Here is a 57297-nt window from a genome sequence, read left to right on the forward strand (position 1 = left end):
CTGCTTGCCGCAATCGAGCGCGATTTTGGAAGCTATGACGCCTTCAGGAAGCAGTTCAGCGCGGCCGCAGAGAAGGTAGAGGGCGGAGGTTGGGCCATTCTCGTCTGGAGCCCGCGAAGCCGGAGACTGGAGATTCTCACAGCCGAGAAACATCAGAATCTGTCGCAATGGGACGTCGTTCCCCTGCTGGCGCTGGACGTCTGGGAGCATGCTTACTATTTGAAGCACCAGAACAACCGTGCCGCCTACATCGAAGATTGGTGGAAGGTTGTCAATTGGCCGTATGTATCGGAGCGGTTTGATGCCGCTAGCAAGCTCGCCTGGAAGCCTTATTAGGAAATCGCCTGTCCCGCAGGGCCAAGTTCACAGGCATCCTGCGGGACATTTATTTGCATTATGCGGCCATACTACTTCTCCTTATGATGTTTTTATGTTCATCTGACCGGATGATCCGCCGTGGATGGGGCTGCCTTGATTATCTTTTTACGGTCAGTGAACAAACCGGCAAAGGAAGACAGCAATAGAATGAACGCCGCTACCCCAAATGTTTTAGTGAATGCAGCGATCGGCTGCCCCGGCTTTGAAACCGCCATTATCTGAAAATTGTGCCTGTATGCCTTTCGAAATTGCTCTCCAGTTGAAATATGGGGATCGGTTCCTATTGAGTATATGTTGATCATATAGTTGAGAAGCTCGATCTTCAGCTGAAGCTGGTTCTTTTGCTGATGAGTGGCTGCTTTATAAGTGAAATGAATATCCCTCAATCGCTTCTTATATCCCGCTAATATCTCCGGCGCATAGGGATTGCTTCTAATCATTTGATAAAAGGCTTTCGTCTACCAGACTTACATAATCGTCAATTTCTGAAGCTAAGCGAGGCGTTCCTAGGCTGATTTTCAGAAATCTCATCGTAAATGGTTGCCCCTGTCTCCGGACTCCCTGTCTCCAACTGGCGATCCATTCTTACAATGTTCTCAAAAAGCTTTTGCAGAACTTCATCGACTTGGGTTCATGATCGATCTAGAATGTTGCAATCTGGAAGGCGGGAAGTGAAAGGATGAAGGAAGGCAGGACTCTTCGGCAGCCCAAGCAAAAACGGGGATTGATCACGAAGCAGGAGATATTGAAAACCTCAAAGGACTTATTCTGTAAAAAGGGATTGTTACAACGTAACCACCAATGAAATAAGCGAGGATTTGACTTCAAGTGATATTCAAGCAGTCTCTCTTATTTTTTACGATTATTAGAAAAGGAACGGATACTTCAGGCCGGAGTGGATTGTCTCTATAAGATGCTGGTAGCACAGAAATAGGACGGCATAATTTAATCAGCTTCCGATACAAAAAAAGGGCTTGCCCTGCAAGTTGGCCGTGATCGTAGCGCCCTTAAGGGCTTCTCCGTCACGTACACATCCTTGGCAAGGGCAAGCCCTTCATTGCGAAATACAAATATCGATGAATGCGAAGCTTACTCCTTGATTAACGACAAGAATTCGGCGCGGGCCGCCGGGTCCTCGCGGAAGCATCCGCGTACGCCCATGGTAACCGTCTTGCTTCCCGGCTTCTTGACGCCGCGGGCGCACATGCACAGATGCTCGCCCTCGACCACTACCATAACGCCGTGCGGATGAAGCACTTCCTCCATGATGTCGGCGATCTGCGCAGTGATCCGCTCCTGAACCTGCAGGCGTCGGGTAACGGCTTCAACCAGCCGGGCAAGCTTGCTCAGTCCCGCAATGCGTCCGCTCGGCACATATCCGATATGCACTTTGCCGAAGAAAGGCGCCATATGATGCTCGCACTGGCTGTAATAGACGATATCCTTGACGATGACCAGTTCCTCATGCGATTCGTCAAAGGTTACGCCAAGCACCTCTCTGGGATCGACGGAATAGCCGCCGAATATCTCCTCATACATCCGTGTTACCCGCGCGGGGGTTTCAAGCAACCCTTCCCGTTCCGCATCTTCCCCGATCAGCTCCAATATCTTCTGGACATGGTACTCGATCTTCTCGCGGTTTGCCGTCACATTTCCGTTCACATAATTCTTGACGCCGCCCATTCTATTACTTCCTTTCTGACTTCCGCCGGGGCAACTGAAGCCGAAGGCGGATTGCTAGCTCTTTCTTTTCGAACCTTTGCCGCCTGCGGCAGGACCGCGGCCGCCTACATTCTGATTCTTCATCATTTGCTGTGCACGCTGCATCTGCTTCCCGTTCAAGTTATATCCCATCTGCTTGGCGACCTTCTGCAGCATTTCCGGATCGTTCTGCATGCGTGTCATTTGCTTCCGTAAATAAAATACACCGATGAAAAAGCCGCCGATAAGGCCGACAACCAGTGTAATAATAGGAAGTGCGATATTCATTGTGAACCCACCTCTAAAGTTGTATTCTGGCATGCATGCGCGTCAAGCATGCGAATCTATCATAGCATTTCAAGAACTGGACAGCAATTGGAAATTCCACACTTATCCTTATTCACCATCGGGCTGGTTTTTCCCTGCTCCCGTAAGGTTTTCCGCAGCCCGGCGTATATACGCCAGCGCCTCTTCGTCCTGCTCGGTTTGAAGCGCCGACGCAAGCGCCGCAAGCGCTTCCCGGCCGCCAATCCGGCCAAGCGCCCAGGCCGCCGATCCGCGAAGCTCGGGACGCGGGTCCTCCCGCAGCACTACGGCCAGCTTCGGAACGCTTGACGCGTCCTTGAAGTTGCCCAGCGCGATTACCGCGTTGCGCTGGATTGGCTTGCGGCCGCGCCAGGCCGCCGCGCTGCTGCCGAATTTCTCCTTGAACTCACGGTTGCTGAGGTCAAGGATCGGCAGCAGCAGCGGCTTGGCCTGCTCCGGATCGGGCGCAAGCTCGGGATGCTGCTGCCAGTTCTTCCCCCGGTTATGGGGGCAGACGATCTGGCATGTATCGCACCCGTACAGGCGGTTGCCGATTTTGGCCATGTAGCCCTCATCGAGAAAGCCCTTGGTCTGCGTCAAATACGACACACAGGCTTGAGCGTTCAGCTGTCCCGGTCCCACCAGGGCTCCTGTCGGACAGGCATCGATGCACTTGGTACAGGACCCGCAGCCCTCGGTAACCGGCGTATCCGGCGGAAAGGGCAGGTTCGTGACCATCTCGCCAAGATAAATCCAAGAACCTAATGTCGGCGAAATAATAGAACAGTTCTTCCCGCTAAAGCCGATGCCTGCACGCTCCGCGACCGCCCGGTCAACAAGCACGCCGGTATCGACCATGCTCTCCATGACGGCGTCCGGCACCCGCTCCCGGATGAAGTCCTCAAGCCGCTTCAGCGCATCCCGCAGGACGAGATGATAGTCGCGGCCCCAAGCGGACCTTGCCAGGATGCCCCGGCGCAGCCCGGGCTCCGATTTCGGCGGGTTGTCCATCTTGGAGGGATAGGCAACGGCTACCGCGATAATGGACATCGGCTGTCCCTCCGCAAGGGCCGGGACAGTGCGCTTATCCAGGTCCAACTCCTCAAAGCCGGAATCATAGCCCTTGTCCCGGTGCTCCTGCAGTATATTTTTCAGAAAAAGAAAAGGCTCAGCCGTCGCAAATCCAATTTCGTCAATGCCAAGCTCCGGCGCGGCTTGCTGGATTTCGCGTTTCAGTTCTTCCCACCTGGAATACGGGGGCGCATACGCTGCATGTTTCATGATGTCCATCCTTACGCCTCCTTTCCTTCAGGCAAGTGCCGCGCCTGTTACAGCGCGTGTATTTTGGATAAAGGCCACCAAATGAAGGATACCCGACCGACGATCAGGTCCAGCGGAACTGCGCCGAAATAGCGGCTGTCCTTGCTCGCTCCGGCATGACGATTGTCGCCCATGACAAAGAACTGGTCCTTGCCTACTGTCACCGGGGCGAAATCCTCGTCCTCGATCACCGTATCGACATACGGCTCCTCACCCGATTTTCCGTTAATATACAGCTTGTGATCCCGCACTTCCACCACATCTCCGAGAATGGCCACAACCCGTTTGACGAGGTATTCCTTGCGGCTTGGACCCGAGCTGGGATCGTGGAGCACGATCACGTCGCCCCGCTTCGGCCTCTCGAAGGACAGGGCAATTTTATTGATGAACAGCCGCTCGCCTTCGTACAGCGTCGGCTGCATGGAATGTCCTTTGACCATAGATATATTGAAGACAAACAGATTCAGCAGTGACATGACGGCGAAGACCGACACGGCCATAATCAGCCATTCTTTAAGCCCTGTGCTGAATTTTCTGCCCGGCGAGGACTGATGCCTCTGAAGTCTCGTCGCCCGGTCGCTGCGCTTGCGGAAGGATGCGTATTCCTCACCCGGATCCGGCAATTTTATCCCCTCCCACTTAAGCCGCATCCCATACGGCTAACAATAGAAAAGCATATCCGCCGCCTCATTGCAATCATTGAGGGGAGATATGCCCAAGAATAGAGGGAAAGCCACCGTTCGGCTTCCACTGTAAGTACATATATGGCGAATGTTTCCGCTTTCGTAATGCCTATTGTCCTAGGCTCCGACGATGCTCAGCTTGCGCACCGATTTGAAGATTTGATTCTCTCCATATCCCATTGCCTCGTACAACGGAAGAGCGGCCGCATTGTGCTCGTCGCCGACGATATAAATGCCGTGGACCTTGCGGGCTTGAAATCTGCTCTCCATAGCCGATACCAGACCTTTGCCGATTCCTCTGCGGCGATAATCGGGATGGATCGCAATCCGGAAATAACAGCCATAATTTTTCTCAATAGTTCCAATCAGTGTTCCGATAATTTCCCCTTCCTCTTCGGCAACGACAATGAGATCGGAATCCCAGGACAGCTGTCTGGAGAAAGGCTCCATGGTATTCTCGAAACACTCTTCGGACAAGGCGGTCTGCAGCAGCTCAGTCACTTGACTAACATCGCTTAATTGAAAGGAACGAACGTGCATTCTTTACAGTCTCCCTTTTCTATGGCTTTGAGTTTTACAAAAAGAAGGAGTTCCCTTTATAATCCGAAGGGTGAAAAAAGCATCAAATAACGAGGAATACCTGCTTTTACTACTATTAAAGCATATAATTCTCTCGATATCACCCATTTTCTCTTGAAAGCGCTTAATAGTAAGCGTATACATCGCAGTTTATGCAAATTGTTCATCTTTCAGGAAAATATTAGTCGGAAAACACCCGCTTTCAGAAAATTTGCGCATTGTTAACATAGTGTTTACATAGTGTGTGGCAGATTTTTGGCGTCCCGTCGGGACATTTTACTTTTTAAACATAAATGTATGTTTAGTGTTGCATTCTCTTTCCAATTGCGCTTTAATATGAGGTATACGAAGTCCATTACATTTCAGGAGGGATTTTTCCATGGCTTTTGAATTACCATCACTGACTTACGCAAAAGACGCACTTGAACCGCACATCGACGCTTTGACGATGGAAATTCATCATGACAGACACCACAACACATACGTGACCAATCTTAACGCCGCGCTGGAAAAGGCACCCGAACTGCAAGGCAAAAGCCTCGAAGACCTGATCTCCAATCTGGACGCTGTACCGGAAGCTATCCGTACTGCCGTACGCAACAATGGCGGCGGACATGCCAACCACTCTCTGTTCTGGGAGATCATCGGACCGAACGGCGGCGGCGCACCGACCGGTGCACTGGCTGCAGCCATCGACAGCGAGCTCGGCGGCTTCGAGAAATTCAAGGAAGACTTCGCCGCTGCAGCTACCACCCGCTTCGGAAGCGGCTGGGCCTGGCTTAGCGTGAAGGACGGCAAGCTGGCTGTTTCGAGCACACCTAACCAGGACAGCCCTCTTATGGAAGGTGCAACTCCGCTGCTCGGACTCGACGTATGGGAGCATGCCTACTACCTGAAATACCAGAACAAACGTCCGGACTACATCAAAGCGTTCTGGAACGTTGTGAACTGGGATGCTGTCGGCAAGCTCTACGAAGCAGCCAAGTAAACTCAGGGTTCGAAAGATATGGATATGACATATCCATATACAAACGCCCGGGTCTCCTGAAGGAGCCCGGGCGTTTGGCGTTTACGCCATCTTCATTTAGATCGAATATCCACAGCCTGCCCGAACAGGTCGGTTACTGCGCCTTGGGCCGCCGATGACACGAGCCGGGCGTACTTGCCCAGAGCCCCCGTATTGGCCTTAAGGGGCGGCTGAACCCAGTCCATGGAGCGTTTCTCCATCTCCTCCTCGGTAACCTTAAAGGAAATCTCCTGCGTCTCGCTGTCGATCGTGATGAGATCGCCCTCATGAAGAAACGCGATCGGCCCTCCAACCTGCGCTTCAGGAGCGGCATGTCCGACTACGAAGCCGTGTGAACCGCCGGAGAAACGGCCGTCGGTAATAAGCGCCACCTCTTCACCGAGTCCCTTGCCGACAATCAAGGCTGTCACCGACAGCATCTCCGGCATACCAGGCCCCCCCTTGGGACCGCAATACCGGATCACCAGCACATCGCCTTTGCGGATTTCATCGTTCAGGATCGCCTGGGTCGCCGTTTCTTCGCTGTCATAGACCCGGGCAGGGCCGATAAAACGGGTCTGGCGGATGCCTGACATTTTGGCAATAGCTCCTTCGGGCGCCAAATTCCCCTTAAGCACAACCAGAGGCCCTGTCGGTTTAATTGGACGGTCGAGTGGACGAATGATCTCCTGATGGTCGGCCAGCGGAGGCACGGACGCCAAATTTTCCGCCAGCGTCTTTCCCGTAACCGTCATACAATCCCCGTGAAGCATATCATGCTCCAGCAGAAGCTTCATCACGCCGGGAACACCGCCAATTTCATTCAAATCCTGCATGACATACCTGCCGCTTGGCTTGAGATCGGCAATATGCGGGGTCGCCCGGCGAATCCGTTCGAAATCATCATAGCTTAACTCTACCTGGACCGAATGGGCAATGGCGATCAAATGCAGGAACGCATTGGTCGAGCCGCCGAGAGCCATAACGAGAGTAATCGCATTTTCAAAGGCTTTCCTGGTTAAAATATCCTTCGGATAAATGCCCTTCTCCAGAAGCTTGATAACCATCCTGCCCGCTTCTTCGCATTCGGCCGCTTTGCCCTCTGAGACGGCGGCGTTGGATGAGGAGTATGGCAAGCTGATTCCCAGCGCTTCAGCCGCCGCCGCCATCGTATTGGCCGTATACATGCCTCCGCAGGAGCCGGCCCCCGGACATGCATGACACTCGACCCGATGAAGCTCTTCCTCCGTAATCTTCCCATCATGATACGCTCCAACGCCCTCAAATGCGCTGATGATATCAATCTTCTCACCCTCCAGCTGTCCGGGCTGAATGGTCCCTCCGTAGACGTAAATGGCAGGAAGATTCATGCGCCCGATAGCCATCAGACAGGCCGGGGTGTTCTTGTCGCATCCGCCGATCGCAACCAGACCGTCAAACCGTTCTGCATTCGTCACGATTTCAATGGAATCCGCAATCGCTTCGCGGCTTGGCAGCGAGAAGGTCATGCCTTCATGACCCATGGCAATGCCGTCCGAGACTGTGATGGTATTAAAAATCAAGGGCGCTCCTCCGTTCGCCTGCGCCCCTTTCTTCGCCGCCACAGCCAACTGATCGATATGAATATTGCAAGGTGTGACTTCACTCCATGTGCTGGCGATGCCGATCATCGGCTTCTTGAAATCCTCATCTGTAAATCCTACCGCCCGCAGCAGCGCCCGATTCGGCGCACGGTTTACTCCCTCGCTGATGACTTTGCTTCGAATTCTTAAATCCCGGTTATCCGGCACACTCTTCATCTCCCATGACTCAAATGGATTAGTTTTGTATGCAATATATCGCATACATATATTGATTGCAAGTGTTTTTTCTTTTCCCGATGAAGCTAGTGCTTTTCTTGCGGGCCTCATCAATATCCGGTATATTGCATATAGAATATCCTGTTAGGAGTTGTCTCCATTGCCTGTGCCGAAAAATTTTGCCTCCCCCATCCGCTTATCCGCCAAGGAGCGCGCTTTCTCTCAACTCCAACGCTGGATTATCGAAGGAACGCTGCAGCCGGGAGAGAAGCTGCTTGATGCCGAGCTTGCGGAGTCCCTGGCCGTCAGCCGTACCCCGATCCGGGAAGCGCTGCAGCTTCTGGAAATGCAGGGGCTCGTCACCATGCAGCCCGGCAAAGAAACACGCGTCACCATCATACAGAAAGACGATATCCTCAAGATGTACCCGACGCTGGCAGCCCTGCATGCGCTTGCAGCGGAACAGGCCGCGCCAAACCTGACGAGCAGTCAGATTGAGTCGCTGCGGGCGCTCAACGCTTCCTTCGAGGAAGCCATTCGGACGGGCCAGCCTTTTCAGGCGATGGAATCGGACGAGGCTTTTCATAACTTCATTGTGGAAGCTGCCGACAATCCATATCTCGCATCTTTCAACGCCTCGCTGCAGGTGCATATTCAGCGGTTCAAGTATGTCTTTCTCAAGGAAAAAATGACCGCTTCCCTGACTTCGGCGGAAGAGCATGCGGAAATTATCGCCGCCCTGGAAGCTCAAGATGCCGGTAAAGCGGCGGAGACGATCAGGAAGAACATTCTGCGTCCAATGCATGAACTGCACGGGCTGTTATAAGGGATTTCAGACAAACAGCGGCAGCCCTGGACTTCTGTCCAGGGCTGCCGCTGTATTCATTATTCAGACCACTGCGCCTCCCCGCTGTGTCTGCTACGGCGGAGCCGTCAGCAGGCCGCTTCAGCGGGCGCGTGCTTATGAGAGACACCGACCCGACCGGCTGGCTCAGCGGCGGAAAGCCGCCTCCTGACCGTCAAAGTAAGCGTTCAGCAGCTTCAGAAAGACGTTCGGGAAGGCGTAATTCGCCATGTCCTCCCGGCCGATCCAACGCATGTCCGGCCGTTCTTCCTCGGCTCCGCCTTCGTCAGCGAAGAGGCCGGGCTGCTCTGCGCCCGGCAGGAACAGCGCCGGCTCGCCGCCCGGCGCATCTCCTCCCGCCGCCGCATCGCCGCCGGCGGCGTACAAGCCCCGCGCTTCCGCCGCCATCGGCTGCGGAAGCTCCTCTTCCCTGCAGCGGTATACCTGCAGGGTCCAGTGAATATGGCTGAACGTATGCTCAGCAGCCATCATATGCGCCTCCGGCCGGGCTGCCACCCCGGCCTCGGCCAGGGACCGGCGCAGCCGGTCCATCGCGGCCGCTTCGCCCGGCCGCCCGCTCCCGGCGGCGCCAGCCTCGCCAGGCGCCGGCCAATGCGGCAGCTCCCACATGCGGGCGAGAAGCCCGCGGGCCGGCCGCTGCCGGATCAGCACCCGGCCCGCATGCTTGCCGCGGCCCTCCACAAGAGCCGCCAGCCGCTCTTCGGGGCGCGGCGGCTTGGCCTTGGTCTTGACGGGCAGCTCCGTCTCGACGCCCGCAAGCCGCCCGGCGCAACGCTCCATGACCGGGCAGACGAGGCAGCGCGGCGACTTCGGCGTGCAGGTCAGCGCGCCATGCTCCATCAGCGCCTGATTGAAGCTGGACGCTTCGCCCTCCGGGATCAGCGATTTGGCGAGAGCCTCCATCTTGATCCGGGTCTTCGGCTTCGCGATATCGTCCTCAATCAGGAAGAAGCGGGAGAGCACCCGCATCACATTCCCGTCCACAGCCGGCTCGGGACGATTAAAGGCAATGCTGAGAATGGCTCCGGCCGTATAGGGACCGACTCCCTTCAGACCGAACACCGCCTCACGGTCATCCGGAACCTTGCCGCCGTAGAGTTCCTTTACTTGCTGCGCCGCACTCTGCAAATTCCGCGCCCGGGAATAATACCCCAGGCCCTCCCAAGACTTCAGCACCTCTTCCTCCGGCGCTTCAGCCAGGGCATCGATGGTCGGGAAGCGTTCGATGAACCGGTTGAAGTAAGGAATCACCGTATCCACCCGCGTCTGCTGCAGCATGATTTCCGACACCCAAATCTTGTAGGGATCGCGGGAGCGCCGCCAGGGCAGATCCCGCTTCTGCTCGTTGTACCACTCCAGCAGTTGCATGCTGAAGAAGACTCCGTTCTCCTCTCCGCCCGCTTCCTTCCTCTCATCCAGTGTCATGCCGATTCTCCTTGCTCTGTCTGTATTTTTCGCATCTGCATTTAGTCCCAGGGACCCCGATCGTCCTCCAGCTGCTCCACCACGGCAAAGGCCGACGCCAGCTCCCGGGTATGCGTAATGGTCAGATGGATCGTATAGCGGTAGCCCGCAGGCAGCATAAGCCTTTTCATAGCTTCTTCCGACACTTCCGCCTTCGGCTGTCCCGCCGGGTCCGGAAGAACTTCAATATCCGTGAATCCCATCGTACTGCCTATTCCGCAGCCGAACGCCTTGACGACCGCTTCCTTGGCGGCGAATCGTCCTCCAGCGAATTCGGCCGTAAGCCCGCCCCGGCTCTCTCCCAACGCAAGTTCGCCGGGGGTCAAAGTCCGGGCGGCAAACCGTTCTCCGAGCCTGCCCTCAAGCAGTCCGGAGATTCGTTTCAATTCCAGCACATCGTGACCGATTCCGTAGATCAAGCGTACACGCTCCTCTTTTTTCCCCATATGGAATTAGGGAATTGACATCTGCTGCTATAGTGTTCAACTCAACTTTCTGCTATGGTTAGGATAAAGATAAGTTTACCGAAATTCTTATATTTTAAAAGAATTCCATGCCAAAGTCCATGACCCTGCCAGGGGAAACCGGCTGCGGCATAACGCAATTGTTATTCAGAGAGGAGGCTTCTCGTGAGTCAAGGCATTCAATTTGAACTGCCGGCAGGAGATGAAGCCGTACTAAGATGTACCCGTTTCCCTTCACAGGGTGAAGCGAAGGCGCTGATCGTCATTGCCCATGGCTACAAAGGCTTCAAGGATTGGGGAATGTTCCCCTATGCCGCTGACAGCCTGAGTCTGAACCATGAAGTCGTAACCTTCAATTTCTCCCATGGCGGAATCGGAGATGATTTCCAGACCTTCACCGAGCTTGAGAAGTTCGCCCGCAATACATACGACCGCGAGCTTAAAGATATGGATGTCCTGCTCTCCTATTTAAGCCAGCATCCCAAGCTGGGCGCTCTTCCGCTCTTTCTCCTCGGCCACAGCCGCGGCGGCGGAGACTGCCTCGTCTATGCGCTGGACCATCCCGGAGAAATTGCAGGCGTCATTTCCTGGAACGGCGTAACCGATCTCGATCTGTTCACGGATCAGCAGAAGCGGGATATGCGCGAGAAGGGACGCGCCTATGTCCTGAACGGCCGGACCGGCCAGCAGATGCCGCTGGATGCCGTGATCCTGGAGGACCTGGAGCTTCAGAAGGAGCGTTACCGGATTGTGGAGCGCATGCAGAAGGCGGCCTTCCCGGTCGTCCTGATTCAGGGAAGTGAGGACAGTGCCCGGCTGCGCCAGGGCTCGGAGCAGCTGACGGCTGTCCGCCCGGACATCGAGTGGGTGCAAATTCCGGGAGGCAATCATACCTTCGGAACGGTTCACCCTTTCACTGGCACCACCCCGCAGCTGGAGCAGGCCATAGAAGCCACCCGGGCTTTTATCCGCCGCGTGCTAAAGGCGTGATCTTCGCTTGACTTGGGTTAACGCTTGACAGCATCCTTATGCGCCGCACCTTTACCGGGAAGCCGGAGGACATGAATACGCAGGCGTATTCTACGGTGATTTTGATTGGTCCGCCCCCGTATCCCTCCGTCCTTCTTCCCGCTCTCATCCCCGGTCATCCGTAATCCGTGATCCGGCCTGCCGCAGACAGCTGCGGCGGCGCGGGAGACGGCTCCACAGGTTCATATACCGGGGATGGTGCTTCGCTTGTGAACCGTTCTCCGGTAGTGATCCTCCAGCCGCTGACTGATCTCGGGCTTCACAGTCCGCCCCTCCAGATAATCGCTGTTATCCTCGTAGCTTACGCCCAGCTCAGCTTCGTCGCTCTGCCCTGGCCACAGCCCGGCGGTCGGCGTCTTGGCGATAATGCCGGCCGGAACGCCCAGATAATCGGCCAGCTTCCGTACCTGGCGCTTGTTCAGGGTGCGCAGCGGCGCGATATCCACGGCTCCGTCTCCCCATTTGGTATAGAAACCGGCGATCGCCTCTGAAGCATGATCCGTGCCCACGACAAGCAAGTGGTTCTCGGAGGCCAGCGCATACTGCACTGTCATTCGCATTCTGGCCTTGACATTCCCCTTGCTCTGATGCGTCAAATGGCGGTGCTGCCCGAGCGCCTTCAGCGCGTATTCCGTCTCCAGGGCAATTTCGTCAACCGCATCCCCGATATTCGTCTCCACAGTATGCTCCAGGCCAAGCGCCTTCGCCACAGCGTAGCTGTCCTCAATATCCTCCTGCTCCCCATAGGGCTGAAAAACGCCGAGCGTCATATAGCTCTGCCCTTCCTGTACGGCAAGCTCATCCGTCGCCCTCTTGCACAGGGACGCCGCCACAGCGCTGTCCACACCGCCGCTAATGCCGATGAGCAGCCCACGGGCGTTCGACTCGAGCAGATAGGCTTTCAGAAAATCAACCCGCTTCCGAACCTCCGATTCGGCTTCGATCTCCGGCTTTACTCCAAGCGCTTCGATAATTTCGCGCTGCATGCCCACGAACATTCACTTCCTCTCATCTTAAGTTCAAATCCGGAAACAAAGAATCCCGCGGCACCGAACTGACGGTGCCGCGGGACGCAGGAATCTATAGCTTCGCTGTTTATTGGCAGTATTGCTCGAAAATATCCTTCAGCTCAGCGGCGATTTCAGCGGCCGAACGATTCTCGACCCCATGGCGCTCGATAAAGTGCACGAGTTCTCCATCCTTCATCAAAGCGATCGATGGCGAGGATGGCGGGTAGGGAGCGAAATATTCGCGGGCTTTGGCCGTTGCTTCCTTATCCTGTCCGGCAAACACCGTGAACAGATGGTCAGGCTGAACGTCGCTCTGCAGTGCCTGGGCCACGCCAGGGCGGCATTGACCGGCGGCGCAGCCGCACACGGAGTTGACGACGACAAGCGCAGTGCCTTTGGCTCCCGGGAGCGCAGCTTCCACTGCTTCCGGCGTTGTAAGCTCGGTGAACCCGATGTTGGTCAGATCGTCACGCATCGGCTGAATGGTATCTCTCATATATTGGTCAAAAGACATGGACATGGTTGGCACTCTCCTTTGCTATATTACTAACTTTATTATACAGTCCCACTCTCTGAAAGCAAGATACCCGTGCAAAGTCAAGCGAATGCGTCACAGTCCAAGCGGCTTTTCGCTGAAGGAGAACGGCCTCTTCACTCGGCCTCGCAGGGCAGGGAGACGGTAAAGACTGTACCTGCTCCAGGTGCGGATTCGACGGTAATCGTCCCGCCATGACGTTCAATAATGCTGAGGCACAGCGGAAGCCCCAAGCCCGTCCCTTGTTCTTTGGTTGTAAAAAAGGGGGTGAACAGCTTGCCGAGCTCCGTCTCCGTCATCCCGCTGCCTGTATCCCTGACCAACAGCTCGGCTCTGCCAAGAGCACACCGGGTCTCAAGAGTCAGAACGCCCTTGGGCTGCATCGCTTCCATCCCATTACGTCCCAGATTAAGGATGACCTGCTTGATTTCCTTGCTGTTCAAACGCAAAGCCGGCAGCGATTCGCACAGCTTCAGCTCTACGCTCTGGCCGCGCAGGTTGGCGTCCGCCCAGAGCAGCGGTGCGAGCTCATCAAGCAGCACATGCAGATTGACATCTTCTTTGGTCGGCAGCCCGCTGCGTGCAAGCGACAGAAAATCATTAATAATACCGTTCGCCCTGTCCAGCTCCTCCATCACAATCTGGAAGTAGGATTCCATGTCGGGCGGACATTTCTCATGCATCAGCTGCAGAAATCCCCGCACTACAGCCATTGGATTCCGGATTTCATGTGTAATTCCGGCCGCCATCTGTCCGACGAGCGACAGGCGCTCGACATGGCTCAATTCGCTGCGGATCTTCTCTTCTTCCGTCATATCCTGTATAACGATCACCATGCCGCCGTGCTTATTCTCCTCTTTGGACATAAGCGGAGTAGCCATGAAATGAATCACGCGCCCGTAGCAGAGGACGGTTTCGGCGGCTCTTTGTTTGCGTTGTATAATGCTCAGCATCCGATCGATTTCCGGTGTAATCGTGAGCTTTAGCATATGTATGAGATCGAAGGCTGTCCGGTTGACAATCTCCCCTTTGGTCACACCGGGTAAGCGGGTCGATATTTTATCCATAAGTGTTTCGTTCAGGCTTATGATTCTAAAATTATCGTCGAGGGCGATGATGCTCATCGGCACCATATCGGTGATCTGACGGAGATTGTCGGTCTCCTGTCTGAATTTCTCGGACAGGCTCGCGATCCGCCCATCCACCTCAAGCTTGTCCCAAGTCGTCTCAAGCAAATAAATATAGAGCGCGCCGGCGGCCAAATACAGAGCCATGGCTATGCTGATCAGCAGCATGTGCCGCGTATCGGTTTCATGGTAATTCCAGCCCGATTCCGCCGAGGTGTACACCATCAGAACAAGACTTGGCACCAGAGCCGCCCATAGAACCAGAACTTTTTCCATTACCGAACCCAGCCTGAATTTGCCCGACATCCCGAACAACAGCGGGCACATCAGTAAGCCGGAGTTGAGCAGAAGATGACTGGGAACATCCTTCAGGGATGATACGTACATGCTGCCAAACATCAGTGCGACTAGACCCGTCCGGGTGCGGGAACTGCCGTACAGAATACCGATAAAGGCGGGCAGAAGCCCCCAATTGATATAGAATGCCCCGAACATCTTGCCGGACAGCAGCGAGCACAGCAGCAGGCTGAAGCCGCAGGCGATCAAGAGGAAGACGGGATGGCTCGGAAGGTTCGGATTTCTGGGTTTGATGGGGCCACGGATCATTTTCCATTGGACGAGAAGTACAAATGAGGCAGAAGCGGAAAGCTGCAGGAGGATATTTTTGATCTCGGTTATAAGAATGAGGATCACCGCCCGGACTGCATATTTAGGAATGCAAGTCTAGATTAAGGCATAATGGGGCTTTCTGACAATTACGGAATCTGTATCGGTGCCGTTTAATGGAGAGAACGGTCTTGACTGGCTCCCGGCAGGGCAATAATGGTATGATGGCCGTGATCAATATTCAAGCCTTATTTGCAAAAAGGAGCCTTTCATGAGTTCTTATGATGTCATCGTCATTGGCGGCGGTCCTTCCGGCCTCATGGCCAGCGTTGCGGCGGCGAAGCATGGAGCCTCCGTCCTGCTGGTCGACAAGGGCGCGAAGCTCGGCCGGAAGCTCGGCATCTCCGGAGGAGGCCGCTGCAATGTTACCAATATGAAAGAAAGGGACGAGCTGATCGCCCACATTCCGGGCAACGGCCGCTTCCTGTACAGCGCGCTGGATCATTTCGACAACCGTTCGATCGCAGCCTTCTTCGAGGACCTGGGAATCCGTCTCAAGGAAGAAGATAACGGCCGGATGTTCCCCGTCTCCGATAAGGCATCGAGCGTCGTCTCCGCCCTGATCGGCAAAATCAAGGCGCTCGGTGTCTCCATCCTGACAGACAGTCCGGTCCGCGAAGTCCTGTACGGCGAGGACCGTGTTCGAGGGGTCCGGTTGGCCTCCGGCAAGGAATTGAAGGCGAGGTCGGTTATTATTGCGACAGGCGGCAAATCTGTGCCGCAGACGGGCTCCACAGGCGACGGCTATCCCTGGGCGGAGGCTGCCGGCCACACCATTACGGACCTCTATCCGACAGAGGTGCCAATCGTCTCGCGTGAGGGCTGGATCAAGTCCGGCGAGCTTCAGGGCCTGTCGCTGCGCGATGTCACACTAACGGTCTGGAATGAAAAGGGCAAGAAGCTCATTTCCCACCGGGGCGACATGATCTTCACCCATTTCGGCCTCTCGGGACCAATCGCCCTGCGCTGCAGCCAGTTTCTGCGGCAGGTGCAGCGGCGGACCGGCAAGCCCGAGGTGGACATGTCCATCGACCTGTTCCCCGATCTGCGGCCGGATGAAGCCGAGCGTCTGATCCGGGAGAAGCTGGAGGCTGAGCCGAAGAAGGCGGTGCGCAACATCCTTAAGGGAATGCTGCCGGACCGGCTGGTCCCGCTGGCTTTGGCCAAGTCCGGCATCGACGGCGACGTAACAGGCATACAGCTCTCCAAGACCGGTCAGACCACGCTGGCCGGCTTCCTCAAGCGCATGCCGGTAACCGTCCACGGCACCCGCTCTCTAGAGGAAGCGTTCGTGACCGGCGGCGGCGTTCAGCTGAAGGAAATCCAACCTGGCACGATGGAATCGAAGTTGATGCCCGGCCTGTATTTCTGCGGCGAAATCCTCGATATTCACGGGTATACGGGGGGCTACAACATCACCGCCGCATTCTCCACGGGGTATACGGCGGGCATGCACGCGGCGGAGTCGTAAAGCGGGCTGGAGTTGAGACTCCCGGGCTGCGTGCGGCGGAGGACAACTTGGGAATCGCACGGCAAGCGGGTGCGCAATCCGGGAGTCCGGGACAACATCAAAAGCGCGGCCAGAGGACTCCCTCGGCCGCGCTTTTCGTCTTGTACACGGTTGTGCATCTTGCAGCGGCGACTGTCCTTTCGCCTTCGCCGCCTTACCGGGGCAGGCGGATGGCCGCGAACATCCGGGAAGCGATGAGGCCGAGCACGATGCCAGCCGGAATGAAGCTGATCAGCCCCCACCAGCCGTATAGCGGTATGCAGACACACGCCGCCGATAGGACGGAAAAAGGCGAAATCAGCAGCGGCACCGCCAAAGTTCCCGCGTCTGCCTTCTGCCCTTTATCGAGCGGCAGCATGGCGATAAAATCATCCGCAGCGAACAGCTTCCAGAAAGACAGCAGCCAATACGCCATCAGAACGGTCAGCACAATGCAGATAATCCATTTCAGGAAGCTTGGCACCATCAGAATCGCAATGATGCTGACCCCGGTGAACTGCAAATACAGCTTGAGATGCCCGGGATTGCGGACAAAAGCCTTGATGGATGCGTCAGCCAGCCGGCTCTCTGGCGAATAGGTGCGCAGCAGCGGGCGCGACCGCCGGAAAATCCAGGGCTTGTGGCGGGTTGGCCGCGGCTTGTCGATAACGCCCCGCAGTAGAAGCCCCGCAATCTTCATTCGCTGCTTGAAATCCTCCCGCACATCGCCGAGGAAGGTGCCGGATAGCGACATCCGCGAACGGTAGGCCAGCACGGCACCGGCGGCATAGACGGCAGCGGCGAGCAGCAGCAGTCCGGTCGACGCGCTGAAAAGCCAGGCGAGGCGAATAAACAGGACGCTCGGCAGAGCAGCCGCCGTCAGCCACAGCCACCTGCGCCAGCCCGTCTTCCGCACCCGCGCATGATGCTTGAGCAGCTTGACGCAGGCGCCGCAGCACAGGCTGAACGCGAGCAGAGCTAATGCCTGCGGGCCGCTGATGCCGTACCCGCGCACCATAAAGGGCAGCAGCACGAGAAAGCCCGCCGCAAGCATCAGTCCTGTCACTGTCAGGCTGTACAGGATGCCGCCCCGCATAACCGTGCGCAGCCATTTCGGATGCTGGCGGAGGAACAGCAGATCCCCCTCATGAAGCAGCAGCACGATGCCGCCCTGCATCAGCAGGGCGAGGATGGCCGGGAACATGGCGTAGGGCATGACCCCCACCCAACCCGGCAACGGATCATGCCAGAAGCCGTAGTAATAACGGCCGCCGAGCAGCGCTCCGGGAATCAGGATATAGAGCAGCACCGTCCAGTCCGCAGCCGTGCGGATTATGGCCATTTGCTCCTTCCAGTGATGGGTAAGCCGCAGCCGGAGCAGACTGCCCGGGGACGGCACGCGGAAGCCGTCCGATTCGTATCGTTGGTTCATCTTCGCGCTCCTCCCGTCTAGGCCAGCGCGTCGAAGCAGTCGAACAGCGACGCCTCGGGCATCCCGGCTGTGGCGCGAATATCTTCGAGCGTGCCGGAGGCGGCGACCCGTCCCGCCGATACCAGCACGAACGAGTCGCAGATCTTCTCGGCCGTGTCCAGCACATGCGTTGACATCAGCACGCCGGCGCCGCGGCGGCGCTCCGCATCCAGGAGACGCAGGAAATCCTTCGTCGCCCGCGGATCGAGGCCTATGAACGGCTCGTCCACGATGTAGACATCGGGCTTCGCCAGAAAGCCGAGCAGCAGCATCATTTTCTGCTTCATGCCTTTGGAGAAGCCGGCCGGCAGATCATCGCGCACATTCTCCATGCCGAAGAGATGCAGCAGACGCTCCGCCTGTTCTTTAAAAGCTCCGTATTCCAGCCCGTGGGCTGCGGCGGACAAATCCAGATGCTCCCATAGCGTCAGATCCTCATAGAAAATCGGCTGCTCGGGCACATAGGCATAGGTTCCGGCATCTCCACCGATGGACACCGATGCCTTGGCATATTTCAGCAGACCGAGCAGCGTCTTGATCGTCGTGCTCTTGCCCGCCCCGTTCGGGCCGATCAGGCCCAGCAGCTGGCCGCGCCGGACGGTGAACGAAATGTCAGCGATCCGTACATCGCCCTCTTCATAGCCGGCTTCCTGAATGGCTACGTCCAGCACGATATCCTCGCCCGAAGCGCTTGTATGGCCATCGGCGGACATCCTCGATTCGTTGCCTTTCTGTATCTCTGCTTCCTTCTCTTCCGCCCGCTCTTCCATATCTCTCATTCTGTCTCCATCTCCCGAAACCGCACAGAAGCGGGGTCCCTCGTACAGGCTCCCCGCTGCTTATCGCGATTCATGCTTTTCCTTGCATTTTCCACCCTATCTTATCATGCGTCCGGAAGTTTTTACAGCAGGGAATGAGCGGCGGAGGAGCTATCCTGCGCTGCTACCGCGACGGCGCTGTCACGGCGTTCGATATACCCGCGCAGCCCCAGAGCGAGCAGCCCGAGCAGTATCGCGGACAGGCCGGATACGATGAACGCAACCACCGGCCCGGATGCCGTAACCAGCGCGCCGCCGGCGACCGGTCCCAGAATGACCGCCGCGCTGGTCAGGCTGTTCGCGGTGCCGAAGACGCGGCCGGTATACGCCTCGGGCGTCCGTTTTTGCAGCATTGCTGAGAAAGGAACGAAGACGAAGCCAGCTCCGGCGCCGGCCAGGAGAAAGGCCGAGAACAGGGTGATATAGATCAGCGTGCCGGGTGTGCCGTAAGCCGTAACAACCGCTGCGACAGCAAATACGAGGCCCATCAGCGCAGCGCCGCCGCCCATAAACACCAGCGGTCGGCGCGAGGCGCCGAGTTTGCCCGCTGCAAGCGCCGCGATCAGTGTGCCAAGACCGCTCGCTCCTACACACCAGCCAAGCAGATCGCCGCTGACACCGGGGATAATTCTGAACAGCGTCACAACCTGGGAGTCGGCGATGTTGAGAACGAACAGAGCACTGACAAGCATGATAACGCCGCTCATTACAATGGGCATGCTGGCGATCAGGCGGAGGCCCGCGGACAGCTCGCTGCGGAAGGATGCCGCATTCTTCCGGCTGGCATGCTCTCCGGCAGGGGCGGCCGCTCTCCGTTCGCGCGGCAGAAAGACCAGTATCGCGGCCGAGGCGAGGAAGGTGCCGGCATCGATCAGATAGCAGACGGATACGCCGAATGCCGCTACCAGGAGTCCGCCTGCGGCCGGGCCGATGATCTTGGTGATCTGCTCGATCGCAGAGCTGATGCTAACCGCACTGTCCATCTGCGAGGAGGAGACGAGTTCCTTCAGCTTGCCGCTTTTGGCCGGAGAGAAGACGACATCCATGGCTCCCTTCAGCAGCAGAAGCAAATAGACCTGAAACAGCGAATTCGCAAAAATCAGTGCACCCACAATGACCACACGGATGAGGTCAGAACCGATCATCAGCGCCTTGCGGTTCATTCGGTCAGCAGCCAGCCCGGCGAGCGGACCGCCGAGCAGCATGGGAACGGCCATACAGAGGGAGACAGCGGCGATCTCCCAGGGAGTCGCATGCCATTTCAATCCCACCATGGTCAGCAAGGCCAGCACATACAGCCAATCTCCGATGTTTGATACAAGCTGCGCGGCTAGAAGCCGCATCAGAGGCCGGTTAGCCGTCAGCCTGGGACCAGAGCTCTTCATTGTGTTTACAGTAGACATTCACGTTCACTCCATTCTTCCGTTTGGTTTTCGTACCTTTATCTTAAGACGGAAGAGTGAATGAACCATCGGCCTCCGGGATGGAAGCTCGCGTTCCCCGGGTCTGATTTTTGCCTCAGTCCGGGGATGTAAAGCATTTTGATTTTTAATAATTAAAAGTTGCTCATTGTGACAAATCACATGTTTTTCGAAAGTTTTTTAACGTATTGTATAAATAAATACAGGTACTGTAAAGGTGACCGTGCTCTCAGGTTGAAGTGTTGTTAACCCTGCGGGCGGCCCGCGTTAGAATAAATTAAAAGGGTGAGAGATGCATGATACAATCCTATGAACGCGATACCCAGCTGACGCTGCATTTGTATCGGGTGTTCGCCAAATCTTTCAAGAGCATCAATGAGCATGCCGTCATTGGAAGCAAGATCGAGGGATTCAATCCTACGGCCTTTGCTGTAATGGAAGTTCTCTATTATAAAGGGCCGCAGCCGATTCAACAGATCGGCGCCAAGCTGCTGCTCCAGAGCGGCAATGTCACGTACGTGATCGACAAGCTGGAGGAGCGCGGCTACCTGCAGCGCAAGCCCTGCGCCAGCGACCGTCGCGTGATCTTCGCGGAGCTTACGCCGGAAGGCGAGCAGCTGATGAACGATATGTATCCGAAGTACTCGGAGCGCATTCATCTCGCTTTCAGCGGCTTGAATGACGAGGAGAAGGAGCAGATGATTACACTGCTGAAGAAGATGGGCCTTCAGGCCGAGAAGCTGTCTCCGCTTCCCCGGAAATAGACTTAAGCTTGGCGAACATCTTCTTGCCCGCCCTAGCCGTACAACAACAACGCACGGAAATCCGCTCAAGGATTGCCGTGCGTTTCTTTTTGATGTCCAGCCATTTGAAGAATCCGAACATTCACTCTATGATGGATATCAAGTGCCCAATCCCAGATACACTAGGTGGAAAGGAGAAACTAGATTGGACAAATTGAGTTTATATACAAAATTCACCACTCATGAAGGTCAACGCGACACACTTGCTCAGATGCTGTTGGAAGCCGCAAGCGGCATGGAAGACGTTCACGGCTGCGTTTTGTATGTGGTTAACCTTCCCGAGAACGACGCGAGCAGCGTGTGGGTGACCGAAATCTGGAGTGATGCGTCAGCTCATCAAGCCTCATTATCGCTGGAGGAGTCCAAGAGACTCATCCAGAAGGCAAGACCGCTCATTGCGGGTATCGAACAAACTAAGCTCCGTCCGCTCGGCGGAAAGGGCATTTAACTCTATTAAAAATAAACGGGCTTGATATTTAACCAACCGAGTGAAGCGGGCGCGTCAGTCGCCTCGGCTTCAGGCAGACAGCTTGTCTCCCTCCTGCTCCTGCGACGGGACGCCGGTGTGCAGCCCCCAGGAAACGAGAAGAGACAGCGCCGATATGGCCGCCATCATTAGAAAGAGCGAATGCAAACCGCCCTCAAGTGCCGTCCGCAGAATGCCGTTTACGCTGCCGGTAGAAGCAGCTCCCTCCCCACCGTTCAGCAGCTTGTTGACGTCCTCGGCGCTCACGCCAGCCGAAGCGGAATTTTCCAGCAGCCGGGCGATTCGCAGGTTCAGCCATGAGCCGAACACGGCGACGCCTACCGTCTGGCCCAGCGAACGGGTGAAGGTGTTCAACGCTGTGGACGCCCCTCTCATCTCGCGGCCGACCGAGGACTGGGCGATGATGGTGAACACCGTCGAGCAGTAGCCGAAGCCGACGCCGCACAGCAGCGTTAGCAGGAGCAGCCAGAGCTTCGGCGTCCCCTGGCTCAGCAGGGCAAGTCCGGCGGCGCCCGCCACGATCAGCGCAAGCCCCAGCATCGCCGTCCGGCGCGAGCCCGCTCGCAGAATCATGCGTCCGCCCGCCACGGAGCCGAACATCCAGCCGACCGACATCGGCGCCAGCAGCAGACCGGAAAGCGCTGCGCTTCCCCCATCGACACCCTGCACCCACAGTGGCACGTAGGTGGACAACCCGATAATCAGCGTGCTGACGAGAAGATTGGCCCCGGTCGAGTACGCGATATTGCGCACCCGGAACAGGTTCAAGGGCAGCATCGGCTCCGGAACGCGACGTTCCACCGCCAGGAATAAGGTGAGCAGTACTGCGGCTCCCGCAATCGCAGCGATAATGAGCGGCGAGCTCCAAGGGTAGGTCTGGCCTCCCGTGGAAAGAGCGAACAGCAGCGCGCTCATGCCTACTGCGAACAGCAGCACACCCCAGCCGTCGATCTGCGTCTTGCGGCGTACGTTCTTCTCTTTCAGGAATCGGGCGATGAAGAGAATCGCCAGGAGGCCGAACGGCAGATTGAAGACGAATACCCACCGCCAGCTTAGGTACTCAACCACATAGCCGCCAAGCAGCGGCCCGACCAGCGAGGAGATGCCCCAGACCGAGCTCAGCAAGCCCTGGGTCTTGGCCCGCTCTTCAATGCTGTATGTGTCGCCGATGATGGTGAACGTCATGGGAATGAGCGCGCCCGCCCCGATTCCCTGGAGCGCACGGAACGCCACCAGCTGCTCCATGCTGCCGGACAGGCCGCAGAGCAGAGAGCCCGTCAGGAAGACGGCTGTACCCCCGAGAAATACAGGCTTCCGGCCGAATAAATCGCTGACCTTGCCGAAGATCGGGGTCGTTACCGCCATGGCAAGCAGGTAGGCGGTAAAGATCCAGCTGAGCCACTGCATGCCTTCGAAGTCCCCGACGATTGCGGGTCCCGCCGGCCCCGTAACCGTTCCTTCGATCGCGGCCAGAAAAGTGGCGAGCAGCACACCGGTCAGGATGAGGCTGCGTTCCGTCATTTTTGGTAATTTCATGAAATCGTAATCCTTCTCTCTCTATCAATATCATAGGTGCATGGATGCTAGCGGCAGCAGCCTATCCTTTCAGGCCATCGTCCTCCCGCCATCCCCGTTGCAGGAGCGCATACATATCCACGTCGGCATATCCTTCGGGGGTATGCCGGTATTCCCGCAGCGTGCCCTCGCGCCGGAAGCCGAGCGACGACATCAGCCGTCCAGCCCGGATGTTGCCCGGCTGGCACAGTGCTTCGATCCGGTTCAGCCCCATTTCGCGGAAGCCGTATCCCAGAATCAGCGCGAGGGCTTCGCGCATATATCCCCGGCCTCGAAATGAGGGGGTCAGCTCACAGCCGATCTCGCCACGGAAAGCTCCAGTCAGCTGCCATTGATTATAACCGCAGCTGCCGATGACTTCACCTCCGTGCAGCGTAACGCTCCACCGCAGACTCTCCTGCACGGCCTCCATCTCCAGAAGGACGCCGATCATCGCCTCCGCTTCCCCTACCGATCCGGGAGGTGCAATTCCGAGCCAGTGTGCGGTTTCCGAATCACTCCAGCAGCGGAGAAGAGAATCGGCGTCCTCACGCCGCAGAGCGCGCAGCACAAGCCGGCGACCCGTCAGTATTGGCGCCATCCCAATGGTCATCTCCATGAGAGTCCCTCCTTTTTTCCAACTTATCCATTATACTGCACCTTGACTCACAAAAATAGCGTCCGAGAAGACCGGCAACCGCCGGGTCCCTTCAGACGCCATCGCTATCCATTCTATGCATACGTACCGGACTAGGCGAAATCCCCGCCCGCGTTACTCCACTTTGACCGCAGCCTTGGCCGGCTTGAGAACCTCGCTGCACAACAGCTCGAGCTTGGCCCGGATCTCCTTGAACTCCTCGATTCCCGTGCCCGTAATGCTGTACTCCTCGCCATGGGCGGTCAGAAAGTTGTCCTGTGTCAGCCGTTCCAGCTCCTGCTTGACTTCCCGCTCGCCTATACGATAGCCGAATCCCTCAAGCTCATTCTGCATATCCGTCACCGTCAGGTTCCTTTCGCGGGCGTTATAGAGCATGTGAATTCCAATAAACATGTTCTGAACATCGGCGCGCATTATACACTCCTTCCGGCCATTTAAGCCAGTCATTCGTTAGGGATATTCATGAAGTAATTACCCTGTGTCCGGAGGCGGGAAACACAATGCCTACCCGGAAACAGAACACATTTGAACTATTGTTTGACAAAACAATCCGGGGGCTTGACGGCTGCTCAAAGGCTGTACTATGTTGATTATTACAACCACTTTACGAAAGAGACAGACTTTTCCCACAGAAAGGTGATGCATCATGTTTCAGGCCATGCCCTATGACGGAACGCGCAGCGACCGGTTCGCCTCCGTTCTCTCCCAACTGGAGGCGTTAATCCAAGATGAACCGAACGCGATCGCCAACCTGGCGAATGCTTCGGCGCTGCTTAAATTTTCAATGGCGGATACGAATTGGGCGGGCTTCTACCTGTTCGACGGCACCGAGCTTGTACTGGGGCCGTTTCAGGGGCTGCCAGCCTGTATCCGCATCCCGCTCGGCCGCGGTGTCTGCGGCACAGCCGCGCAGGAACGCCGGACGCTAGTCGTGGACGATGTGCATGCCTTCCCGGGGCATATTGCTTGCGACGCTGCATCCAACAGTGAAATTGTCGTGCCTCTGGTCAAAGAAGGCCGGCTGCTTGGCGTCATGGACATCGACAGCCCGCTGAAGCACCGGTTTGACGACGAAGAACGGCGTTTCCTGGAACGCTTCGCTTCTGTTGTGCTCGACGTGCTGTAATCCGTCCTTTATCCCTTATATTCATATTTCTCAATCAAACGCCAAACGGCTGTGCTCCTCTATGGAGTACAGCCGTTTGATGTGTACCGGACTTTAGGGAACCGGCCAGGTTAATCCAGCGGGACCGGCCGGATGTTCCAGATTTCAGACGCATAGCGGCTGATCGTATTGTCGCTGGAGAACTTGCCGGAATGGGCGATGTTGATAATCGACTTCTTCAGCCATTCGCTGCGGTTGCGGTAAGCCCGGTCAATCTCGACATGCGTCTCGACATAGCTCGGGAAGTCCTTCAGCACGAAGAATTCGTCGTTGTTGTCGAGCAGCGAGCGGTAAATATTCTCGAAATCCTGGTGGAAACAGCAGATTGGCCCCGGTGTAATCAACTGTTCCAGCACCTCTTTGATCCGGCTGTCACTGTTGTACATATCGCGGGCGTAATAGCCGCCGTACTGATAATAATCCATAACCTGCTGAGCGCTCAGGCCGAACAGGAACATGTTGTCGGCTCCGACCATTTCATGCATCTCGACATTTGCTCCATCGAGCGTTCCGACCGTCAGCGCTCCATTCATCATGAATTTCATGTTCCCGGTTCCGGAGGCTTCTTTGCTCGCCGTCGAAATCTGTTCGCTGACATCCGCCGCCGGGATAATCTTCTCGGCCAGCGAGACGGAGTAGTTCTCCAGGAAGAAAATCCGGATCTTGCCGTTCACGTCCTTGTCCTTCTGAACGATGTCGGCTACGGTGTTGATCAGCTTGATGATCCGCTTCGCCAGATGGTAGCTCGGAGCAGCCTTGGCCCCGAAGATAAAGGTGCGCGGCACCATGTCGATCCCCGGACTGGCCTTGATCTGGTTGTAGAGATGGATGATGTGCAGGATATTGAGCAGCTGACGCTTGTAGGCGTGCAGGCGTTTGACCTGAACATCGAAGATGGAGTCCGGATCGACCTCGGTATGATGCTTGTACTTGATGTACTCCGCCAGACGCAGCTTGTTGCTGCGCTTGATCTCCCCGATCTTCTGCTGGAAGGAAGCATCCTCGCAGAGCTTGATCAGCCCGATCATTTCCTGCGGATGACGCATCCAGCGCGGCCCGATCGCTTCGGTGATGAGCGCAGCCAGCTCGGGATTGGCGTGCATCAGCCAGCGCCGGTGGGTAATGCCGTTGGTCTTGTTATTGAAGCGGTGCGGGTAAAACTCATCGAACAGCTTCATTTCCCGTTTCCGCAAAATATCGGTGTGAAGCGCCGCCACACCATTGACGCTGTGGCTCGCCACAATAGCCAGATGCGCCATCCGGACCTGGTCTCCGTAAATGATTGCCATCTGCGAAATCCGGTTCTGATCCCCCGGATACCGGTCCAGAAGCTGGGCGCAGAATCTGGCGTTAATCTCGTCAATGATCATGTACACGCGAGGGAGAAGCTCCCGGACCATGTTCACCGGCCATTTCTCCAGCGCCTCGCTGAGAATGGTATGGTTCGTATAGGAGACCATTCGCGTCGTCATGCTCCAGGCCTCATCCCATTCCAGGCCCTTATCGTCCATCAGAATCCGCATCAGCTCCGGAATGACCAGGGTCGGATGCGTATCGTTGATATGCAGAGCCACCTTGTCCGGCAGCGCGGACAGAGGCAGGTTCAGCTTCGAGAAGGTGCGCAGTATGCTCTGCAGACCCGCGCTGCAGAGGAAATACTGCTGCTTCAGGCGAAGCAGCTTGCCCTCGTACTGGGAGTCGTCCGGATAGAGGAATTCCGAAATGGATTCCACGGAGCGCTTGTATTCCAGGAATTTATGATAATCGGTTCCCGATTCAAGCCCCCGCGTCCGGTCCGGCTGAAGAATGGATTCCGCGCTCCAGTTGCGAAGCGTGTTCACATGCCGCCGGTCCGCTCCGATAATCGGAATATCATAAGCCACAGCGCGGACGGTCTCATAGTCCTTGTGCTCGAAGGTGAGGCGGTCTCCGATTTTACCGGTTTCAATCCGCCCCCAGAACCGGACATCGACGCTCTTGTCTTCCCGGCGGACCTCCCACACATTATCCTTCTGGAGCCAGGTATCGGGAAGCTCGACCTGATACCCGTCCACGATCTTCTGCTCGAACAACCCGTATTTGTACCGGATGCCGCAGCCGTGTCCCGCATACTGCAGCGAGGCGAGCGAATCCAGGAAGCAGGCCGCCAGCCGGCCGAGACCGCCGTTGCCGAGGCCTGCATCCGCTTCCTGCTCCTCGATGTCCTGAAGACGGAAGCCGAGATCGGCGAGTCCGTCCCGCACCATCTCCAGCACGCCCATGTTCAGCAAATTGTTGCCGAGCAGACGGCCGATCAGGAACTCCATCGAGAAGTAGTAGACCTGCTTCTCCCGGCCGTTCTTGTATTTCTGGTTCGTATCTGCCCAGTTCCGCCCGATCTGGGCGCGGACCAGACTGCCAAGCACCTGATAAACGTCGGCATCCGAGGCTTCTTCCAGCGGCTTGCCCAAGCTTGAGACCAAACGATCGACAAACGCTTCTTTGAATGCTTCTTTATTGGTAAACAACTGGCAGTTTCCTCCTGATCTCCATATTCGGGATAACGGCTGAGCCGGAATTCCTTGCACCATGTTCCTTACATTTTGCTGCTCTTGGCAATGACGAACGGACGCTTGCTGTCGCCGACCAGAATCCGGTCCCGGCTCAGCTGGACATCCTTGTCGAGAATCACGTTCTCGATCACAGCGTCCTCCTCGATCACGCATTTCTGCATGACGACGGAATTGACAACCCGCGCGCCCTTATGAATCTGAACACCGCGGAAGATGACGCTGTTCTCCACGGTTCCGGCGATCACGCAGCCGTTCGCCACAAGCGAGTTGCTGACGTTAGCGCTCTCCAGATAACGGGTCGGCGCCTCGTACTTGATTTTGGTCTGGATCGGATTGTCCCGGAACAGGCTCAGGTACTCCTCCCGCTTCAACAGCTCCAGACTGTTCTTATAATAGCTGGCCACCGAATTGATGACGGCGTGATAGCCGGTATACTCATAGGCCGCGATCTTGAGATTGCCGCGTCTCTTCTGGATGGCATCCCGGAAGAAGTAGCTCTCGCCATGAGCGATGCAGTATTCCACCTGCTGCAGAAAGAGCTCTTTTTCCATAATGAACAAATCCAGATAGACATTGGGATGGGTCTTCTCCTGGTGGATGTTCGTCACGAAGCCGTCTTCCCCGACCTCAAGCCGCAGGCAGGGATCATGCTCGGGCTGAAGCTGGTCGATCTTCTTGTAGACGAGCGTGACGTCAGCGCCTTTTTGAATATGATAATCGAACACTTTCTGGAAATCGGCCGTATTGATATGCTGGCTTCCGGAATGCACGATATATTTGGCGGATGCCCGTTTGAAGAAGTCCAGGTTGTTATGATAATGCTGAAGATCCCCGAGCGACGTATCGGTCGGATCATTCCAGTCCGGAGGCAGAATGAACAGCCCGCCATGCTTGCGGTTCATGTCCCAGGACTTCCCGTCTCCCAGATGGTCCATCAGCGAGCGGTATTTGCGGCGAACGAATACGCCAACGCTTTCAAGCTCGGCGTGCATCATATTGGACAGGACGAAATCGATCAGACGGTAACGGCTTGCAAAAGGTACGGCCGCCCCGCACCGGAAATAGGTCAATTCGTTCAAATGGTCCAATTCATGATCCAGATTGATTACTCCCATGAGCTGTTTCATTGAAATCCGTCCCCTTCTACAATGAATTATACGGTCTTGACCGGTATGGAGCGGCGTTTCTTGTTCCGGTTGTCGATCAGCAGAATTTCGTCCTCGTTCTCCCGCTCGGTTCCGATCTCCATGCCGTCCTCGATCACCGTATTCTCGCTGATGATGGCTTTATGAATGCGGACATTCTGGCCGATTTTGACCTTCGGCATGATTACGGAATCCGTAATGACGCTGCCTTCCCCTACCTCGACGCCATAGAAGAGGACGGAATGCCGCACATGTCCGCAGACGATGCAGCCCTCGTTGATGATGGAGCCGGAGACAGATGCGCCCGGAGCCACATACTGGGCGGGCTGATTCGGATTGCGTGTATAGATTCTCCAGGCAGGATCGTTCAGGTTAAGAGGCGGATTGTCGCTTAAAAGGTCCATATTGGCTTCCCAGAGGCTGTTGACTGTGCCGACGTCTCTCCAGTATCCCTTGAACGGATAGGCGTACATGGATCTGCCCTTGGAGAGCAGCGATGGCAGAATATCCTTGCCAAAATCATGGGACGAAGCCTGATTCTCGCCATCCTCCAGCAGGGCGCGGCGCAGAACCTCCCATTTGAAAATATAGACGCCCATGGAAGCCAGCGTGCTCTTCGGCTGGGCAGGCTTCTCTTCGAATTCGTAAATCTTCAGATCCTCTTGTGTATTTAAAATACCGAACCGGCTCGCCTCCTCCAAGGGGACGTCGATGACGGAGATCGTGCAGTCGGCATTTCTTTCCTTATGGTACTCAAGCATGGCATTGTAATTCATCTTGTATATATGATCGCCTGAAAGGATGAGCACATGCTCGGGATCGAACTGGTCGACGAATTTCAGATTCCGGTAAATGGCGTCAGCGGTTCCCCGGTACCAGCTGCTGCCGTCTTCCTTCTCATGCGGAGGCAGGACGTAGACGCCCCCGTTCTTGCGGTTCAAATCCCAATCGCTGCCGATGCCGATATAGGAACTCAGTACGAGAGGTTCATATTGAGTCAACACACCTACGGTGTCGATTCCCGAATTGGTGCAGTTGCTGAGCGGGAAATCGATAATGCGGTAGGTGCCTCCAAAATAAACAGCCGGTTTTGCAATCGATTTGGTCAAGCTCTTCAGTCTTTTCCCTTGACCTCCAGCCAAAAGCATGGCCACCATTTCCTTTTTCTTCATTAGGAAGAGCCTCCTTAACTTAGGGTAGTAAAGCTTCTTCAGTAGATGAGATAAAATGAGTGGTTCGATGAACGGCAGATAAAGAGTTCACAATGCATGATATGGCATGACAAAATGGAATAAACCGGTTGATTCGAAATCGTACAGAGTTGATTGGAAATACTGGAAAAATATTGATAACGGGGAATAATTTGAAAGGAACGAAAACTGCTCCGGACCTGATTCAGGGGAGATTGGCCCGGGGGATATATCCTTATTGTAAAGTGTTCGATATCCGCCGTCAAAACCCTTTCCCGCTTTTTTTCGTTCATTTATGCGCCGATCTAATATGCCAATTTTTTCTGCCGGCTGTCCTATGTTAAAATCGCTTCCTAAGCCTCCCGGATGTCCATTGTCCATCAAGAATTCGGAAGAATGTCATTTTCACCATATATTTAGGATTAACCATTTTGTTAGCTTATGAATGAACCCATGGCTTCATGATTCAGGTATTTTTCAGCAAACATTAAAGTTGTTGTGCCATAATGGAGAGGCAACCAAGCATTTTGTATAAATCCAAAGAGCGATTTCAAATCAACGATATATAGATCAGAGCGATCCCTGCTGTCTATATATGTACCAACAAGCGTTAATAATCGAATTATGCAAAATGCCGAAACGTTTGAACTTTCAGCTTGGAGGAATCGACATGAAAGCTCACCAAGGCATCCGTCTTCTGTTGGTTGACGATGAGCCTCATATTCTCCAGTTTCTGGAACTGGGGCTGATAAATGAAGGATTTGATGTAAGGACGGCTCAAGACGGTCTTTCTGCACTCTCGATTGCCGCCGATTTCAAGCCGCATGTGGCGATACTGGACATCATGATGCCGGGTATGGACGGCTTCGAGGTATGCCGGTATCTTCGGAACGAGGAAGCCGAGCTTGCCGTCATCATGCTGACGGCCAAGGACGAGGTCGATGACCGCGTCAAGGGGCTATCCATCGGTGCCGACGATTATATGGTCAAGCCGTTCAGCTTCGATGAACTGCTGGCCCGCATTCAGGCGCGGCTGCGCAACCAGTTCCCGGGGCTGCTCGGCGAGGTGCGCTGCGGTCCCTTCCGGATTGACAGCCGGCGCAAGGAGATCCGCTTCAGAGACGAAGTGCTGGAGCTCTCGCCGACGGAGTACGAGCTGCTGCAATATATGGTCATCAATCACGGACTTGTCCTGAGCAAGCCGATGATTCTCGACAAGGTGTGGGGCTACGACTTTGGAGGCGAGGAAAATATCGTGGAGGTGTACATCCGTTCCCTCCGCGAGAAGCTCGGAGACAAGGAGCACCGGATTATCCGCACGCTGCGCGGGGCAGGCTACCGGGTGGATCTGGTATGAAGAACCTGTTCTCGGCTGTCCGCAGCCGGATTCATCCCCCCCGCTCCCTCAGCAGGCAGCTGCTCGCCATTTCCCTGCTGATCCTGTCTGCGCTGCTGCTGCTGATCGGCATTTTCCAGTACGCCATTATGCGGAACTTCCTGTATTCGAGCCGGGCGGAGGCCATGCAGTCCCAAATCCGCTCCGTTCCCCGATTCTTTGAATCGCCTTTCTTCTTTCAGGAGAACGGTTCTCTGTCTTCTCCGGAGTCGGGGAACGGCTCGGCAGGCGGCAATGCGGGGGCAGGTTCAGGTGGAAAAACGGAAGATGGCACCGATGCAAATATAACAGATGCCCCAGCCTCTCCCGCTCCCGACGCCATTGCCGGGCAGAGCCCGGATTCGGGTCAGGAATCCGGATTCCCCGGAGGGTCATCGGGCCGCCGGCCCGTGCTGCTCGACGCCGACATGACGATCGCCATGTACACGGCGGACGGCACCTTCACCGATCTGCAGCCGGAATCGCTGGCAGCCTATCCCGCTCCGCGGATGAGCGACGCGGAATATGAGCAGCTGCTGAATAAGCACAAGCCCAGCAACCGTATGTCGGACAACTACAAGCTGCTGAAGGCGAGCGACGGCAGCGAGCAGCTCGCCGTGTTCATGACCTTCGGGCGCCCGGAGAACCCCACGGGCATCCTGCAGATGACTGCGGCGACGGCTTCACTGCGCAGCGTCATTATGCGTCAGCTGCTGACGTTCGTCGGCTTGTCCGCGGCCGCTCTGGCCGGCGGGCTGCTGATCTACCTGCCCTCCATCCGCCGGGCGCTCTCCCCCCTGTCCAACATGGGCAGAACCGCTCAGGTCATCGACGCGGGCAATCTGGATGTCCGGTTCCCCGTCTCTCAGGGACAGACCGAAATCGACCAGCTGTCCCATTCGTTCAACGCGATGCTGGAGCGGCTGGAGTCCTCCTTCCGGAACGAGCGGGAAGCCAAGGAACAGATGCGCCGCTTCGCCGCCGACGCCTCGCATGAACTGCGGACTCCGCTGACTTCGATTCACGGATTTCTGGAGGTGCTGCTCCGGGGAGCGGCCGAGAACAAGGATCAGCTCTACAACGCGCTGAACAGCATGCACGGCGAATCAAGGCGCATCAACAAGCTGGTGGAGGATCTCCTCCTCCTCGCCCGGATGGACGGCGCGCCCCAGCTTCGCGCCCGAGAGCTGGAGCTCGACCAGGTCATCGACCAGATGCGTCCCCAGTTGGAGATGCTGGCAGGAGAACGCACCGTCGACTTTGACCTCTCGATCGGTATCCGAGGCGTCTATGACCCTGACAAAATCAAACAGGTCATGCTCAATCTGTTCCAGAACGCGGTCCAGCATACCGATCCCCAGAGCGGCAGAATCGCCATCTCCCTGCATGGATCGGGCGCAAAAGCTGAACTGATCGTGAAGGACAACGGGAACGGCATCCCCGCCGAGCATCTTCCACATGTATTCGACCGGTTCTACCGCAGCGATCCTTCCCGGGCCCGCCGGTATGGCGGCTCCGGGCTGGGCCTGTCGATCTCGAAGTCGATCATCGAAGCGCACGGCGGCGAGATATCCGTTACCAGCACGCCGGGGCGGGGCTCGGCATTCACCATCACGCTGCCCTGCCTCCAGGCATTGGCAATGAAGTCCCGGAACGAGCTATAATTAAATATTGAAGCAGGGTTTCATACCTAAACGTTCAGGAGGGGTTAACATGTACGAAATCGCTGTAATCGGAGCCGGCCCGGCCGGCGCCAGCGCCGCGCTCTTCGCCGCCAAGGCGGGAAAGGCGACGCTGCTGATCGATAATGACAAGGGAATGACCCGCAGAGGCTGGTACGAGAACTATTACGGAATTTCCGAAATCGGCGGACCGGAACTCGTGGAGACCGGCCATAAGCAGGCGGTCAAATTCGGAGCGGAGCTGGTAGCGGACCAGGCGGCCTCCATTTCGAAGAGCGGCGAGGGCTTCACGATCCAGACGGAAAGCGGCGGAACCTACGAAGCCAAGCATGTGATTCTGGCAACCGGCGCGCTTACCGAGCTGGCGGCTCAGTCGGGTGTCACGACCAAGGAGGGCCCGGAGCCGAGAATCAAGACGGTCGTCGCGGTGGACGCTGCCGGCCGGACGAATATCGAAGGCATTTGGGCAGCGGGTACGGTTGCCGGCGTGAGCGTCCATGCGATCATTACGGCAGGCGATGGCGCCAAGGTTGCGGTCAACGTCATCAGCGAGCTGAACGGCGCCCGCTATGTCGACCATGATGTGCTGAAGGCATAGTTAACAACGGACAGGTTCTCGGTCCCCGAAGGGACAGGCGCCCACAGTTCCGCAATCGCACAATTGAAGCAGGCCCCTTCCGGTTCGGGAAGGGGCCTGCTTTCAATTGTAATGGGCCGATGTAATGGGCCGACAACCGGGCGCAAAACCCGGTTGTGCATATGATCCGGTTATGCATATGCTCCGATGAACCGTACCATAAGTAGGGGCAAGTTTTCTATGCGTATTCTATAAATAAATCATCATGTGATACTATGGTAATAACTAGAAAAGGGTCCGGGAGTGCAGCAGTGCAAACCGTCTTTCGCTCTTCCAACACCATAGCCTCCTGTTCACGAAATGTACAGGAGGTTAACTTTTGCAGTGGAACTTCATGCAACTTTAAATTTTGCTTGCACCTTACGTTACGTCATCTTTTATAGTAAAAATACCGGTAGACAACAAATGAAGGAGTTGTTATGAAACGATACTGGAAGGTAGGAGACATCGCCAAACTGACGGGACTGACCGTACGGACTCTGCGATTTTACAATCAAATTGGATTGTTTTCACCGTCCGGTCAGACGGAATCCGGTCACAGGTTATACGATGAATCCGACCTGTCGCGCCTACAGCAGCTTCTGTCGCTAAAGGAACTGGGCTTATCCCTTGATGAGATCAAGTCAGTTCTAGCCGGAGATCAGATCAGTCCGCTTGAAATCGTCAATCTGCAAATAGCCAAGCTCAAGGAGCAGATCAAACTTCAGCAAAAGCTCCTTGAACAACTCCAGCATGTATCCAAGTTGATGCAAGGAACAGCGTTAATTACGGTTGAAGACTTCACACAGCTTCTACAAGCGATGAAAAAGAACGAAAAGAAGCTGGTCATCGCGCGGCAGGTGAGCTGGGAACAGCATTTAGATGTTTTGGGTCATTTTCTTACCGAGGGAAATGAAGGAACGAAACCAAAGGAGGACAAATCATGACCGAACGATTCGTCAAACACTCTACTTTTGTCGTCGAGCGGACCTATCCGGCTTCGCCTCAGAGGGTATACCAGGCTTGGGCAGACCCAATTGCCAAATCAAAATGGTTTTCCAAGCCCGATATTTTTGAATTCCGTGTCGGAGGACGCGAATACAGCAGAGGAGGTCCGCCGGAGGGACCGGTCTTCACTTTCGACGTCTGCTACCAAGAGATTGTGCCGGAGCAGCGCATTGTTTATAGTTATACCCTAGATTCCGACGACATACGAATCTCTGTTTCCATCACAACGATCGAGCTCATCCCGATCGACGGAGGTACAAAGCTGTTTTTCACCGAGCAAGGGGCCTTCTTCGATGGGTATGATACACCGGAAGTACGGGAGCACGGAACGAATGAAATGCTTGATGCACTTGGCAAAGCACTCTTGGAGGAGGGGCGGATATGAGAAAACTCGTATTGTTCATGCATGTCTCGCTTGACGGGTATGCGACGGATTCGAACGGAGGACTGGATTGGATTCCGTACAACGAGGAACTTGAGAAATATGCCGAGGAGGTCGTAGCCGAAGTCGGCTCTCCCGTTTACGGACGCACAACGTATCGGTTAATGGAGAGCTACTGGCCCACAATGCTGGACAATCCGAATGCATCGAAGCATAGTATGGATCATGCCAATTGGCTGCAGGATGTAAAGAAAATCGTCATTTCCGGTACGATGGACAAGGCGGATTGGAACAATACGATGCTGATCAAGGACAATATCGCAGAGGAAATCAAGGCACTCAAGGAACAGCCAGGCAAGAATCTCGTCATCTTTGGCAGCCCGGGGGCGGCGAAGACGCTGCTTCAGCTCGGCCTGATCGACGAATTCCTTCTGACGATTTGTCCCGTTGTCTTGGGCGGCGGAAAATCGGTTTTTGACGGCGGCGGTGAGAAAACCAGGCTCAAATTGCTCTCCAGCCGAACGCTCAAGGCAGGCGTTATCGCGGCCCGTTACGAGTTGATAAAGTAGTTGCGTCGTACAATCGAACGGCCTCTCGCAATATGGTGAGTCATAATAGGCAAACAGAACTCCCCAAAGAAAGGGCCATCCGCAAAGGATGGCCTTAAAACTTGCCGTTACAGCCAGCGCGGAGATGCTTGCGATACGATAACGTCCTGCGCCCTCTACTTGCGGGCCGGGGCCGGGCGCTTCAGGATGCGTACGCCGTACAGCGGCAGCTCCAGAGTGCCGCCGGATACGGCCTCGCCGCTCTCGGCATCGGTGAAGGCTTCGCCGCCCAGCTCCACCTTCCCTGTGCGGCCCGAGAAATTGAGCAGGAACACGTACTCATGCTCCCCGTCCGTCCGAAGCTGGGCTGTTACTCCCTTCGGCAGCTCCGCATCCAGCGAGCGGAGAACGCCGGCTTCCTTCACGAGTCCGCCGTAGAAGGCTTCGTAGAAGGCCGGATCGCTGACCCGGGCGGCGAGATAATATGCCTTGCCCTCGCCTCTATGGTTCACGGTGAGCGCCGGGCGTCCGGCATAGAAGTCGTCGCCGTATACCGCAAGCGCCTCCGCGCCTTCGGTGTGAATCAGCTCGCACAGCTCGCGGATTTCGAATTCGCCGCCGAAGTCTGCGCCTTCGCCCATAACGAGCCGGTTGGACTGGTCATCATGCAGCCCGTCGATCTCTTCGGCCCAGACGCCGACCGTCTGCCGCAGCGGACCCGGGAAGCCGCCGAGATACGTCAAATCGTTCTCGTCCACTACGCCGGACCAGTACGTTACCACCAGTGTTCCGCCACTCTGCACGAACTTGTCAATCGCTTCGCCCGTGCTCTCCCGCAGCAGATATGCCATCGGCAGAATGAGCAGCTTGTAGGCCGAGAAATCGTCGTTCGAGCCGACGATGTCGGTTGGCACGCCCATTTCCCACAGTGCGCGGTAATGCTGCAGGACGGTCTGCTCATAGTGCAGTCCGCCGTTGCGCGGACCCTGGGCATCATTCACAGCCCAGCGGTTGTCCCAGTCGGCCAGAATGGCGGCTTCGGCCGGAACGGTTGTGCCGACAACCTCGGTCAACCCGGCCAGCGTCTGCCCCAGCTCCGCGACGTCCCGGAAGACGCGCGTATGCTCATGCCCGGCGTGGTCGATCACCGCGCCGTGGAACTTCTCGCTCGCGCCCCGGCTCTTGCGCCACTGGAAATACTGAACCGTATCCGAGCCGTGAGCAACTGCCTGCAAGGAAGACAGCTTGTGCATCCCCGGCTTCTTCAGCTTGCTGACCGGCTGCCAGTTCGTGAGGCTCGGCGTGCTCTCCATCAGCATGAACGGCTTATGCTTCAAGGTCCGGAACATGTCATGGTTGAAGGCGAACCAGGAGGCGATATTGCCTTCGGAAGCCGCTTCATGCCAGGTCGGATAAGCATCCCAGGAGATGACGTCCACTTCCTTCGCGAACTCGCGGTAGTCCAGACCGTAGAACCAGTCCATAAAATTGGTCGTACAGGGCAGGTTCGGGTTCGCTGCCTTGAGCGGCACGATCTCATGCTTATAGAAATCAATCGTCTGGTCGGACACGAAGCGCCGCCAGTCCAGATTCTGTCCGTGCACCATGCTCTCGCCGTGCGGAGACGGAGACTCGACCTGGGACCATGATGTGTACGTGTGGCTCCAGAACTTCGTCCACCAGGCCATGTTCAGGGCTTCCAGTGTGCCGTATTTCTTCTTCAGCCAGCCACGGAACGCCTCCTGGCAATAATCGCAGTGGCATTCGCCGCCATACTCGTTGGAGATATGCCAGCCGATGACGGCCGGATGATCAGAATACCGCTCGGCCAGTCTGCTGTTGATGATCGTCGTCTTCTCGCGGTAGACCGGGGAGGTCATGCAGTGGTTATGACGCATGCCGTGCAGGTTGCGGACGCGGTTCTTCTCCACGCGCAGCACTTCCGGGTACTTCTCCGACATCCATGCCGGACGGGCGCCTGTCGGAGTGGCCAGCCAGGCGTAAATTCCGTTAGCGGCGAACCGGTCCAGCACCTGATCCAGCCAGCCGAATTCGAATACGCCTTCCTCCGGCTCAAGCATCGACCAGGAGAAAATGCCGACGGCCATCACATTGCAGCCGGCCAGCTTCATCATCCGGATATCCTCCTCCAGCACCTGCGGATCATGCAGCCACTGATCGGGGTTATAATCGGCTCCATGCATCAAGACGGGCAGCTTCGGGCTGATGGGCGGGAATTTAACAGTCATGGGTTTCTCTCCTTTATGTGGGTTGTTAAGGGTTATCAAGATTCAAGAACGGCAGAAGCCCCTAATGGCAAAAGGGAGACCTCGGTCTCCCCCGCTTGCTTGATCCGATCCGCACCCTAATGGCTTGCCGGACGGCCTTGCCTAATGAACACCTTACGGGCCTTGCCTGCCTGTATTCTCTTGGATCTGCCTTCGCTTACTTCTTACTTGGACTGGTTAGCCAGGAAAGTGTCAATTTGCTTCTGCAGCTCAGTCTGGATCTTGTCGATACCAGCCGATTTCAACTGGCTGACCAGATCCTTCTGGCCTTTGTCCAGATCGTCGATCAGACCGTATTCCAGCGGAATTGCATAACGGAGCATCACATTGCCTACGTTGGCGACTTCAGTCTTCACGTTGGCATCGTCAAAGACGAATGTTTCCAGCGGGAAGTGATACACGCTCTTCATCCAGGTATCCAGCATGTCGTTGGCTTCCTGCGGGTAAGTCGAGCTTTGACGGTTCAGAGGCGAGTTCCAGCCCCAGTTCGAGAATCCGGTGTAGTTGGCTGCGCTCGGGCCCGGGTTATACTTGTCGTCGCCGACTGCCTCATAGTGCTTGCCGGAGATGCCGTACATCGTCAAGTCGTGGATTTCCTTGTCGTTCTGCAGCAGGTCGATCAGCATCAGCGCGCGCTCCGGATTCTTGGAGGTTGCATGGATGGCCATACCGTTCTGTGTGGAGATAGCGGCAAGCTTCTTCTTGGTTGGCGTCAGGTCGGCGATTGCATACTGCACATCCGGCGTGTCACGCTTCGCTTCTTCAATGTTCGCGGCAAGCGTGCCGAGGTTCTGTGCGTAGGAGGCGATCTTGCCGGCCTTCATATCCTGCCATACGTCGTTCTTGTTGCTGACGATATTCTTCGACCATGCCTTGTTGTCAGCGAGGTCTTTGTAGTATTTCAACAGCTGCGTAAATTCGGGAGTATCGTATACGTTGAATACTTTGCCTGTCGCATCATCCAGCTTGTAAGCCAGCGGGGTGTTGTAGTCGACCAGGTTCCATTCATTATTCTGCTCGAGCATGATCTGATCCAGCTCATGCCACTTCCAGCCGTCTGCCGGCTTGGCGCCAAAAGCGTTGATGCCTTTTTCACCAGCTGCAATCGCTTTCAGGTAAGCGGCATACGTTTCCGGACTGTTAACCGGCTGCAAATTATACTTCTTGACGAGATCTTCACGGATCAGCACCGCTTTGTCCGTTACTTCCGCATTATTGTTAGGAACCATGAACAGCTTGCCGTTCACCTTGGCCTGATCCCAAGCGACTTTATCCATGGCGGCATAGGTTTGCGGCGCGTACTTCTGCAGCATGTCGTCGGTCAGCTCCAGGAAGCCGCCTTTCAACGCCTGGTCATTATAGTAAGCCCAGTTCGCCGTATATACCAGATCGAAATCTTCATTAGCCGCAAATTTCAGCGGGTATTTCTGGTTCCAGTCCGCCCAATCCAGGAATTCGACGTCCACGGTAGCGTTGATTTTCTGCTTCAGCAGCGTATTCAATTTATCGAATACTTCGTTGTAATCCGCCGGCTGGCCGCCGACCAGAATCATTTTCAGCTTAACCTCTTTGGATGTATCCGCAGCCCCGTTGCTTGCCGACGCAGAAGCAGCCGGTGCGGTTCCCGCCGCGTCTGTAGCAGCCGCGCCACTGTTCGAATTTCCTCCGCCGCAGGCGGAGAGGGCCGCTGCCATCGCCATGGTCATGGACAACAGCAGCAAGGATGTCTTCTTTTTACGCATCGCTAAAATCCCCCTTAAAGATTTCATTCGTATTAATCAGGACTACTCTATATTGATAACCAGGTTGCCCTGTGGTCATCCTTTGACTGCGCCGATGGTGAGACCTTGTACGAAGAAGCGCTGGATGAACGGATACGCCAGAAGGATCGGGCCCGTCGCCACAACGGTCATCGCCATCTTAAGGCTCTCCGTTGGAATGCTGCCGGTGACTACCGCCCCGGACTGCATCATCGCTTTCCGCATGCCGTCCATATTGCCAAGCATCTTGTACAGGTAGTACTGCAGCGGCATAAGTTCCGATTTGGAGACGAACAGCAGCGCGTTGTACCAGTCATTCCAGTAAGCAAGAGCGATGAACAATCCGATTGTAGCCAGAGCAGGCTTGGACAGCGGCAGAATCAGCGAGTAGTAGATCCGGAAATCGCCTGCGCCGTCGATTTTGGCCGATTCGGTAATGGCATCCGGTATGCTGCCCATGAACGATTTCATGACGATGATGTAGAAGACGTTCAGCAGCATCGGCAGGATCAGCACGACCAGCGTATCTTTCAGATGCAGGTAGTTGACGATCATCAGATACCAGGGAACAAGTCCCCCGTTGAACAGCGTCGTGAAGAAGAAGAAGAACGAGAACTTGTTCCGCCATCTGAAATCGCGCCGGGTCAGCACATAAGCCGTCATGGACGTCAGGAACAGTCCCAGCAGCGTGCCAATTGCCGTTACCGCAATCGTCACCCCATACGCTTTCAGCATATCCTTCGGGAATTCGAAGAGAATGCGGTAAGCTTCAAGCGAGAAAGTGGACGGAATCAGCGAATAGCCGTTCAATGTGATGGCGGTCTCTTCCGTCAGCGAAGACGAAACGACCAGCCAGAATGGAAGCAGACAGAGCAGCGCAAGCAGCGTCAGCGAGACATACCCGATTACGGACAACAGGATTCGGTCGTTGTGGCGGATCTTTTTGCCCGCAGGCTGCGATCCGGCTCTGCTATCTGAGACAACAGTACTCATCTTAAGTTCCCCTCCTTTATTAGAACAGTGCGCGATCTTTATCGTATTTGCGGACCGCGAAGTTGGCCAGCATGATCGTGACGAAGCCGAGAACCGACTGGAAGAAACCGGCGGCTGCCGACATCCCGATATCATTGGACGTGATCAGCGAGCGGAATACATAAGTGTCGATAACGTCGGTGGAGGAGAACAGCAGACCGTTGTTGCCCACCATGTTGTAGAACATCCCGAAGTCGCCTCTGAAAATATTGCCGATCGCCAGCAGCACCAGAATGATGACCGTCGGCATCAGGTTCGGGATCGTAATGCGGAAGATACGCTGGAAGATGTTCGCGCCGTCGATCTGGGCGGCTTCGTACATTTCCGTATCAATGCTCGTAATGGCGGCCAGGTACATGACTGAACCGTAGCCAAGCGTCTTCCAGGCGGTGACAATAACCAGGATGAACGGCCAGTAGGACGGCGTGTTGTAAATGTCGATCTTGTCAAAGCCCAATGCAGCGAGCAGCGTATTCACAGTACCTACGTCAAAGTTGAACAGGTTGTATGCGATAGCTCCAACCACAACCCAGGAGATGAAGTACGGCAGGAACATCAGCGTCTGGGTGATTTTGCGGAACCACTTGCCCGCCACTTCGAACAGCAGGATGCCGGCGAAAATTTGCAGCAGGTTGTTCACAATGATGAAAGCGATATTATAAAGAGCTGTATTGCGCGTCACCCTCCAGGCGTCCCCCGATTCAAAGAAGAATCGGAAATTGTCCAGCCCGTTCCATGGGCTTCCAAAGACTCCCCCGCTGTAGTCGTATTTTTTGAAGGCCAGCACAATCCCCGCCATGGGGATGTAAGCCAACAGGATGAAAAACAGAACGGCCGGAGTTAGCATCAGGAGCAGCATCCGGTATTTTTTCAATTCGCCCCAAAAGCCTTGTCTCATCTTTTTCACTCCTCTTTCCCTTTCCTCGGTAACAACTCAAGTATACCCGGGCTAACCCTCGGGACGGGATTCAGCGGAGCAACTAAAAGTAATACTTTTTCTACGATCGAGATAACGCTTTCTTTATGGCCTGGTTCTGGAAAAAAAGAAAAGACGGGCTGCCGCCCGTCCCTTGCGATTATCTTCGCGTCTTACCAAGACATTGCACAGCGGGCGCTAAATTTTGTGCTTCTTGCGGTACTCGCCGGGTGTCATGTTCATCGCCTGCTTGAACTGCCGATTGAAGTAAATGATATTCTTGTAGCCCATCCGTTCCGCGACTTCATAAATCTTGAGCCCGGGATCAGCCAGCAGCTCGCACACCCGCGCCAGCCGCCGCTCGTTCAGAAAATCGCTGAAATGCGTCCCCGTCTCCTCTTTGAACAGATAGCCCAGATAATTCGGTGTAAAGTCAAAATGCGCGGCCACTTCCTTCAGCGTCAGCTTCTGCTCCAGATTGTCCTCCACATAGGAAATGATGCTGTCGATCAGCTTCCGCTTCTGCCGCTGGCGTTTGACGTAGAGCAGCTCGGACAGCTCGAAGAAGCGCCGGCGCAGCCAGGACAGGATATCATGGACGGTCTCGAACTGGAACAGGAGATCCGGCTGGTGGGTATCCCATTTCAGCAGCTCGTACAAATTCTCGTTCATCGTCAGCAGCTCGGCATGCAGCCTCGACGTAATGCGTATGATCAGCTCATATGCCTCATTGCGGCTGGACAGCGGCGCGTCGCCGCCGAACAGCCGGAGCAGGCAATCGTCGATGGCCACCAGATCGTATTCCTTGATCGCGACGATCATTTCATCCAGACGTTCGTCAAAGCGGTCGCTCGGCTCCCCGGCCGGCATCGCCGGCGCGGCCTCCCGCAGAAGGCGGTTCTTGCCAAGCAGCCATTTGGCGCTGAGCGCCGCCTGCGCTTTCTGGTAAGAGTCCCAGAGCTCCGCTTCGCCATGCGCAAAAGGGCCGGCGGAAGCCGTCACGGTGAAGGCAGTCTTCCGCTGAATGTGGATGATCAGCTCCTGCAATCCGGCAAGGAAATCATCCTCCTGCAGCGAGGCCAGCAGCAGACAGCGCTCATGCGGGATGGCAATGCAGGTTCCAAGCTGACGCTCGGCGGCGAAAGACCGGATGCAGGCAATGACCTCGCCCGTCCGGGCTCTTCTTGCCCGTTCGGAGCTGTCTCTTGTCTTCCATTCGACATCGTCGACTTCAATCAGCGCGGCCGCCGTTCCGCCTTCCAGTATCGGCGCCAAAAGCCGCTTGATCCGCTCCTCTTCCCATTCCGCGGAATCGCCGTTCAGCCAGCGAAGGATCAGCTCCTCGTTCACAAGCGACAAGGCTTCGGAGAACGACCGGTTCTCTTCCCGTTCCTCCTCCACCTTCCGGCAGAGATCCGTCAGCGTCGCATACAGCTCCGCGTCCTCCACGGGCTTAAGCAGATAGGCCGAAGCATTGAGCTCAATCGCCTGTTTGGCATAGTAGAAGTCCTCATGTCCGCTGATAAATACGATTTTTACATCGGGGTTGATCGCTTTCGCTTTACGCGCAAAATCGGTTCCCGTCATGATCGGCATACGGATGTCCGAGAGAATCAGATCGATCCGCTCGCTCTCCATGACCTTGAGCGCATTGAAGCCATTGTTGGCCGCTCCGGCCACTTCGATATCAAGACCGCTGTTCAGCACGCGGCGGCGCATCCATTCCAGATCGACCGCCTCGTCGTCCACAAGCAGCAAACTGACGCTCATCGTTATTCCCTCCTTGCCTGCCATCCGCGAAGGGCGGGTCCGGGCAGGGCAGAATATCCCCTTTCCCCCATCTTAGCCCCGGTTCACCCAGAGCGGTATTGGGGGATTCAATAAAAACCTATACTTTTTCAAAGATACGCAGCTTCTTCTTCACGCCGTGCCGCATCCTCCGCGCTTTCATAGGGAAGCCGGATGCGGACGGTGGTCCCGGCTCCGTAAATACTGGCGATGGTCACGCCATAGCCTTGTCCGTATTTCAATTTGATGCGTTCATCCACATTCTTCACGCCATAGCCGCCGGTCTCGCTCTTGCCCGCCATAATCCGCTCGACCGTATCCTCCCGCATGCCGATTCCGTTGTCGATTATCTTCAGTTCAATTTCGTCGCCGACTCGTCTTCCGGAAATCCGGATCGCGATAGTTTCGTCAAACCAGGCGTGCTTGAACACATTTTCCACGAACGGCTGCAAAATAACCTTGATGACGACGGCCTGCATGATCTGCGGCTCGACATCGACGTAGACCGCAAAGGCATCGGCGTACTTCACTTTCTGGATTTCCAGATAGGTCTCCACCTGCTGAAGCTCCTGCTCCATCTCGATCTCGACATGCCCCCGGTTCAGAGTCAGGCGGTAGAAGCGGGACAGTCCCTGAACCATCTCCGTTACCTTCCGCGTCTCTCCCAAATTGGCCAGGCTGCTGATCGTGGATAACGTGTTATACAGAAAATGCGGGTTGATCTGCGACTGGAGCGCCTCCAGCTCCGCTTGCTTGCGCTTGATGTCCTGGACATAAACGCTGCTGATCAGATCCTGAATGTTCTTCGCCATGATATTGAAGGCGTCGGCAATCTGCCGGAATTCGTCATTCCCCGAGAAGCGGATGCGCTTCTGGAAGTTGCCTTCCTGGAAGGAGCGGACCAGCGTGACGATCCGCGACATTTTGCGCCCGGACAGGCGGGCGACCAGCAGGCCGATGCAGGCCATGACAAGAAAGCTGATGGCGCATACAGCGAAGATGATCCGCTGCATTTTGCCGGCATCCTTGTGCAGGTAGGAAGGCGGAACGACGGCCTCGATATAGAATCCGCTGTCCGGAATCGTCTCCTGCAAGGTCAGAAACCGGTCATTCACCTGATTGTCCTTGCCGTCCCCCCTCTGAAAAATAACCTCGTCCGTATCCGACTTCCGCAGCCGCACCGTAACGCCCTGATCGACCGGAAACGTAGCGAAGTTGCCGAACAGATCGCTTAGAGATGCCGTGATCCGCACGTAGCCGATAACCGTCTTGTAATCGCTGTACGAGACAAGTCTGCGGATATGCGAAATATTTCCGAGCTTGCGGTCCGTATCGATCTGCAGCCAGATATTATCATGTTCCGACTCCTTGTTATTCTTGTACCAGGTGGTGTTCTCGATATCGTGATAAGACAGAATATAATAATCGCTGCGCTTGATCTGCTCATCAAGGTTATCGCCGGACACAATGTTGAGATCCTCGTTGAAGGTGTACAGCATGAGCCGGATATGATTGCCGAACAGCTTCAGCGGCGAGGTGATCTGCGGCACGATTTCGTCAAGCATGACCAGATAAATATCGTAAGGCGTCCCTTTCTTCTGCAGCGCCCGTTGAAAAGACAAGCTGCCGAACAGCGTATCCGACATCCGCTGAATTTCATCCATCTGGTAGCGGATATTGCTGCTCGCCTGCTTCATTCCCGTCCGGATGTTCGTCTCGGCCATATCGGTCCGCGTTCCGACCAGCATGGCATAGGAAATATAACCGATTACGGCGTCGGTAAACAGCACCAGCAGCAGGTAAGGAATCATCATCTTATAGGTAAAAGGCATGTATCTCTTCATGGCAATAGCATCCCCCCGGGGACAGAGTCGTATGTCCTATAATAACGCTACCACACGCAGAGAAGGAAGAGAAAAATTCAGCGGATGAGACGCGGCAGCAGGCTAGGAAAGGCTAGGAAGGGCAAGGATAAACGCCTGACAGCGTCCTTTAGGCGCCGAGCGTTTACCGAGAAATAGAAGACTAATGATAAACACGCAGCATATAAATTCTTATCTTTCAAAATAGCCCCACAAAGTGAGGCCCCGAAAATGTAAAGATTCTATACAATCAAAAAAAGCACCGGATCAAGGTCTATGCCCTGTTCCGGCGCCTTTGATGGAACTTCCGTCCCGGCGTCCTGTTATCCATACCGCTTCCTTCCCGCAGGCTCTTCCCGGCCCTCGCCGATCTGCTCCATGAGTCCCCGCAGATAAGGCAGCAGCAGCGGACGCAGCTCCTCGCGCTGAAGTCCGATCTCCAGAGTAGCCTGGATGTATCCGAATTTATCGCCGATATCGTATCGTCTGCCCTGAAGATCGAGGGCCAACAGACCTTCCCTGCGGCAAATTTCATGCAGCGCATCAGTTAACTGGTACTCGCCGCCCGCGCCCCGTGATAATCCCGCCAGCACGGAGAAGATGGAAGGCTCCAGAATGTAGCGGCCCATAACCGCGTAAGTGGAAGGAGCCAGGGCCGGATCGGGCTTCTCGACAAGGCCCTTGACCTCGTGTACCCCGGCGCGTCCACCGTCCGAGTCGATAATGCCGTACTTGCCCGTCTCCTGCTTCGGCACCTGCTGCACTCCGACGATCGTCATAGGCCGCCGTTCGTAGAGCTGCATCATCTGCTGCAGGGCCGGCGTCTCCGATACCATGATGTCGTCGCCCAGCAGCACGGCGAACGGCTCGTCGCCGATGAACTGCTCGGCGCACAGAATGGCGTGGCCCAGTCCCAGCGGCTCCTTTTGCCGGATATAATGGATGCTCGCCAGTTCGCTGATCGCCCGGACTTCGCGCAGCAGCTCCTTCTTGCCCTTCTCCTCCAGCGTCTGCTCCAGCTCCACAGACTTGTCGAAATGATCCTCAATCGACTTCTTGTTGCGTCCCGTCACGATAATAATGCTCTCGATGCCCGATCGGACGGCTTCTTCCACGATATACTGGATCGCCGGCTTGTCAACGATCGGCAGCATCTCCTTCGGCTGGGCCTTTGTCGCCGGCAGGAACCGGGTGCCAAGCCCCGCCGCAGGAATAACGGCTTTCTTGATTTTCATATTCGCTCGCTCCTTCCCCGATCACGATGGTTGCTTGGACTCGTAGTTTTTGGTCTCGTAGTTCTTAGGCTCGTAGTTCTTGGGCTCGTAGCTCTGAGGCTGCACGCGGACAGGCTGCTGCTGCTTTTTTCCTTGGTACACCTCATTGACGATATAGAGCGGACGGCCCTTCGATTCATCGTAGATGCGGCCGACATATTCGCCGAGAATGCCCAGCATCAGCAGAACGAAGCCATTGAAGGTCAGCGTGATGCCGATCATCGATGCCCATCCTTTGACTGCCGAATCGGTGAAAATGGCCAGATACAGCACATAGAGCAAATAGATGAACCCTGCCGCCGACAGCAGCCCGCCGATATACCCTGCCAGCTTCAGCGGTTTGTATGAGAATGAAGTGATACCGTCCAGCGAGAGCTTGACCATCCGCTTCAGCGGGTATTTCGTCTCCCCTGCCAGACGTTCGTCCCGCTCATACTCGATGGCCTTCTGGCGGAAGCCTACCCAGCTGACGAGTCCGCGGACGAACCGGTTCTTCTCCGGCAGACGCTTGAGCTGATCGCATACCTTCCGGTCGATCAGGCGGAAGTCTCCGGTATCAACCGGAATATTGATATCGGTGGAATAAGCGAGCACGCGATAGAACATGCTTGCCGTCCATTTCTTGAAGAAGGTCTCGCCCTTGCGCTTGACGCGCTTCGCATAGACAACCTCATATCCGTTCTTCCATTCGTCGATCATCTGCAGAATCAGCTCCGGCGGGTCCTGCAGGTCGGCGTCGATAATGATCACCGCATCCCCCTGGGCATAATCCATGCCCGCTGTAATCGCCACCTGGTGGCCGAAGTTCCGGGAGAAATCGATGAGCTTCACGCTCTCGTCCCAGTAGCTGTACTCCTCGATCATCTGCGCGCAGCTGTCCACGCTGCCGTCGTTGACGAAGATCAGCTCATACGGCTCGCCCGCCGTGCCCATGACCTTCTTGATCCGGCGATAGGTCTCCTGAATGACCGCTTCCTCATTGTACATCGGGATAATGACGGAATAGCGCACATTTGAACCCATGTTAGCTCCTCCTTTATTAATAGGGATGGCAGGCGCGGGATATGGAGTCCCGCGCCGCCGTCAATCCTTCTCGGCAAGGCTGCCCTTCGCTTAATTCAGCGTTACTTCATAGAGCGTACCGCTTGCGCTTCCGCCGGTTCCCTGCCATTCCGAGGACGGGATTTCCTTGCCATGCTCGGTGATCCAGGTCGTCAGCTCCGAATTGCCGCCCATACCGCCGCCCATGCCGCCGCTTGTGATGTAGAAGTACTTGACCTTGCCGCTCTTAACGAACGCCTGCAGCGTATCCGTCGTGTAAACGACGTCGGAGCCTGAGAAGCCGTTAAGAATGACAACCTTGTTGCCCTCAACAATGTACGGACCGCCTGTGCTGTAATTGGTGGTAGCGAACAGATACTCCTCGCCGGTATTATGCTCTTTCAGATAAGCCACCAGCGATTCGTTGACGTTCTCGCTGCCGTTCATACCGCCGCCGAAGTTTCTGGAGCGGCTGTCGTCGCGGCTGTCTGTTCCGTTCTGCGCCTCTGTATCATTTTGTCCGGCATTTCCTGTGCCGTTCTGACCGTTCTGGCCGTTATTTCCGGCCGTACCGGTTCCGTTCTGTCCGTCATCGCCCGGCTGCCCGGATTGGGCGCCGTTCTGCGTACCGCCTGGATTGAAGCCGCCCGGCATCTCCATACCGGTCGGAAGCGTCATACCGCCTCCGCCAAAGCCGCTGCGGCTGCTGTCCGGGCCGGCCGCCGGCGTCATGCTGTTCGAGCCGTAGACGATCGGAGTCAGCGACCAGTAGAACGGACCGACCAGCAGAACGAACAGCCCTGCGATGGAGATGAATCGGATGAACGGCTTCCCGCTTCCCTTCAGCATGATCAGAATCGCTGCGACTGCAATGCCTGCGATCAGGATGCCGTAGGACCAGCCGGCGCCGATCGTCGCTTTATACGGATGCAGAATGTACCACTGGAAGCCCGCCGTAACGAGAACGGCCGCCGGCAGCAGCCAGGAGAGCCAATTCGTGCCCTCCCGGTACAGCTTCCACAGCTTGACGAAGCTGGCGCCAGCCAGCGCCGCGATCGGAGGTGCCATCATGATGAGATAGTATTGATGGAAGAAGCCCGCGATGCTGAAGAACCCGGCAACCGGAACAAGCCAAGCCAGCCAGAAGAGCGCCTCTTTATGTTTCTGGGTAAAATGGGTTCTGCGCACACTGGAGAACAAGCCGACGCAGCCCAGGATAATGAATGGAAGCAGCCAGCTGGCCTGGCCGGACAGCTCCTGCTGGAACAGACGCAGCGGACCGGCCGTACCGGTGTTGAACATGCCGCCACCGCCCATTCCGCCTTGGCCACGGCTTCCTCCCATCCGTCCGCCGTCATCCCTGCCGCCGGTGAATTGTCCAGTGCCAGCGCCGTTCTGCCAATTGCCGTTCGCGCCGCTCTCTGCGGATGCGGCGCTCACCGCATCGGCGGAGCCAGAGCTGCCGCCGGACTGCGTTTGTCCGCCCGCTCCATTCTGCATACCCGGTACTCCACCGCCTTGACCGTTCATGCCCGGCATCTCGCCCATCATGCCCTGCGCGAAGCCTGCCGGCATTTCACCGCCCTGCATCCGCTGGAAGTTGCCTCCGCCCCCGGTGTTGCGATCCCCTGTCAGACGGGACACGCCATTATATCCGAAGGCCAGGTTCATAACCGAGTTGTTACCGCTGCTTCCGATATAAGGACGTTCGCTGGCCGGGATCGAATCCACGATCATCGCCCACGATACGGAGATGACCAGCATAACGGCTGTGCATGCCGCCAGGATGCCGGTTTTCTTCTTCCAGTTCATCTTCACGGCCAGCCAGTAAAAAAGAACAAAGGCGGGAACTATCATATAGGCCTGAAGCATCTTCTCGTTGAACGCTACGCCGATCAGCGCGAACGCGGCGATCAGGCTGCCGATCTTGGTATTTCTCGCTCCCCGGAAGAGGAACCATGTCGCCAGCAGCAGGGTGAACACCAGCATGGCGTCGATGTTGTTCGTCCGGCTGACGGCCGCGGCCACCGGAGTAAGGGCCATCGCCAGAGCCCCGATGCGGGCCGCTCCCTTGCCGAAGGAAGGCTTCACGAGCAGGTAGACCAGCAGAACCGACCCTACCCCTGCCAGCGCCTGCGGCAGAATAACGACCCAGCCTTTCAGGCCGAATACCCACGCGAACAGCGTCTGTATCCAGAACACCACCGGCGGCTTATCCACCGTTACCGAGCCCGCCGAGTCCAGCGAAGCATAGAAGAAGTTATGCCAGCTCTGCAGCATGCTGCCGACCGCGCTGGTGTAGAATAAATTCACATACTTGTCGTTCCAGATCCCGTACCCGTACAGAAATGCCGCCAGCAGCATAATGGCGATCAGAATCGGGTCCGAAATGAGCTTACGGATTGATTTCATAACATCACTCTCCATCCACACAATGTATCTTCGGGGGCTCGTTCCTTGACGACCGCGCCGCCCGTCCTCTTCTGTTTTGTATTATCACACCCCTACCTTAACTCCCCCTGAAACCAAGCTGAATGTTTACTGAAGGCTCAAATTCCAACAAATCCTGATTTTGTAAAATAAATGCCTGAGCACAACAAAAAAAAACGGCTCCGGGCCGATCGGGTCCGAAACCGCCTTGCTATGACTGATGCTCTAGGCTCGCTGAAAGTACGATTGAATGCGTTCCAGCAGGGAATTCCCGCCTCATTCTCCTGCCATCGCCGCCAGCTTCGTTACCGTATTCCAGTTCCGTGAGGTGGCAGACAAGCCCAGCACCTTGTCCAGCGATACCTTGAACAGCGGAGAATCGCTGATCTTCGTATGGAACAGTATATACATGTCTCTCCCTGCGACCCTGATCATATCTTCGCCGTTCTCATAAGGGGCCAGACGCTCCAGCGCTTCCTTATCCGGCTCACCGGACAGAAAGAAGACATGCAACCGCTTGAAATCCTCGGCGGCGGCAAGCTCGAAAGGATTGCCCGCGATGACGGACACAAGCTCCTCAGCGCTTCTAACAACCACAGAAACACCGAAACCGAATGCGGCCCGAAATCCGTCCTCGATGGTTTGGCGGACCGTCTCTCCGTTATCTCCTTCTCCGGTTTCAAATACAACATTGCCGCTCTGAATATAGGTTCTCGCGTTCCGGAATCCCAAGTCTTCAAACAGCGCCTTCAGATCCTGCATCTTGACGATATTGTTCCCGCCGACATTGATTCCGCGAATCAGGGCAATGTACACATTCATCGCCATGCCCCGCCTCCTTCACTCCGGAAGACGGAATCGAAATGCTCCACAACCGGGAACGGATCGTAATAATGATGCAGCAGCGCCTTCCAGCGCTCATACTGCGCCGAGCCCCGAAAGCCCTCCGTATGATCCTCCAGGCTCCGCCACCTGACAAGCAAAAGGTACTTATGGTCATCCTCCAGGCATTTTTGCAGCTCGTGGCCCAGGTAGCCGTCAATGGAGGCGATAAGAGGCGACGCCTCCCTGAAGCTCTCTTCGAAGTCCTCCGTCATCCCCGGCTTGATATGCAGCAGCGCCGCTTCCAGAATCATGCCCCTCTCCGCCTTTCAGATATCATCACTTCTCCGGGATTCTCGATTTCCGGATGAATTCATGAACTAAATTATTCACGACAATAAGTACCGCCAGCGACTCGTTGACTGTTCCGACTTCCAGGGAATGGTTCGCCTCGTCGATCTTGCAAACCGACACACCACGGACCCCGTTCAATTCTTCCGCATTCCGGCTGCCGAACAGCGGGTCCGCCCCGCCGTAAATAACCGTCCCTCCGGTCTTCAGGATATGCGGAATCGTCTGCGGCAGCGGCGTCAGGTACAGACACTCCGCCTTGCCCGAGAATTCCGGGCTTGAGGCTATTGCGCCCGCGATCACCGTGCCGATGCTCTTGCCGATGAACAGCAGCCGCTCGTACGCCGGAAGCGACGCCAGCGCCTGACGGCATTCTTCCTCCAGAATGCCCATCTCCTCGCGCTTCAGCTCGGTCCGGGCACTCTGATAGCCGTACTCCAGCAGCAACAGATCGCAGCCGTATTCAAGCGCCACTTTACCCGAATAATGAAGCAGCGGCATCTCAGCCGGATAGTTCTTGCCCGGGAACATAATGGCGAGCGTCTTGGAGCCCTGGCAGTAATATTTGTGACGAGTCTCCCGCCCCCAATGCGACGGCATCGACACATATGTAATGACTTTCTCTTTATCCGCCATGCTTCTTGCGCCTCCCGACAGATCGTCTTGCCGCGGCTTCCCGCCTGCGGCTATCTTCCCATTATAACCCGGATACCGGAAGCGATGGAAATCCGGGTATCTGCCCGCTATTTCTCTGCCGTCTCCTTCTTCAGCCTGCCTCTCCGGGCGGCAATTTCCGCTCCCGCCAGCAATGCGGCAGGCAGAAGAACCTGGAACGGGAAGGCAAATACTTTATAGATGTGAAAGGAGAAATATACCATGTCCATGATGTTCTTATACACAAAATCCGCAAAAAGGATCATAATCAGGCCAGTCTGCAGCACAACGGAGCGGTAGCTCTTCAGATTGAAGAGATGGGCGATGCCCCTGGCCGCCACGTAGATGCATACGCTGACTTTCACGAATAGGGCCGTTACAAAAATAATCGCCGATGAGCCTTCAATCCGCTCCAGGAAATCTCCAATATCAATCCGGCTTACCGCTACGTAGGAAGGAAAATACAGACTTGAAATGACCTCCGGCCCGAGAACAAGCAGATTGCGGAGAGTGACGGCCAGCATCAGCAAGCCTGCAATCCCGAAGCCGCCCAGCAGCGCCTTGTAAAGCGGTGTTTTAGCGGAAAGACAATCGAAGACCCCAAGGAACAGTACAACTTCTCCGAAAGGAAAAGCGAAGGTCGTAGCCGCATCTATGAATATGCCCCTCCATCCCTTGTCCAGCAGCGGCTTGAGATAATGAGGATTAAAATTAGGAATGGACAGCAGCAGCACGATTACCAGGCCCGTGATCGCTACGAGAAATAGAAACTTGGACGTCCTCCCCATCACTTCTATACCCGAGTGCGCCACCCAGATGCCCAGCAATCCGACTCCCATCATCGGAACGAGCATCGGGGTTGCGGTAAGGGCGATTGTCTTGCTGAATTCTCCGAAGTCGCGCAGTGCGATAGCGCCCAAATACATAGCGTACCCGATAAACAGGCAGGACAAAGACTTGCCGATGAGTTTGCCGAACACCGACTCAAGCATCCCGTACAGATTTTTTCCGGGGAGAAGAGCTTGCAGCCGGGCATAGAGCAGCATTAACGGACAAGCCAGCGCCATGGCGATGAGAACTCCGATCCAGGCGGAATTTCCCGAGGCGCCGGAGTTGCCTAAGAACAGGGAACCTCCCATACAAAAAAGCACAATGCTCGCAATCGATTGTCCGCCGGGTATGATCTCTTTACTCATGCTGTTTCCTCCCGCATCATCGTTTAGTACAGCCGCTTGACCAGATTAACAATCAAAGGAGACGGGCTCGGAAGCTCCCATCCCATCGCCAGCGCGAAAGCGATCAGAAAGGATATTCCCCAGAGGACCGAGCAGACATAGCCCTCCCGCTTCATCCCCTGCCTGAAGAGCCCATAAGGGTCAATGAAGAACAATGCGGCATAAGTCATTACGACGAGAATTGGCATCTCAATGCCCGATCCGGATCGTACGGCTCGTTTTTGCGCTGCTCTCAATAATGATCTTCGTCTGCACCGCCACTTCCAAATTCGTGAATTCTTCCTCCCAGGAATTCTGAATCTTGCTCCAGGTGTTCTTCATGCCCTCATGCACAATCTCGCCGTATCCGAAAATATCCGAGTGAAAAGTATGCTGGGCTTTATCAATTACTTGCTCAATGCCCGCTTTCAGCTGTTCCTCGGCCAGTTTTTCAATTTCCTTGATATCCCCGTTCTTCTGCAGGTCCTCCTTCATCATCACCTCGCCAAGACTCACATGGGTCACTGTGGACACCTCCATCCGGAGCCTTCCATTCCGGAGTACCGGGTGTATCCTCGTCTTGCTCGACAAAATCTCCAGCGAATATTCCGGCTTGCCTGACTTGTCCTTGACGGTAAGAATACCGCCTTTTACGTCATTGCTCGCGAACATCATGTACCTGCTCTCCTCCCCGCTCAGCTTGCCGATCATGCGGTCTCTGGCAAAAACAGCTGTTCCGTCCACGCGCTCGGTCTTCTTTCCTCCCGGCGACTTCTCGATCCTGATAAGCGGGGCAACAGCATATTTCCCTTTGGACTCAATTCTGCCTATAAAATCCCAAATCTCAACGACCGGAGCTGTGCCTGCATTATGCTCATCCCTCATCAACTGCTCCAGATTGAATGACACGACTGCCTGCATCGGGCTGTTAAGTTCCAGAATTTCGCGTGCTGTCTTCTCCGTAGAGACAAAAATATAAATATCCGATCTGGTTTCGGTGTCGCGATTGTACCAGTCCATTACCTTGATCAGTCCCTCTCTCGCGATTTCCTCACTGAAAATGATCGCTTTGGAGTGGGACCAGAACAGTCTTTTCCCGGTAACCGAGATCATGTTTCTGACCGTTTCAAACATCGTATCTCCCGTCAGTGAGGCGATCTTAAAACCGACTTTGGTATTTTTGGGCTCGCCGGACGTATCCACCAGCTCTGCCGACAGTCTCAGCTCCCCCTCCTGTTCTCCCTTGTCCACAGCGACTCCGGCGACGATGGACATATCCTCCACCTCCTTGTAATTCCAGCATCCGGATGTCAGCGATATCGCCAGGATCAAGAGCAGCTTTACTCCCAGCCTCACGCTGCGCATCATGCCTTCGGCCTCCCTGTCCGCTGTCTCCATACATTACGGAGTCCCGTCACGGCCGGACGGACCCGCATATCCCACCAGGGCGCCCGGACAGCCGTATCCTTGATATCTTCGGGCTTAATTGAGCTCGTGCCGAGCATATAAGGGGTACCGAAGGAGCGAAGGCTCATCAAATGGATGAGCACGCCGAGCATGCCGAGAAACAAGCCGTATGATCCGAGAAAAAAGGAACAAAAGAGCAGCAGAAACCTGACGACGAGCAGCGGTCCGGTCAGTCTGGGATTTAGCAGGGTTGTAATGCCCGTTACTCCGACGACGATCACCATAGGGGCGCTGACAATCCGGGCATCGACGGCCGCCTGGCCAAGCACCAGTGCGCCTACGATGCTGACGGCCTGGCCGATGGAGGTTGGGATGCGAGCGCCTGCCTCCCGCAAAATTTCGAACGTGAGGATCATCAGCACCGCCTCCACGATCGTGGGAAAGGGGACGGCCATCCTTGAGGCGGCGATGCTGAGCAGCAGCTTCGTGGGCACCATTTCCTGCGCATAGGTTACCCATGCCACATACATGGCCGGAATGCCGATGGACAAGAGAGCGCCGCCCAGCCTTAGCAGCCGGTTAAAGGAAGCAAAATAATAGTTGATGTAATAGTCTTCGCTGGCCTGGAAATTCTCGATGAACAGAAAAGGCAGCGACAGCGCGAAGGGAGTTCCCTCGATCAGCACACCGATCCTCCCCTCCATCAGCTTGCCAACCAGCGTGTCCGGCCGTTCCGTGCTGCCGATAGTGTCGAAGGGAGAATAAGGCTCATCCCGGATTAGCTCCGCGAGATAGCCGGTGTCCAGAATATGGTCGATGTCGAGCTCGTTCAGCCGTTTTTGCAGCTCTTTCAGAATAGCCGGAGGGGCCAGGCTCTCCAGATAGCAGATGCACAGGGGTGTGCGGCTCCGCCGACCGACCTCAATGAATAGAAATTTCAGGTCCGGCGCCTGCACCCGTCGGCGGATCATCGACAGGTTCACGGACAAGGTCTCGGTGAACCCTTCGCGGGAACCGCGGATCGTCTTCTCTGTCATGGAATCCGAGATTGCACGCGACTCCCAACCTTGTGTTCCGATGATCAGCGATCCTGCATGACCGTCGATGAACAGCAGCGAATGCCCGCTCAGCGCGGCAGAAATCGCCTCGCTCATATCCGAAGTTGCCCTGACGTCAGCCGCGCTGATGATACGGCTCCTGATTTCTTCAAGCAGCTCAGGCGGCGCCATCCGCACACCGTCCGGAAGCGAATAATTGATGATCGGCTTAATAACGCCTTCCTGCAGGATCAGGCGGTCGATCATTCCGTCAAGGTACAGGAGCCCGCAGCGAAATCCGCCGCCGGGGTTCTCGATAACCCGGATGCGAATCGTCCCGTCGCTTCCGAAGACCTTGCGGAACCGGCCGAGTGTCTCGTCCAGGGAGCTGCTGAGGGTGAGCTCGGCGTTCTCCCCGGCGGTCTGCGATGTCCCGCCATGTCCGTATGGAACGGACTGCCCGTTCTGCCGACTCTGACTATTCCGGCTACCCATTCCGGCCTGCCCGCTTTCCTTCGGTTGTCCGCTCTCTCCGCCTGGTCCGTTCGGACCGGCTGTCCCTTCTGTTCCATCAGATCCGCCGGGCCCGTTCAGTCCGGCTTGACCGTTCCCGCCCTCCGGCATGGCAGTCGCCTCCTTTTTTGCTTAATTATCCCCCGTTATCCGGCTTGTATGCGCAGCGCCAGTGTCTGCCGCAACAAGAAACGGCATCCGCAAACACGCGGATGCCGTGAACCGCTGCGCGTCCGTTAAGGATCTGCGCAGCTTCATATAATGCTATAATCGGAGAAGAATTATGACGAAAGGGGCTGACCCAGCCATGCAGCCGTTCACAGAAAAGGCGATCTCCGTTATCCAGTCCATTCCCGAAGGGAAGGTGATGACTTACGGAGGCGTGGCCGCCGCCGCAGGCAGCCCGCGCGGGGCAAGACAGGTGGTGCGGATTCTGCACAGCATGAGCCGCAGTCACAGGCTTCCCTGGCACAGGGTCGTCAATGCGCAGGGCCGAATCTCGCTTGGAGAAGGCGAAGGGGGCGAGATTCAGCGCCTGTATCTGCTGGGCGAGGGCGTCCTCTTCGACGGAAGCGGCGCGATCAACCTGAAGACCTTCGGCTACGAGCCGGAGCAACCGGCCTAAAACCGAAGGGTCTCTTCCTTGCTGCCCCTTGTGTTCAACAGCGTGTACAGCGTCGCGTAAATGACAAGAAGCACTATGGCGATAAAGAAGCTGAAGAAGACAGACTGTCGGTTGACACTGTCGAGCATCAGCTCATACAGCCGGTGCCTGTCGGTCAGCACCTCCCAGCTGTTGAGCCGGTACACCCTGCCGAGCAGGACGCCGTATCCGCCGAGAGCGCAGGCCGCAAGTACGAATACCCAAGACAGGGCCATGCCGTTTTTGCGCCAGATGACAGTCTGGAACTGGTACAGCGAGAAGAATCCGGTCAGCCAGGCGCTCCAGGTGAACAGCAGCAGCATGGTCAGATCGTACCAGAACCGGCTCTGGACGGCGCCATTCACGATATATAGAGCGCTGCGATTGGTCAAATGCAGCAGGTCTGTCATGATGTAGGGAGCATTGGGGAAGAATACCAGCCAGGCAGCGCCCAGCGGGAGCAGCAGCAGACTGCGCGGGTGATGCTTGTAGAGCATATGGGCCGCCAGCGAGAACAGAAACGGCACCCAGGCCAGAAACAGATTCCAGATCAGAAATTTGTAAAAATTGTCGGTCCGTACGGAGACGACGCCGTACACGGCCAGTGTAGCCGCCGTCAGACCGGCCAGCAGCAGAAACACCTTGCGATAATTAAGCTCCTTCACCTCTGTGATCTACTCCTTTATACGCGGGTGATTTTTGGATATAAAACCTATTGTAGCGAGAAGCGGCATCGAAAGTCCAGTTTCGGGGCTGGGGACACCGGGCGAATCCGGGCGGCGATAAGACGACGGGACGGGGGCTCGGCGCGGACAATGGACAAGGGATGGGGGACCCGGCGCAGAGCCGCCGCGGTCCGACTGCCGGTCCGCCGGGCGGCAGTCGTCTGTCCCGGGCGGACATGACGGCGCACAAGAGCGCAGGCGATCCCGGACAATCCGCGCGGGTCCAAGACGGCGGGACGGGGGT

At 56.0% G+C, this 57297-nt stretch carries 55 protein-coding genes (2 of these 55 running past the window's edge); 16 read left to right on the forward strand and 39 right to left on the reverse strand.

Translation table 11 applies throughout. The features are described from left to right. On the forward strand, positions 1-336 hold the final stretch of the coding sequence (locus KIH86_RS09685; RefSeq protein WP_223084233.1) for a superoxide dismutase. Its footprint begins 813 nt before the window's first position; 336 of the gene's 1149 nt are visible here — the last part of the coding sequence; its start codon lies beyond the left edge, outside the window; its stop codon occupies positions 334-336. A gap of 98 nt (positions 337-434) precedes the next feature. On the opposite strand, the gene KIH86_RS09690 is transcribed toward KIH86_RS09685, so the two are convergent. The 6 genes from KIH86_RS09690 to KIH86_RS09715 form a co-directional block, all read right to left on the reverse strand. After that, positions 435-818, reverse strand: a complete 384-nt coding sequence (locus KIH86_RS09690) for a hypothetical protein (protein WP_223084234.1) — start codon at positions 816-818, stop codon at positions 435-437. Positions 819-1467: 649 nt separating this feature from the next. Further along, a complete protein-coding gene (folE, locus tag KIH86_RS09695) occupies positions 1468-2061 on the reverse strand; it encodes a GTP cyclohydrolase I FolE (RefSeq protein WP_223084235.1) in 594 nt (197 codons plus the stop codon). A 54-nt stretch (positions 2062-2115) separates the two neighbouring features. Continuing rightward, positions 2116-2367 carry a YneF family protein gene (locus KIH86_RS09700; protein WP_223084236.1) on the reverse strand — a complete coding sequence of 84 codons (252 nt, stop codon included), beginning with the start codon at positions 2365-2367 and terminating at the stop codon, positions 2116-2118. A gap of 108 nt (positions 2368-2475) precedes the next feature. Further along, positions 2476-3675 carry a tRNA epoxyqueuosine(34) reductase QueG gene (queG, locus tag KIH86_RS09705; RefSeq protein WP_223084237.1) on the reverse strand — a complete coding sequence of 400 codons (1200 nt, stop codon included), beginning with the start codon at positions 3673-3675 and terminating at the stop codon, positions 2476-2478. Between the two features lie 38 nt (positions 3676-3713). Next, positions 3714-4328, reverse strand: a complete 615-nt coding sequence (gene lepB, locus KIH86_RS09710; protein WP_235775336.1) for a signal peptidase I — start codon at positions 4326-4328, stop codon at positions 3714-3716. 177 nt (positions 4329-4505) lie between these two features. Continuing rightward, entirely contained in the window at positions 4506-4928 is a 423-nt protein-coding gene (locus KIH86_RS09715; protein ID WP_223084238.1) for a GNAT family N-acetyltransferase, read from the reverse strand. A 418-nt stretch (positions 4929-5346) separates the two neighbouring features. On the opposite strand from KIH86_RS09715, the gene KIH86_RS09720 reads away from it, so the two are divergent. Then, entirely contained in the window at positions 5347-5955 is a 609-nt protein-coding gene (locus KIH86_RS09720; protein ID WP_223084239.1) for a superoxide dismutase, read from the forward strand. A gap of 92 nt (positions 5956-6047) precedes the next feature. On the opposite strand, the gene ilvD is transcribed toward KIH86_RS09720, so the two are convergent. Next, entirely contained in the window at positions 6048-7763 is a 1716-nt protein-coding gene (gene ilvD / locus KIH86_RS09725) for a dihydroxy-acid dehydratase (protein WP_223084240.1), read from the reverse strand. A 169-nt stretch (positions 7764-7932) separates the two neighbouring features. Between ilvD and KIH86_RS09730 the strand changes: the two genes are divergently transcribed. Further along, positions 7933-8598 carry a GntR family transcriptional regulator gene (locus KIH86_RS09730; protein WP_223084241.1) on the forward strand — a complete coding sequence of 222 codons (666 nt, stop codon included), beginning with the start codon at positions 7933-7935 and terminating at the stop codon, positions 8596-8598. Positions 8599-8763: 165 nt separating this feature from the next. Here KIH86_RS09730 and mutY read toward each other — a convergent pair whose 3' ends face one another. Together mutY and acpS are read right to left on the reverse strand one after the other, a co-directional pair. Further along, positions 8764-10062, reverse strand: a complete 1299-nt coding sequence (mutY, locus tag KIH86_RS09735) for an A/G-specific adenine glycosylase (RefSeq protein WP_223084242.1) — start codon at positions 10060-10062, stop codon at positions 8764-8766. A 41-nt stretch (positions 10063-10103) separates the two neighbouring features. Then, the gene (gene acpS / locus KIH86_RS09740) at positions 10104-10547 is read right to left on the reverse strand and encodes a holo-ACP synthase (protein WP_322098661.1); all 444 of its coding nucleotides are present in this window, start codon (positions 10545-10547) and stop codon (positions 10104-10106) included. A gap of 183 nt (positions 10548-10730) precedes the next feature. Between acpS and KIH86_RS09745 the strand changes: the two genes are divergently transcribed. Next, entirely contained in the window at positions 10731-11555 is an 825-nt protein-coding gene (locus KIH86_RS09745; RefSeq protein ID WP_223084244.1) for an alpha/beta hydrolase family protein, read from the forward strand. 221 nt (positions 11556-11776) lie between these two features. Here KIH86_RS09745 and nadE read toward each other — a convergent pair whose 3' ends face one another. The 3 genes from nadE to KIH86_RS09760 form a co-directional block, all read right to left on the reverse strand. Next, complete coding sequence (gene nadE / locus KIH86_RS09750; protein ID WP_223084546.1) at positions 11777-12586, reverse strand: ammonia-dependent NAD(+) synthetase; 810 nt, start codon at positions 12584-12586, stop codon at positions 11777-11779. A gap of 103 nt (positions 12587-12689) precedes the next feature. Further along, entirely contained in the window at positions 12690-13124 is a 435-nt protein-coding gene (locus KIH86_RS09755) for a BrxA/BrxB family bacilliredoxin (RefSeq protein WP_223084245.1), read from the reverse strand. Between the two features lie 131 nt (positions 13125-13255). Then, positions 13256-14872, reverse strand: a complete 1617-nt coding sequence (locus KIH86_RS09760) for a two-component system sensor histidine kinase NtrB (protein WP_223084246.1) — start codon at positions 14870-14872, stop codon at positions 13256-13258. Between the two features lie 271 nt (positions 14873-15143). On the opposite strand from KIH86_RS09760, the gene KIH86_RS09765 reads away from it, so the two are divergent. Continuing rightward, positions 15144-16403 carry a BaiN/RdsA family NAD(P)/FAD-dependent oxidoreductase gene (locus KIH86_RS09765; RefSeq protein WP_223084247.1) on the forward strand — a complete coding sequence of 420 codons (1260 nt, stop codon included), beginning with the start codon at positions 15144-15146 and terminating at the stop codon, positions 16401-16403. A gap of 193 nt (positions 16404-16596) precedes the next feature. Here the strand turns inward: KIH86_RS09765 and KIH86_RS09770 are convergent, their stop codons facing one another. The 3 genes from KIH86_RS09770 to KIH86_RS09780 all read right to left on the reverse strand — a co-directional run bounded on the left by KIH86_RS09770 (position 16597) and on the right by KIH86_RS09780 (position 20113). Then, on the reverse strand, positions 16597-17853 hold the full coding sequence (locus KIH86_RS09770) for an ABC transporter permease (protein WP_223084248.1): 1257 nt from the start codon (positions 17851-17853) through the stop codon (positions 16597-16599). Positions 17854-17870: 17 nt separating this feature from the next. Then, positions 17871-18605, reverse strand: coding sequence for an ABC transporter ATP-binding protein (locus tag KIH86_RS09775; protein WP_223084547.1), 735 nt, complete (start codon positions 18603-18605; stop codon positions 17871-17873). A gap of 188 nt (positions 18606-18793) precedes the next feature. After that, entirely contained in the window at positions 18794-20113 is a 1320-nt protein-coding gene (locus KIH86_RS09780) for an MFS transporter (RefSeq protein WP_223084249.1), read from the reverse strand. A 314-nt stretch (positions 20114-20427) separates the two neighbouring features. Between KIH86_RS09780 and KIH86_RS09785 the strand changes: the two genes are divergently transcribed. Then, a complete protein-coding gene (locus KIH86_RS09785; protein ID WP_223084250.1) occupies positions 20428-20895 on the forward strand; it encodes a MarR family winged helix-turn-helix transcriptional regulator in 468 nt (155 codons plus the stop codon). A 184-nt stretch (positions 20896-21079) separates the two neighbouring features. Next, positions 21080-21382, forward strand: a complete 303-nt coding sequence (locus tag KIH86_RS09790) for a putative quinol monooxygenase (RefSeq protein ID WP_223084251.1) — start codon at positions 21080-21082, stop codon at positions 21380-21382. A 69-nt stretch (positions 21383-21451) separates the two neighbouring features. Here the strand turns inward: KIH86_RS09790 and KIH86_RS09795 are convergent, their stop codons facing one another. The 3 genes from KIH86_RS09795 to KIH86_RS09805 form a co-directional block, all read right to left on the reverse strand. Continuing rightward, positions 21452-22957 carry an MDR family MFS transporter gene (locus tag KIH86_RS09795; protein ID WP_235775337.1) on the reverse strand — a complete coding sequence of 502 codons (1506 nt, stop codon included), beginning with the start codon at positions 22955-22957 and terminating at the stop codon, positions 21452-21454. A gap of 61 nt (positions 22958-23018) precedes the next feature. Next, entirely contained in the window at positions 23019-23594 is a 576-nt protein-coding gene (locus tag KIH86_RS09800) for a GNAT family N-acetyltransferase (protein ID WP_223084252.1), read from the reverse strand. Between the two features lie 153 nt (positions 23595-23747). Then, positions 23748-24047 (reverse strand): hypothetical protein, encoded by a 300-nt coding sequence (locus KIH86_RS09805; RefSeq protein WP_223084253.1) that lies wholly within the window; start codon positions 24045-24047, stop codon positions 23748-23750. A gap of 232 nt (positions 24048-24279) precedes the next feature. Between KIH86_RS09805 and KIH86_RS09810 the strand changes: the two genes are divergently transcribed. Beyond that, positions 24280-24759 (forward strand): GAF domain-containing protein, encoded by a 480-nt coding sequence (locus KIH86_RS09810; protein WP_223084254.1) that lies wholly within the window; start codon positions 24280-24282, stop codon positions 24757-24759. Positions 24760-24869: 110 nt separating this feature from the next. Here KIH86_RS09810 and KIH86_RS09815 read toward each other — a convergent pair whose 3' ends face one another. From KIH86_RS09815 to KIH86_RS09830, 4 genes are all read right to left on the reverse strand, one after another. Beyond that, positions 24870-27305, reverse strand: a complete 2436-nt coding sequence (locus tag KIH86_RS09815; RefSeq protein WP_223084255.1) for a glycogen/starch/alpha-glucan phosphorylase — start codon at positions 27303-27305, stop codon at positions 24870-24872. Positions 27306-27373: 68 nt separating this feature from the next. Continuing rightward, on the reverse strand, positions 27374-28477 hold the full coding sequence (glgD, locus tag KIH86_RS09820) for a glucose-1-phosphate adenylyltransferase subunit GlgD (protein WP_223084256.1): 1104 nt from the start codon (positions 28475-28477) through the stop codon (positions 27374-27376). A 26-nt stretch (positions 28478-28503) separates the two neighbouring features. Continuing rightward, a complete protein-coding gene (locus tag KIH86_RS09825) occupies positions 28504-29667 on the reverse strand; it encodes a glucose-1-phosphate adenylyltransferase (RefSeq protein ID WP_223084257.1) in 1164 nt (387 codons plus the stop codon). A gap of 87 nt (positions 29668-29754) precedes the next feature. Then, positions 29755-30066 (reverse strand): hypothetical protein, encoded by a 312-nt coding sequence (locus KIH86_RS09830; protein ID WP_223110418.1) that lies wholly within the window; start codon positions 30064-30066, stop codon positions 29755-29757. A 289-nt stretch (positions 30067-30355) separates the two neighbouring features. Between KIH86_RS09830 and KIH86_RS09835 the strand changes: the two genes are divergently transcribed. From KIH86_RS09835 to KIH86_RS09860, 6 genes are all read left to right on the forward strand, one after another. Next, positions 30356-31042, forward strand: a complete 687-nt coding sequence (locus tag KIH86_RS09835; protein ID WP_223084258.1) for a response regulator transcription factor — start codon at positions 30356-30358, stop codon at positions 31040-31042. Beyond that, complete coding sequence (locus tag KIH86_RS09840; protein WP_223084259.1) at positions 31039-32724, forward strand: sensor histidine kinase; 1686 nt, start codon at positions 31039-31041, stop codon at positions 32722-32724. The genes KIH86_RS09835 and KIH86_RS09840 overlap by 4 nt, the downstream gene beginning before the upstream one ends. 49 nt (positions 32725-32773) lie before the next feature. After that, positions 32774-33340 (forward strand): FAD-dependent oxidoreductase, encoded by a 567-nt coding sequence (locus KIH86_RS09845; protein WP_223084260.1) that lies wholly within the window; start codon positions 32774-32776, stop codon positions 33338-33340. A gap of 458 nt (positions 33341-33798) precedes the next feature. Then, positions 33799-34305 (forward strand): MerR family transcriptional regulator, encoded by a 507-nt coding sequence (locus KIH86_RS09850; RefSeq protein ID WP_223084261.1) that lies wholly within the window; start codon positions 33799-33801, stop codon positions 34303-34305. Beyond that, positions 34302-34751: an SRPBCC family protein gene (locus KIH86_RS09855; RefSeq protein WP_223084262.1), complete on the forward strand. Its 450-nt coding sequence runs from the start codon at positions 34302-34304 to the stop codon at positions 34749-34751. Before KIH86_RS09850 ends, KIH86_RS09855 begins: the two co-directional genes overlap by 4 nt. After that, a complete protein-coding gene (locus KIH86_RS09860; RefSeq protein ID WP_223084263.1) occupies positions 34748-35317 on the forward strand; it encodes a dihydrofolate reductase family protein in 570 nt (189 codons plus the stop codon). The genes KIH86_RS09855 and KIH86_RS09860 overlap by 4 nt, the downstream gene beginning before the upstream one ends. Before the next feature lie 155 nt (positions 35318-35472). Here the strand turns inward: KIH86_RS09860 and KIH86_RS09865 are convergent, their stop codons facing one another. The 16 genes from KIH86_RS09865 to KIH86_RS09940 form a co-directional block, all read right to left on the reverse strand. Then, positions 35473-37545 (reverse strand): beta-galactosidase, encoded by a 2073-nt coding sequence (locus KIH86_RS09865; protein ID WP_316503257.1) that lies wholly within the window; start codon positions 37543-37545, stop codon positions 35473-35475. Between the two features lie 203 nt (positions 37546-37748). Continuing rightward, positions 37749-39326: an extracellular solute-binding protein gene (locus tag KIH86_RS09870; protein ID WP_223084264.1), complete on the reverse strand. Its 1578-nt coding sequence runs from the start codon at positions 39324-39326 to the stop codon at positions 37749-37751. A 75-nt stretch (positions 39327-39401) separates the two neighbouring features. Continuing rightward, a complete protein-coding gene (locus KIH86_RS09875; RefSeq protein ID WP_223084265.1) occupies positions 39402-40337 on the reverse strand; it encodes a carbohydrate ABC transporter permease in 936 nt (311 codons plus the stop codon). A 19-nt stretch (positions 40338-40356) separates the two neighbouring features. Next, a complete protein-coding gene (locus KIH86_RS09880) occupies positions 40357-41274 on the reverse strand; it encodes an ABC transporter permease (RefSeq protein ID WP_223084266.1) in 918 nt (305 codons plus the stop codon). A 216-nt stretch (positions 41275-41490) separates the two neighbouring features. Further along, positions 41491-43062 carry a response regulator gene (locus KIH86_RS09885; protein ID WP_223084267.1) on the reverse strand — a complete coding sequence of 524 codons (1572 nt, stop codon included), beginning with the start codon at positions 43060-43062 and terminating at the stop codon, positions 41491-41493. A 128-nt stretch (positions 43063-43190) separates the two neighbouring features. Then, positions 43191-44924 carry a sensor histidine kinase gene (locus KIH86_RS09890; RefSeq protein WP_223084268.1) on the reverse strand — a complete coding sequence of 578 codons (1734 nt, stop codon included), beginning with the start codon at positions 44922-44924 and terminating at the stop codon, positions 43191-43193. A gap of 341 nt (positions 44925-45265) precedes the next feature. Beyond that, complete coding sequence (gene galU, locus KIH86_RS09895; protein ID WP_223084269.1) at positions 45266-46177, reverse strand: UTP--glucose-1-phosphate uridylyltransferase GalU; 912 nt, start codon at positions 46175-46177, stop codon at positions 45266-45268. Between the two features lie 21 nt (positions 46178-46198). Beyond that, positions 46199-47239, reverse strand: a complete 1041-nt coding sequence (locus KIH86_RS09900; RefSeq protein WP_223084270.1) for a glycosyltransferase family 2 protein — start codon at positions 47237-47239, stop codon at positions 46199-46201. 90 nt (positions 47240-47329) lie between these two features. Beyond that, positions 47330-49669 carry a glycosyltransferase family 39 protein gene (locus tag KIH86_RS29825; protein WP_223084271.1) on the reverse strand — a complete coding sequence of 780 codons (2340 nt, stop codon included), beginning with the start codon at positions 49667-49669 and terminating at the stop codon, positions 47330-47332. 294 nt (positions 49670-49963) lie between these two features. After that, positions 49964-50515, reverse strand: coding sequence for a DUF1697 domain-containing protein (locus KIH86_RS09910; protein WP_223084272.1), 552 nt, complete (start codon positions 50513-50515; stop codon positions 49964-49966). Continuing rightward, entirely contained in the window at positions 50506-50823 is a 318-nt protein-coding gene (locus tag KIH86_RS09915) for an antibiotic biosynthesis monooxygenase family protein (protein WP_223084273.1), read from the reverse strand. The genes KIH86_RS09910 and KIH86_RS09915 overlap by 10 nt, the downstream gene beginning before the upstream one ends. A gap of 25 nt (positions 50824-50848) precedes the next feature. Continuing rightward, positions 50849-51496 carry a hypothetical protein gene (locus KIH86_RS09920; protein ID WP_223084274.1) on the reverse strand — a complete coding sequence of 216 codons (648 nt, stop codon included), beginning with the start codon at positions 51494-51496 and terminating at the stop codon, positions 50849-50851. Between the two features lie 107 nt (positions 51497-51603). Then, the gene (locus tag KIH86_RS09925; RefSeq protein ID WP_223084275.1) at positions 51604-52710 is read right to left on the reverse strand and encodes a GerAB/ArcD/ProY family transporter; all 1107 of its coding nucleotides are present in this window, start codon (positions 52708-52710) and stop codon (positions 51604-51606) included. Between the two features lie 23 nt (positions 52711-52733). Further along, the gene (locus tag KIH86_RS09930; protein WP_223084276.1) at positions 52734-52937 is read right to left on the reverse strand and encodes a hypothetical protein; all 204 of its coding nucleotides are present in this window, start codon (positions 52935-52937) and stop codon (positions 52734-52736) included. Between the two features lies 1 nt (position 52938). Continuing rightward, positions 52939-54126 carry a Ger(x)C family spore germination protein gene (locus KIH86_RS09935; protein WP_223110419.1) on the reverse strand — a complete coding sequence of 396 codons (1188 nt, stop codon included), beginning with the start codon at positions 54124-54126 and terminating at the stop codon, positions 52939-52941. Next, positions 54093-55796: a spore germination protein gene (locus tag KIH86_RS09940; RefSeq protein WP_223084278.1), complete on the reverse strand. Its 1704-nt coding sequence runs from the start codon at positions 55794-55796 to the stop codon at positions 54093-54095. The genes KIH86_RS09935 and KIH86_RS09940 overlap by 34 nt, the downstream gene beginning before the upstream one ends. Positions 55797-55992: 196 nt before the next feature. Between KIH86_RS09940 and KIH86_RS09945 the strand changes: the two genes are divergently transcribed. Beyond that, positions 55993-56310 carry an MGMT family protein gene (locus KIH86_RS09945; RefSeq protein WP_223084550.1) on the forward strand — a complete coding sequence of 106 codons (318 nt, stop codon included), beginning with the start codon at positions 55993-55995 and terminating at the stop codon, positions 56308-56310. Here the strand turns inward: KIH86_RS09945 and KIH86_RS09950 are convergent. Next, positions 56307-56993, reverse strand: a complete 687-nt coding sequence (locus tag KIH86_RS09950) for a DUF1361 domain-containing protein (RefSeq protein ID WP_223084279.1) — start codon at positions 56991-56993, stop codon at positions 56307-56309. The genes KIH86_RS09945 and KIH86_RS09950 overlap by 4 nt on opposite strands. A 161-nt stretch (positions 56994-57154) precedes the next feature. Between KIH86_RS09950 and KIH86_RS09955 the strand changes: the two genes are divergently transcribed. Further along, a protein-coding gene (locus KIH86_RS09955) for a hypothetical protein (protein ID WP_223084280.1) crosses the window boundary here: on the forward strand, positions 57155-57297 show its 5' end (the start). 229 nt of this gene lie beyond the right edge of the window; 143 of the gene's 372 nt are visible here — the first part of the coding sequence; its start codon is at positions 57155-57157; its stop codon lies beyond the right edge, outside the window.

This window comes from Paenibacillus sinensis, assembly GCF_019904155.1.
Lineage (GTDB): Bacteria > Bacillota > Bacilli > Paenibacillales > Paenibacillaceae > Paenibacillus_AQ > Paenibacillus_AQ sinensis.

Bases quoted from the DNA above. Each gene is read 5' to 3' on its own strand.
- KIH86_RS09775 (WP_223084547.1), bottom strand. From the start codon at position 18,605: ATGTCCGCCGATGGCCATACAAGCGCTTCGGGCGAGGATATCGTGCTG.
- KIH86_RS09890 (WP_223084268.1), bottom strand. From the start codon at position 44,924: ATGAAGAGATACATGCCTTTTACCTATAAGATGATGATTCCTTACCTG.
- queG (WP_223084237.1), bottom strand. From the start codon at position 3,675: ATGGACATCATGAAACATGCAGCGTATGCGCCCCCGTATTCCAGGTGG.
- KIH86_RS09830 (WP_223110418.1), bottom strand. From the start codon at position 30,066: ATGGACAATGGACATCCGGGAGGCTTAGGAAGCGATTTTAACATAGGA.
- KIH86_RS09825 (WP_223084257.1), bottom strand. From the start codon at position 29,667: ATGAAGAAAAAGGAAATGGTGGCCATGCTTTTGGCTGGAGGTCAAGGG.
- acpS (WP_322098661.1), bottom strand. From the start codon at position 10,547: ATGGGGAAAAAAGAGGAGCGTGTACGCTTGATCTACGGAATCGGTCAC.
- KIH86_RS09845 (WP_223084260.1), top strand. From the start codon at position 32,774: ATGTACGAAATCGCTGTAATCGGAGCCGGCCCGGCCGGCGCCAGCGCC.
- KIH86_RS09870 (WP_223084264.1), bottom strand. From the start codon at position 39,326: ATGCGTAAAAAGAAGACATCCTTGCTGCTGTTGTCCATGACCATGGCG.
- KIH86_RS09700 (WP_223084236.1), bottom strand. From the start codon at position 2,367: ATGAATATCGCACTTCCTATTATTACACTGGTTGTCGGCCTTATCGGC.
- KIH86_RS09875 (WP_223084265.1), bottom strand. From the start codon at position 40,337: ATGAGTACTGTTGTCTCAGATAGCAGAGCCGGATCGCAGCCTGCGGGC.
- KIH86_RS09940 (WP_223084278.1), bottom strand. From the start codon at position 55,796: ATGCCGGAGGGCGGGAACGGTCAAGCCGGACTGAACGGGCCCGGCGGA.
- KIH86_RS09805 (WP_223084253.1), bottom strand. From the start codon at position 24,047: ATGCGCGCCGATGTTCAGAACATGTTTATTGGAATTCACATGCTCTAT.
- galU (WP_223084269.1), bottom strand. From the start codon at position 46,177: ATGAAAATCAAGAAAGCCGTTATTCCTGCGGCGGGGCTTGGCACCCGG.
- KIH86_RS09780 (WP_223084249.1), bottom strand. From the start codon at position 20,113: ATGTCTACTGTAAACACAATGAAGAGCTCTGGTCCCAGGCTGACGGCT.
- KIH86_RS09915 (WP_223084273.1), bottom strand. From the start codon at position 50,823: ATGATTCTGGAAGCGGCGCTGCTGCATATCAAGCCGGGGATGACGGAG.
- KIH86_RS09925 (WP_223084275.1), bottom strand. From the start codon at position 52,710: ATGAGTAAAGAGATCATACCCGGCGGACAATCGATTGCGAGCATTGTG.
- KIH86_RS09920 (WP_223084274.1), bottom strand. From the start codon at position 51,496: ATGGCGGATAAAGAGAAAGTCATTACATATGTGTCGATGCCGTCGCAT.
- KIH86_RS09715 (WP_223084238.1), bottom strand. From the start codon at position 4,928: ATGCACGTTCGTTCCTTTCAATTAAGCGATGTTAGTCAAGTGACTGAG.
- KIH86_RS09880 (WP_223084266.1), bottom strand. From the start codon at position 41,274: ATGAGACAAGGCTTTTGGGGCGAATTGAAAAAATACCGGATGCTGCTC.
- KIH86_RS09835 (WP_223084258.1), top strand. From the start codon at position 30,356: ATGAAAGCTCACCAAGGCATCCGTCTTCTGTTGGTTGACGATGAGCCT.
- KIH86_RS09840 (WP_223084259.1), top strand. From the start codon at position 31,039: ATGAAGAACCTGTTCTCGGCTGTCCGCAGCCGGATTCATCCCCCCCGC.
- KIH86_RS09770 (WP_223084248.1), bottom strand. From the start codon at position 17,853: ATGAACCAACGATACGAATCGGACGGCTTCCGCGTGCCGTCCCCGGGC.
- KIH86_RS09910 (WP_223084272.1), bottom strand. From the start codon at position 50,515: ATGGCGATGAATGTGTACATTGCCCTGATTCGCGGAATCAATGTCGGC.
- KIH86_RS09690 (WP_223084234.1), bottom strand. From the start codon at position 818: ATGATTAGAAGCAATCCCTATGCGCCGGAGATATTAGCGGGATATAAG.
- KIH86_RS09795 (WP_235775337.1), bottom strand. From the start codon at position 22,957: ATGAAATTACCAAAAATGACGGAACGCAGCCTCATCCTGACCGGTGTG.
- KIH86_RS09900 (WP_223084270.1), bottom strand. From the start codon at position 47,239: ATGGGTTCAAATGTGCGCTATTCCGTCATTATCCCGATGTACAATGAG.
- KIH86_RS09855 (WP_223084262.1), top strand. From the start codon at position 34,302: ATGACCGAACGATTCGTCAAACACTCTACTTTTGTCGTCGAGCGGACC.
- KIH86_RS09945 (WP_223084550.1), top strand. From the start codon at position 55,993: ATGCAGCCGTTCACAGAAAAGGCGATCTCCGTTATCCAGTCCATTCCC.
- KIH86_RS09765 (WP_223084247.1), top strand. From the start codon at position 15,144: ATGAGTTCTTATGATGTCATCGTCATTGGCGGCGGTCCTTCCGGCCTC.
- KIH86_RS09935 (WP_223110419.1), bottom strand. From the start codon at position 54,126: ATGGAGACAGCGGACAGGGAGGCCGAAGGCATGATGCGCAGCGTGAGG.
- KIH86_RS09785 (WP_223084250.1), top strand. From the start codon at position 20,428: ATGATACAATCCTATGAACGCGATACCCAGCTGACGCTGCATTTGTAT.
- KIH86_RS09860 (WP_223084263.1), top strand. From the start codon at position 34,748: ATGAGAAAACTCGTATTGTTCATGCATGTCTCGCTTGACGGGTATGCG.
- KIH86_RS09760 (WP_223084246.1), bottom strand. From the start codon at position 14,872: ATGATCCGTGGCCCCATCAAACCCAGAAATCCGAACCTTCCGAGCCAT.
- glgD (WP_223084256.1), bottom strand. From the start codon at position 28,477: ATGAAACAGCTCATGGGAGTAATCAATCTGGATCATGAATTGGACCAT.
- KIH86_RS09800 (WP_223084252.1), bottom strand. From the start codon at position 23,594: ATGGAGATGACCATTGGGATGGCGCCAATACTGACGGGTCGCCGGCTT.
- mutY (WP_223084242.1), bottom strand. From the start codon at position 10,062: ATGACACTGGATGAGAGGAAGGAAGCGGGCGGAGAGGAGAACGGAGTC.
- KIH86_RS09755 (WP_223084245.1), bottom strand. From the start codon at position 13,124: ATGTCCATGTCTTTTGACCAATATATGAGAGATACCATTCAGCCGATG.
- KIH86_RS09865 (WP_316503257.1), bottom strand. From the start codon at position 37,545: ATGACTGTTAAATTCCCGCCCATCAGCCCGAAGCTGCCCGTCTTGATG.
- folE (WP_223084235.1), bottom strand. From the start codon at position 2,061: ATGGGCGGCGTCAAGAATTATGTGAACGGAAATGTGACGGCAAACCGC.
- KIH86_RS09885 (WP_223084267.1), bottom strand. From the start codon at position 43,062: ATGAGCGTCAGTTTGCTGCTTGTGGACGACGAGGCGGTCGATCTGGAA.
- KIH86_RS09850 (WP_223084261.1), top strand. From the start codon at position 33,799: ATGAAACGATACTGGAAGGTAGGAGACATCGCCAAACTGACGGGACTG.
- KIH86_RS29825 (WP_223084271.1), bottom strand. From the start codon at position 49,669: ATGAAATCAATCCGTAAGCTCATTTCGGACCCGATTCTGATCGCCATT.
- KIH86_RS09930 (WP_223084276.1), bottom strand. From the start codon at position 52,937: ATGCCAATTCTCGTCGTAATGACTTATGCCGCATTGTTCTTCATTGAC.
- KIH86_RS09810 (WP_223084254.1), top strand. From the start codon at position 24,280: ATGTTTCAGGCCATGCCCTATGACGGAACGCGCAGCGACCGGTTCGCC.
- KIH86_RS09720 (WP_223084239.1), top strand. From the start codon at position 5,347: ATGGCTTTTGAATTACCATCACTGACTTACGCAAAAGACGCACTTGAA.